The following is a 55,022-nucleotide window of genomic DNA, read 5'->3' as shown; positions in this document are numbered from 1 at the left end:
TCCTGGCTGGTGATGAACGGCAGGTTGCGGTCGAACTGGGCGCGGTCGAGGCCGTAGCCGTAGACGAAGGCGTCGGGGATGGTGAAGCCCAGGTACTCGACGGGGACCTCGACCTTGCGGCGGCTGGGCTTGCTCAGCAGGGCGGCGACCTTGAGGCTGGCGGGGCCGCGCCCCTGGAGGTAGTGCAGGAGGTAGTTCATCGTGATGCCGGTGTCCACGATGTCCTCGACGAGAAGGACGTGCCGGTTGCTGATCGGAAATTGCAGGTCCTTGACGAGCTTGACCTCGCCGCTCGTCTGCTTGGCGTCACCGTACGAACTGGCCTGGAGAAAGTCGATGGTGCAGGGAAGGCCGATGGCGCGCACGAGGTCGGCGTGGAAGAGGAAGGCGCCGTTGAGGACGCAGATCAGGTGGGGGTCCTTGCCCTGGTAGTCGGCGCGAATCTTCCGCCCGAGTTCCTGAATGCGGGCCTGAAGCTGCTCCTGCGTGATCTGCACGGGGCCATTGCCGGGGGCGAGGCTCATATCGCGCCCAGGCTAACACGCGCCCCCCGCTTCTTCCCTGCCCGCCCGTATACTCCGGCCCATGACGGGCGGGTTTGCGGTGAATGTCGAGCGGGTGCCGGGCGTCCTGGGCCGCATCGTGCGCGAGCGGGCGCGGGACTATAAGGGGGCAGACGGGACGCTGGGCCCTCCCCGTCCCCGCCAGCGGAGGTTCCACGCCGCCCTCTCGGGTCCGGACCTCGCCCTGATCGCCGAGGTCAAGCGGGCCAGCCCCTCGGAAGGCGCCATCGCCCCCCTCGACCCGGCGCAGGCCGCCCGCGCGTACCAGGCGGGGGGTGCCTCGGCCATCAGCGTCCTAACCGAGCCCCGCCACTTCGACGGCAACCCGGAGGCGCTGCACGCGGTCGTGGCGGGGGTGGACATTCCGGTCCTCCGCAAGGATTTCGTCGTCCACCCCGCCATGCTGCGCGAGGCCGCTGACTGGGGCGCGTCCGCCGCCCTGCTGATGGTCAGCGTGCTCGGCGAGGCGGTGGGCGAGTACCTGCGGACGGCCCACCACCTCGGCCTCGACGCGCTCGTGGAGGTCCACGACGAGGCCGAGCTGGAGGTGGCGCTCACGGCGGGGCCGGAGGTCATCGGGGTGAACAACCGCGACCTGACCACCTTGCACATCGACCTTGATGTGAGCCCGCGCCTGATTCGCCGTGCGCGGGAGGCGGGCTTCACGGGTGTCCTCGTCGCGGAGAGCGGTTACCGTACTCCGGAGGACCTAACTGGAGTGCGCGACCTCGCCGACGCCGTGCTCGTGGGGACCAGCCTCGCGGGCAGCGGCGATCTGGAGGGGGCGGCGCGGCGCCTGCTGGAGCGTTGAGTCCTTCGCTCCGCTTCCTGGGGACAGCGGACAGCAAGGGGGTGCCGCGCTTCTGGTGTGGCTGCCCCGTCTGTCAGGAGGCCCGGACGGGAGGCGTGAACCGCCGGACCCGCAGCGCCGCCCTCGTCCGGGGGGAGGGTCAAACGCTGCTCCTCGACTGCGGCCCAGACCTCCACGGGCAACTCGCCCGGCTGCCGGGGCCGCTCGTGCCGGACGCTGTGGTCGTCTCGCACGCGCACAACGACCATCTGCTGGGACTCGGTGACCTGCTCGACTATGCCGTCTACGCGGGGGGGGACCTGCCTATGAATGGCGCTCCGGCTGGGCAGACGGCGCTGGCTCCCCTCCCGATCTACGCGCCCGCCGAGGTCCTCCCGCAGATCGAGGACCGCTTCCGGTACGCCTTCCGCCGGGAGTTCCCGGTGCGAGTCCTGCCCGAAGACGGGCTGCGCGTTGCGGGAGTTCATGTCCGCGCCTTCCGCGTCCCCCACGGGGCGAACGGGCACAGCCATGCCTTCCGGCTGGACGGCTCCGGCTTCCGCGCCGCCTACGTGACCGACGCCATCGACATCCCGGAGGAGACGGTGCGGACGTGGCTTTCGGGCCTCGACCTCCTGATTCTCGGCACGTCCTTCGCGGACGAGTCCGCCGCCATCCACGCCACGCGCAGCGTGTACGACGTGCGCGAGGCAGCGGCGCTGCCGTGGGCGAGGGCCGCCCGCCGCGTCCTCCTGACCCACCTATCCCACGACGTGGACGTGCGCGCCGTGTCTCTCCCGGAGGGATGGGCCTTCGCGCGGGACGGGCTGGAGGTCGGGCTCTAGTCTCTGGCCTACACTGCCCTGATGCTCGCGTCCCTGTACCTGCTCCTCACGCTCACCTTCGCCGGGGTGCTGCTCGCGCTCCTCCTGCGGCCCGGCGTGGCGCGGGCAGGCGCGGTGTGGGGACTGGCGGCCCTCCTGCCCCTCCTCGTCGCCTGCGCGGGAGCCCTCGTGGGTCAGGCGCGCGCCGCCCGGGTCCTCGCCGGGTTCGATCCTCGGCCCGTGACAATCACGGTCACGAACGGCGACACCTCCCGTTCCCTCACCCTGAGCGCCGGGGAGGCCGCCTGCGTCGAGCGGGCCGTGCGGCTGCACACGCGCAGCGAACTCCTCACCCCCGGGGGTCCGGTGCCCCTCCTGCCGGACACGCGCGTAACGGGACCCCTCCCGCCCCAGGCCGTCGTGGAGGCGCTGGGCGTGCGTGGGGGGCTGAGCTGTCCGGGATTGCGTGCGTTGCCGGGGGAGACTGGTGGGTGAGGTTGGGCTGGGAGGGGGGTGACCGCAAGCGCCCCTCCCAGCCTCCCCCGCAAGGGCGAGAGGCAAAAAGACCTGTTGTTGGCTGGAAAGGGGTGGTAGCGCGGGTCACACGCCCCCTCACCCCGGCCCTCTCCCGCAAGGGGAGAGGGAGAAAAGAAGCTGAAGCTGTTGCTCTTTCAAACCGTCAATCTGGACGCCCTATGAGGGCTCATGACTCAACGCCCCTGGCCCACGGCCACGTCGGCTCGCGCAGCGAGACGGTGGGCGAGCCGATGGGACGCGACAAGATCAGACCTTCCGCTTGCAAGAACCCGTCCACCCACGCCGCCCGTTTACCCTTGCCCAGCGCAGCGCCGCTCCCCCTGCCCCCCCTGGGGGGAGGGGGCTGGGGGGTGGGGGTAAACGGAGCAAGTCGCCCTGCCCCCCTCACTCCCCCAGATACCGCCGCAACTCATCCAAACTGTGCCCCGTCCCGATCACCACCAGCTTGTCGTGCGGCCGAAGCGCATCCTCCGCCCGTGGCGTCACCTCCACCTTCCCCGCCCGGCTGATGGCAATGACCTGCACCCCAAACCGCCCCGTCAGGTTCAGATCCCGCAGCGACCCCCGCAGCCGCTCGTTCGCCTCGATCTCGACGATGGCGTAGTCCCCCCCCAGGTCGAGCGTGTCCACGATGTTCGGCGTGGCGATCTGCCGCGCGAGCCTCACCCCCATGTCGTGCTCGGGCCGGATCACGAGGTCGGCCCCGATCCGCTCCAGCACCCGCCGCGCCATCTCGTCCACGGCCTTGGTGACGACGTAGGGGGCGCCGAGGCTCTTGGCGTTCATGGTGGCGAGGATGTTCGCCTGCACGTCGGTGCCGATGGCGACGACCACCACGTCGAAGTCGGCGGCGCCGATTGAACGCAGCGCCCGCTCGTCGGTGGCGTCCACGATGGCGGCGTGGGTGACCCGGTTCATCACCCGCTCCACGTTGTCCTCGTTGTGGTCGATGGCGACGACCTCGTGGCCCATCTCGTAGAGGGTGGTGGCGACGGCAGAGCCGAAGCGGCCCAGGCCGATCACCAGGCATTGTTTGGTCTTCATTCGGGCGTCATCTCTCCGGGGACAGGCTAGCAGCCTTCAGCTCTCAGCGGTCAGCCGTCAGCTCCTTTTGCTGATTGCTGACCGCTGAAAGCTCCCCCCTCACCCCACCAGGATGTCCCGTTCCGGCGGGTACTGGACGCCCCGCCCCTGCCCGCCGCGCAGGCTGAAGGAGGTGGCGAAGGTGAGGGGGCCGATGCGCCCGAGGTACATCAGCACGCTGAGGATCACCAGGCCGGGGTCGTTGATGAGGTGGGTGGTGTTCATGGTCAGGCCGACGGTGGCCGCCGCACTCACCGTCTCGAACAGCAGGTGGGTGAAGCCGATCTGCGGGTTGGTGGCGAGCAGCGCAAAACAGGCCGTCGCCACCAGCAGGGTATAGAGGGTGGTGACGGTGCCCGCCCGCACGAGGTTTTCCGGCTCGACCCGCCGCCCGAAGACGATCAGGTCGCCGCGCCCGCGCACCATATTCCATGCGCTGCCGACGAGGATGGCGAGGGTGCTCGTCTTGATCCCGCCGCCCGTCGAGCCGCTGTTGGCGCCGACGAACATCAGGGCGATCAGGAGAAAGAGGCTCGCGCTCGTCATCGCCGCGATGTCCACCGTGGCAAAGCCCCCCGAGCGCGGCGTCACGCTCTGGAAGAAGGCGGCGAGGAGCTTGGTGGGCGCGTCCAGCGGCCCGAGGGTGCGCGTGTTCGCCCACTCCAGCACGAGCAGAAGGACCATCCCCACGAGGAGCAGCACCCCGGTCGTCAGCAGGGTGAGCTTGGAATACACCAGCAGCCGGTTGCGCCGGGGGTTCAGCAGGTGGGTCACGGCGTTGAGCTGCACCAGAAAGCCCAGCCCGCCCAGGATGATCAATCCGCTGATCGTCAGGCTGACGAGGGGGTCGCCCACGTACTGGCCCATCCCGCCCGGCACGACCACGAAGCCCGCGTTGTTGTAGGCACTCACCGCGTGGAAGACCGCCTGATACAGCCCCTCGCCCCACCCGAACTGCGGCACGAAGCGCAGGGCGAGGAGCACGGCGCCTGCCCCCTCCGCGACGAAGGTGTACAGGAAGATGATGCGGATGAGCTGCACCACACCGCCCACGTCGAGCGCGTTGATCTGCTGGACGAGGTGCTGGCGCTCGGTGAAGTTCACCCGCCGCCCGGTCAGGAAGGCGAACAGCGTCCCGAAGGTCAGGATGCCCAGCCCGCCGATCTGCGAGAGCACCAGGATGACGACCTGCCCCGCCCGCGTGAACGTCTCCCCGGTGTCCGCCACGACGAGCCCGGTGATGCAGATGGCGCTCGTGGCGGTAAAGAGGCGGTCGACGGTGTTCAGCGCCGCGCCGGGGGCGGTCACGCCGGGAAGGTGGAGCAGCGCCGTTCCCAGCGCGATGCCGATCAGGTACACCACGGCGATGAGCTGCGGCGGCGTGAAGCGCGACATCAGCGAGCGCCGGGGCGGGCCGGACGGGCGCGGGGCACGGGGCAGGGGGATCAGCATGGTTACCCGATCAGGATGTCCTTTTCCGCCGGGTAGCGCACGAGGTCGGCCGCCTCCCGGCTGTTGAAGGCCACCGCGAAGGTCAGCGGCCCGATGCGCCCGAGGTACATCAGCAGGATCAGAATGACCTCCTGCGCGGGGTTGAGGAGCGGCGTGGCGTTCATGCTCAGGCCCACGGTGGCGAAGGCGCTCACCGCCTCGAAGAAGAGCTGCACGAAGAGGATGTTCGGGTTGGTGTTGAACACCAGCAGCAGGATGAACATGGTGTTCACGAGCCCGATGCTCAGCAGCCCGACCGTCATCGCCCGGATCACCGTCTCGCGGTCGATGCGGCGGCCAAACAGCACGACCTCGCCCCGGCCCCGCACCATGCTCCAGGCCGAGGCCATCATCACGTAGAAGGTGCTCGTCTTGATGCCGCCGCCCGTCGAGCCGGGATTCGCCCCGATGAACATCAGGATGATGGAAATAAAGAGGGTGGCGAGCCCCATCGCCCCGTAGTCGAGCGTGTTGAACCCCGCCGTGCGGGTCACGACGCTCTGGAAAAAGGAGGCGAGCAGCTTGTCTCCCAGCCCCAGCGGCGCGAGGGTGCGCGGGTTGTTCCACTCCAGCCCCAGGTAGGTCAGCGTGCCGACGAGCAGCAGCACCCCCGTCATCGTCAGGGTGAGCTTGCTGTGGACGAGCAGGCGGTGGCGCCGGGGACTCAGCAGGTGCGCGACCACGTTGAGCTGCACCAGAAAGCCCAGCCCGCCCAGGATGATGAGGAAGGCGGTGACCAGACTCACCAGGGGGTCCCCCACGAAGCGCAGGTAGTTGTCGCTGTAGAGCGCGAAGCCCGCGTTGTTGAAGGCACTCACCGAGTGGAAGACCGCGTAGAACAGCCCCCGCCCCCAGCCCTCCAGCGGCACGAAGCGCAGGGCGAGGAGCAGGGCGCCGACCCCCTCGATCACGAAGGTGTAGAGGAAGATGTTGCGGATCAGCGGCACCACGTCGCCCGCGCTGAAGGCGCTGACCTGCTGGGCCAGCCGGATACGCTCGCTGTAGTTCACCCGCCGCCGGGTGAGGAGCGCGAAGACGGTCCCGAAGGTGATGATCCCCAGCCCGCCGACCTGAATCAGGATCAGGATGACCACCTGCCCGAGGCGGTTGAAGTCGCGCGCCGGGTCCACGACGTTCAGGCCCGTCACGCACAGGGCGCTCGTGGCGGTGAAGAGGGCTTGCAGGAAGGTCACGCCGCGGCCCGGCCCGTGCGTGAGCGGCAGGGTGAGCAGGGCCGCCCCCACCAGGATGCCCACCGCGAACGAGAGCGCGATCAGTTGCGGCGGACTGACCCGCGAGCCGATCCGCGAGAGGGGGCCTTTGCGGACGCGCGCCGCCGAGTCAACGGACGTTCGGGGGGGAGGGGGAAGTGACATAGGGAAACGGGCGATTCTATCACCGGCCCCCCGCCCTCTATACTGCCCTGCTATGCCGCGTCCCCCCCGCTCCGGAAGTTCCCGCCCCCACCGCCCGAGGCGCCCCCAGGGAGACCACCGCGCCCGCCAGCCCGCCCACGAGTACGTCACCGAGGCCCTGCCCGGCCTGGAGGAGGTCGCGGCGGCGGAACTGGCGGCCGTCCCCCTGGCGCGCGATATCCGCGGCCCGCGCTTCTGGTACCCCGGCGACCCCGAGCGACTGACCCGGCTGCGCGGCTCGGTCGCCGTCTCCCGGGTGCAGGCCTGGGACGTGCCCCGCCCGCGCGGCCTGCTGGGGCACCAGCAGTTTGGGGAGCTGACGGCCTACCTGGGCGAGGTGGTGCGCCTCGGCGGTCACCGCTCCTTCCGGCTGGCGGCGGCGGGGCGCGAGTCGAGCGTGATGGCGCGCATCGCGGACGAGTTGCAATCGGCCCTGGACCTCCCCTTCGACCCGGGGGAGGGCGAACTCCTGATCCGGCTGCGCCCGCAGGAGGACGGCCCCGGCTGGGAGGTTCTCGCGCGTATCACGCCCCGGCCCCTCTCCGCCCGCGCGTGGCGGGTGTGCAACCTGGGGGGCGGCCTGAACGCGACGGTCGCCTTCGCCCTCCACAAGCTCGCCGGGCAGCGCGAGGAGGACCGCATCTTCAACCCCATGAGCGGCAGCGGCACCCTCCTCGTCGAGCGGGCCCTGCTCGGCCCCTACACGTCGATGGTGGGGGTGGACACCGACCCCCGCGCCGTCGAGTGCGCCCGCGCCAACCTCCAGGCCGCCGGGCGCGAGGTCGAGGTCGCCCAGGTGGACGCCCTCCAGACTGGCCTCCCCGCGCGCTCCTTCGACCTGATCGTCTCCGACCTCCCCTGGGGAGACGCCATCGGCGACCACCGCGCCAACGCGGCCCTGTACCCCGCCTTCCTGACCGAGATGCACCGCCTGTGCAGCCGCCACGGGCGCCTGGTGGTCCTCACCCACGAGATCAGGCTGTTCGAGCGGCTGTTGCGTGAGCAGACGGGGTGGCACGCCCGCGAGCTCTTCCAGGTGTACAGCGGCGGGCATCACCCCAAGGCGTACCTGCTGGGGAAGACGTGAATCTTACCCGGAGTGCTCGGCCCTCCACGCTCGCCACAGCGACCAGAGAACAAGGCCATTGAATGCGCCGAGCACAAGCAGGAAGCTGATCCAGAACAGCCACCCGGGATAGGGCCTCTGCCTGGAAGCGTCGCGGCACCCTGCCTGCTGGGTGCAGCTCAGGGCCAGGGTCAGCCCCAATCGAGGCTCGTGACCGCTTGCGTACCTGTTCCCTAGCTGAACCATACGGTTGTCTTTAAGACGCACGCTCACCATGTAACTTGGGTGTCGTCGTCCGGGCTCCGGAAGGTCCACCGCCGTCACCGTTCCGGTGATGAAGACCTTAGGCGCCAGCGCGAATTGGGCCTCGTGGGCCATCTTGTACGACACCATAAACAGCAGGCCCAGAGTAAAGGGGGCGCAGGTCAGGTACGAGAAAGGAAGCCGCCCAAATGCACCACGCGGCGTCTTCGGCCCCTGCGAGGGTGGAGCCGTCCCCGGTTCCACCCCAACGGTGTGACGACTGGGTGGCCGAGGTGAGGAGGTCTGCACCCTTCCAGCCTACGAATAGGCCCCAAACACGATCATTTCAGTGGGAGGCGCCGGGCAGGCCCTCACCCATCAGCCCCGCGCTGAGGTCCATGCTCGGCACCCCGGGTGAGACCCAGGGATTGCCCCGGATCAGGAAGCGCCACGGCAGGTTCTTCCCCGCCAGGATGCCGACCCTGGCCGTGACCTCCACCCGTTCGTCGGGCAGGGGTTCGCCGGGGAGGAGGTGCAGGGTGGGGCCGTTCACGGGCAGGCCCGCCACCGCCGCCGGGTCGAGGCCGAGGGCGTAGACGAGCTTGGCGGGGCCGTTCGTCAGGTCGCGCTCGCGGGTCACGGGACGGTGGGTGAGCATGGTGCCCAGGCCCTCCACGGGTTCCAGGGCGCGGATCAGGACGCTTGCCGACACCCCTTCCTCGCGGCAGGCGACTTGCAGCAGGGGGTGGCCGTGCGCCGACCAGAAGAGCCAGTGACCGGGCGCAATCGCCATCGCCACGGTGCGGACGAGGTGGAAGCGTCCGGCGGCGCAGGCGGGATCGCGGGGGCAGTCGTACGCCTCGGCCTCCACCACCCGGCCCGCGAGCCGCTCGCCGCCGGGCAGGACGCGCACGAGGGTTGAACCGAGCAGTTCGCGGGCGACGCGCGTGGGGTCGCGGTCGAAGAAGGCGGGGGGGAGGGGGGAAGTCAAAGGCTCATTCCTCTCGGCGCGGCAGGCGGAGGTAGATCACGGCTCCCACGAAGAGGAGCAGGGTGAGAAGGATCATGCCCCATGCGAGCAGATCCTCGCGTGTCGCTGGCCGCGACGTGACCGGGGAAATGGCAGACCTCGGCCATCCCCAAGCGAGCGTCAGCGCCACCTGGGTTGTCAGCAGAACTTCCACCCAACCTGAGGCGCTCGTTCGGCTCGCCCCCCAGACCCGCCACCAGCCAGAGGCAAGGACGCCCAGGGCCAGCCCTCTGAGGCCAGTCGTGACATCGAGTGCGGGGTCTGACAGCAGCGCCAGCGTGCAAAACCACGTCGTCGTCCCCAGCCACAGGCTCGGCAGAACCCGGCGCCGGAGCCTCGCCCGTCGTGTGCGTTGTGCCTTCGAATCGAACCTCAGACCGACTTCCTCCGTACCAAGCTTCAGCTTACGGGCTCTGTTCCTGACAAACTCCCTCCATCAACGTGCCGCACCATCGCCTGACCCCACACGGCGGAGGTCAGGAAACCCTCAATCCTCCTCAGTCCCCCGGGCGAGAGGTGGAGGCTAGGCTATCTGACGGTTACCACGTCCTACACCCACCCTCAAGGAGGAACCCACCATGATGGACATTTTCAACATGCTCGGCGGCATGGGTCAGGCGCAGCAGACGGTCGGCAACCGCCTCGGCACCAGCCCCAACCAGACGCAGGCCGCCCTGGAGGCCGCCGTGCCCCTGCTCCTCGGCGCGATGACCCGCAACGCGCAGCAGCCGGGCGGGGCGCAGGCCCTGTCGGGGGCCCTCGACCAGCATGACGGCAGCGCCCTCGACCTGTTCGGCCAGGGACAGGCGCCCGATCCGTACCAGGGCCAGAACATCCTCGGGCACGTTTTCGGCAACCAGCAGCAGGCCGCCGCGAACGCCGTGAGCCGCCGCGCCGGAATTGACCCGCAACTCGCGATGCAGGTGCTGGCGATGGCCGCGCCCCTGGTGCTCGGTTACCTCAGCCGCCAGCGGCAGGGTCAGGGCGGCGGCTTCGGCCAGATGGGTGGCGGCCAGATGGGCGGCGCGGGCGGCTTCGACATCGGCAGCATCCTCGGCGGAATGCTGGGGGGCGGCATGGGCGGCGGCCTCGGGGGGATGCTCGGGGGTGGTCAGGGGCAGACGCCGACGCAGGGCGGCGTGCTGGGCGGTGGCTCCGTGATTCCCGGCTACTCCCAGGACCCGTACGGCCAGTCCGGATACGCTCAGGACCCGAGGCAGACTCAGGGCGAGGTGCTCGGTGGGCCCATGATCTCCGACTACACCCGGGATCCTTCGGGTCAGACCGGGTACGACCAGAATCCGCTGGGCCAGCCCGGCCACGTCGGCACCGGCCAGATGGGCGGCGGCGCGGGCAACATGGGCGGCATGATCGGCACCCTCAACAACGTCCTCGACCGCGACGGCGACGGAAACGCGCTCGACGACCTGATCGGGATGTTCGGGGGTGGGCGGCGGTAGGGGAGGAGCGGTCAGCTCTCAGCCGTCAGCCGAAAGAGAAGGAGAGGGCCGTCCAGATGTTCCGGGCGGCCTTCTTCGCTGGGTGACTCAAGCGGGCGTGTTGTTTTGACTCCTCCCCCTTGAGGGGGGAGGCCGGGAGGAGGTGAAATGAAACGCCCCACCAGCGCGGCGGGGGGAAGACTGTCTGGATATTCCCTCTGGCTCTGGGACGCCGCGCCCGCTCACCCCTTCCGCGAGCAGGTCTCTGAGTCGAGATCGAGTGACTTTCCCCACCCCCTCCGCCTCCCGCCTCAGCCCACGACCCTCTCCGCCTCCTCCACTCGCTCGCGGGAGTAGGGCTTGTAGCCCTTGGGGGTGCCGGGGCCGCCACTGAAGAGGCTGGTCGTCAGGTAACGCGCGCCCGTATCGCAGGCGATGGTGGCGACCCGCTTGCCCGGCCCCAGACGGCGGGCCACCTCCAGCGCGGCCCAGGCCATCGCGCCGCTGCTCATGCCCACGAAGACGCCTTCCTCGCGGGCGAGGCGCCGGGCCAGGGGGTAGGCGTCTTCCTCCCAGACCGGGATGATCTCGTCGATCACCGAGCGGTCGAGGTTCTCGGGGATGAAGCCGGGGCCCATGCCCTGAAAACCGTGCTCGCCGCGCTCGCCGCCGCTCAGGACGTTGGAGCGGGCGGGCTCGACGGCGACCACCCTCACCCCCGGGTCCTGCCGTTTGAGAAAGCGGCCCACCCCGCTGATCGTGCCGCCCGTGCCCGAGCCGAAGACGAAGGCGTCGACGCGGCCCTCCATCTGCGCCCACAGCTCGGGGCCGGTGGTGCGCTCGTGGGCGGCGGGGTTGGCGGGGTTGGTGAACTGGCCGACCATGACGGCGCCCGTCTCCTGCGAGATGCGCTCCGCCTCCTCGATGGCGGCGATCATGCGGCGCTCGGGGTCGGTGAGGACGAGTTCGGCCCCGTAGGCTTGCAGGGTCCGCTTGCGCTCCTCGCTCATCTGGGCGGGCATACAGAGGATGAGTTTGTACCCCCGCGCCGCCGCCACCTGCGCGAGCCCGATGCCCGTATTCCCGCTCGTCGGCTCGACGATGGTGCCGCCGGGCCCCAGGACCCCGCGCCGCTCGGCGTCCTCGATCAGGCCCAGCGCCGTGCGGTCCTTGATGCTGCCGCCCGGGTTCAGGCCTTCGAGCTTCACGAACACGTCGGCCATCCCCGGCTCGACCACCCGCCGGAGCTGCACCAGGGGCGTGTTTCCCACGAGGGCGTCAATCATGGGGGAAAGGATAGAGCCCTCAGCCCTCAGCTTTCAGCCGTCAGCTTACCCTCTGAGGCTTTTCTGGCTGAAAGCTGACCGCTCCCCTACAATGCCCCCCGTGCGCGTCGCCCTGATCGCCGACATCCACGGAAACGCGGACGCCCTGCGCGCCGTCCTGGCCGACATCGACCGTCAGGGGGTGGACCGCATCGTGGTCAACGGCGACGTGGTGAACCGGGGGCCGGACTCCGCCGAGGCGCTGGGGCTGTTGCTGGGCCGGGACGACGTGACCTTTACCCTGGGCAACCACGACGACCTATTGCGGCTGTGGCACACCCGCTCGGAGACGCTGCCGCCCGAGTGGTTTGCCGATCCCTTCTGGGGCGCGACCGAGTGGAGCGCCGGGCAACTCGACCGGGCGGGGCTGCTGGACGTGCCGGGGGAGTGGCCGCTGACCGTCACGCTGCGGGAATCCGGCCTCCCGGAGGTCCTTGTCGCCCACGGCACGCCCGCCCACTACCGCGAGAGCCTGAGCGAGCGGACCGGCGCGGAGCGGGTGCGGGAGCTGGCGGGCGGGGCGGGCGTCCTCGTCGGCTCGCACATCCACAGGCCCGCGCAGGCCGAGCGGGGGGGCGTGCTGGTGCTGAATACCGGCGCGGTGGGAGCCCCGGCCAACGGGGACCGCCGCGCCCAGTATCTCCTGCTGACGGCCACGCCGCGGGGCTGGCAGCCCGAATTCCGCGCCGTCCCCTACGACGTGGAGCCGGTGCTGCGCCGCTTTGAGACGAGCGGGCTGCACGCGGCGGGGGGCCTGAGCGCCGAGATCTTCCGGGACGAGCTGCGCACCGCCCGCAGCCTCTACACCCCCTACTGGATGTGGACGGAGGCGCACGAGTACCCCCGCGACGAGCGCACCTGGGCAGCCTTCCTGCGGCAGCATCCCCTGCACTGACCCCCGGCTCAACAAAAACCGCCCGCGCGGGGCGGACGGCTTTCGCAAGGAGCGGGAAGGCTCAGCGGGTGGGGGGCAGCAGCACGGTGTCGATCACGTACAAGACGCCGTTGCCGGTGTCGATGGAGGCGCCGGGCTCGATGATCGCCGAGGTCGCCGTGTTGCCGATGGTCGTCCGCGTCGCCGAGCGGGTAACCTCCAGCAGGCCCGACTGGGCGCTCGCGATCCGGGAGATGCTGGCGAGCGCTGTGCCCGTCACCCGGCTCGGGGTCACGTGGTAGAGCAGGACCTGCCGCAACCGGACCGGATCGGAGGTGATCGCGCTCAGGTCGCTGGGGGCGAGCTTGAGGAAAGCGTCGTTGGTGGGGGCGAACACGGTGTACTGGCCGCCCGCCAGGGTCTCCGCCAGACCAGCCTGCTGGATCAGCCGGTTGAGGGTCGTGAAGCGGTCGTCACTGCCGATCAGGGTGGCGAGGGTGGCGTCGTTGCGAGCACTCGTCGCCACACTGGAGTTCGGGCCCGTGCCGGGAGAGCTGGAGGGGGTCGCCGCCGGGGGCGGAGTCGTGGCGGTCGCCGTGGTGCCCGTTGCGGTGGTACCGGTCGCCGCCCCTGTCGTTCCGGTGGTGGCGGTGCCGGTCGTCCCCGTGGCCGCGGTGCCGGTCGTCGTACCCGTCGTCGCCGTGGTGGCGGTTTCCGTCGTCGTGGTCCCGCTGGCCGTTCCCGTCGCCGCCGTGGTGCTTGTGCCGGTCCCCATCATGCCGGTCGAGGCCGCCGGGGCACAGGCCATGAGGCCGAGGGCCGTCAACAGCCCCGCCGTCAGGAGGAGAATGGGCCGCTGTCCGCTGTCTTTCCGGGTCACTCCGTCGTGTGCCTGCATGTGCTTCCTCCGGGGGTTCCCCCTCTCGGGGGCGAGCGTGCTCATCGGGATCGCTGGGTCAGGGGCTCGCCCATCGTCAGCGAAGGTCCGCGTTCTGGAGGGGACGATCAGGGGGCGGGCGGGAGGAGCACGGTGTCGATCACGTAGAGGACACCGTTGCCGGTGGTGAGAACGTCACCGGGCTGGACCAGCCCCGTGGTGGTCGCGTTGCCGACCCGGGTGCGCAGCTCCCCGCCGGTGCCCTCGCGCGAGACCGTCAGCACGCCCGACTGGGCGCTCGTAAGCTGCGTGGCGCTCGCCAGCGCGGTGCCGGTCACGCGGGTGGGCACCACGTGGTACAGCAGCACCTGACGCAGCCGGGCAGGGTCGGCGGCCAGGGCGTTCAGGTCACTCGGCGCCAGCTTGAGGAAGGCGTCGTTGGTCGGCGCGAAGATGGTGAAGTCCCCGCCGGAAAGCGTTTCGGTCAGTCCCGCCGCCTGTACCAGCCGCGCGAGCGTCGAGAAGCGGTCGTCGCTGGCGATCAGGGTGGCGAGAGAGGTGGTGTTGCGCGAGGAGGTCGCCACGCTGGAGTTCGGCCCGGTGCCGGGAGCGCTCGAAGGCGTCGCCACCGGAGGCGTGGTCGTGCCCGTGGCCGCGGTGCCGGTCGCCGTGCCCGTCGTCGTGGCGCCGGTGGTCGTGCTGGTGCCCGTGGTCGTCCCGGTGGCGACGGTGCCCGTCGTTCCGGTCGCCGTGGTCCCCGTGGTCGCGGTTCCGGTGGTCCCGGTCGTGGTTGTGCCTGCCGTACCCGTCGTCCCGGTCGTGCCCGTCGTGGCCGTGCCCGCTGCCGCGTCGGTGGTGGTCGTGGCGGCGGTGTCGGTGGCGGCCGGGAGCGTGAAGTTAGGCGGCAACAGCACCTGATTGATCACAAAGATCGTGCCGTTGCTGGCGGTGGTGATCGTCTCGCTGACGGTGGCGGTACCCACCTGCTGGGTGGTGCCGTTCAGGCTCAGGGGCAGGGCGCTGCCCTCGGCGGACGTGAGTTGGGTTGCGCCCGCGAGCTGCTGGGCGGTCTGGCGCCCCGCGACGACGTGGTAGGACAGCACCTGACGCAGCGCCTCAGGGTTGCTGGCGAGTGCGGCCAGCGTGTCGGCGGGCACGGCGGCGAAGGCCTCGTTCGTCGGGGCGAACACGGTGTACTCGCCCGTCGTGAGGGTTTCGGTCAGCCCCGCGTCGCTCAGCAGGTCGCGCAGCGTGCTGAAGCGGTCGTCGGCCACGATCACGTCGTAAAGCGTGTTCGCCTGGGCCGCCTGCGAGGTGTCGGCGCTCGCGGTCGTGTCCGTGGTCGCGGTGCCGGTCGTGGTCGCCGCCGCGTCGGTGGTCGTGGCGTCCGTCGTGGTCGTGGCGGTGCCCGTCGCCGTGGTCCCGCTCGCCGCCGTATCGGTCGTCGTCGTGGTCTCGGTCGCCGTGGTGGTCGTGGTCGCCGCCGCATCGGTGGTCGTCGTGGCCGCGCCGGTCGTGCTCGCGGTCGCGCCACCCAGGGGCCGCGAGGGAATGCTCCTCACGTCGAACCCGGTCACGGCGGCGGGGGCCGTCGCGGCCGGAGTCGTGGTCTCGGTCGCCGTGGCGGCGGGAGCCGACTCGGCTGGGGCCGGGGTGGTCGCGGCCGGGGTGGCAGCGGGCTCCGGGGCCGGAGTCGTGGCCGCAGGCGCGGCGGCGGCCGGGGGCACGAGCACCGCGTCGATCACGTGAACGACGCCGTTGCAGGCATTGATGTCCGCGCGGGTCACGTTCGCGTTGTTGATCCGCACCGTATTGCCCGACACGCTGACCGTCAGGGTGCCGCCCTGCGCGGTGCGGACGCTGCGCACACTCCGGACCTGCTGGGCGGTGACCTTGCCGGGCACCACGTGGTAGAGCAGCACGGCGCGGAGCTGCTCGGGGTCGTTGAGCACCGCCGCGAGCGTGTCGCTGGGCAGCTTGGCGAAGGCCGCGTTCGTCGGCGCGAAGACCGTGTACTGCCCGCTGGAGAGCGTCTCGGCGAGGCCCGCCGCCTGCACCGCCGTCAGCAGCGTGCTGAACTGGGGGTCGTTCGTGATGAGCTGCGCGATGGGCTGGCACGCCGCGCCCGTCGCGGGCCGCGCGGCAGGGGCGCCGCCGCCCCCCGCCAGGGCAGGCGTGGCGAGCAGCAGGCTGAGCGTGATCAGGCTGGTTTGCTTCTTCATGAACTCACCTCTGGATTGAAATGTCCGCTTCCCAATGTTCACCACACTCCCGTGAAAAGCAACTTCGGTAGCGGTTCAGACAGAACACCTAAACGAACTTCCCGCACCGTTTTGCCGAGTCCTCACGCGAGGTTCATGCGCGCCGCTGGCCTCCGGCACCGCCGGGGAAGGGCACAGGAGGAGGGCGGGGAAGCCCGTTCCCTCCCCGCCCTCCCGGCACCCGTCGCCCTACCGACCGAAATACTCGGGCAAGTCGGCCTCGGTGATCAGCACCTCGCGCGGCTTGCTGCCCTGGTGCTTGGAGACGATGCCCATCGCCTCCAGCATGTCCATCAGCTTGCCCGCCCGGGCGTGGCCCACCGAAAGGCGGCGTTGTAGGCGCGAGACGCTGCCCTGCCCCTCCTCAATGCAGATCAACGCGGCCTGGCGCAGGTGGGGGTCGGAAAAGTCCATGTTCGCCTTGTCGGTCGTGGGGCCGCTCGCCGAGACGGTGCCGTCGAAGTCCGCCCCGTACTCCTCCACGAACACGTCGTCGAAGACCTGGCGCCGCAATTCGTCGGTGACGCGTGCCGATTCCACCTCGGAGATGTAGGGGCCCTGGAGACGCAGGGGCTTGATCAATCCGGGCTGGTAGAACAGCATGTCGCCCATGCCGGTCAGCCGCTCGGCGCCCACCGCGTCGAGGATCGTGCGCGAGTCGTGGCTGGAACTCACCGCGAAGGCGACGCGCGCGGGCACGTTCACCTTGATCAGGGAAGTCAGGATGTCCACGCTGGGGCGCTGGGTCGCCAGGACGAGGTGCATCCCCGTCGCGCGCGCCATCTGCGCCAGGCGCATGATCGCCGACTCGACCTCCTTGGGCGAGGTGATCATCAGGTCGGCCAGCTCGTCGATGATGATCACGAGCTGGGGAAGTTCCGGGTCGCCGACCTGGCGCATCTTCGCGTTGTACTGCTCCAAGTTCTTCGCGCCGACCTGACTCATCATCTTGTAGCGCCGCTCCATGTGCGCCACGGCGCCGAGCAGCACGCCCGCCGCGTCCATCGGGTTCGTCACCACGGGCCGCACGAGGTGGGGGATGCCGTCGTAGGGGGTCAGCTCGACCATCTTGGGGTCCACCATCAGGAAGCGCAGCTCGGTCGGCAGGTAGCGGTACAGCAGCGAGGTGATCAACGTGTTCACGCACACCGACTTGCCCGAGCCCGTCGAGCCCGCGATCAATAGGTGCGGCATCTTGGCGAGGTCGCCGACCATCAGCTCGCCGTCGATGCTCTTGCCCAGGATGATCGGGAGCTTGGCGCGCGTGCCCCGGAAGGTGGAGGAAGCTGCCGCCTGGTGGAAGGTCACGGGCTCACGCTCGGTGTTGGGGACCTCCAAGCCGATCACGCTCTTGCCGGGGACCGGGGCCTCGACGCGCACCCCGCCGACCGCCAGCGCCCGGGCGAGGTCGTTCGACAGCGAGGCGATGCGGCTGATCTTCTCGCCGGGGGCGGGCTCGATCTCGTAGCGGGTGACCGTCGGACCCCGCGCGAAGTCCACCACCCTCGCCTGGAGGCCGAAGTGCCGCAGCGTCTGGTCGATCACCGCCGCCCGCTGCCGCGCCGCCACATCGAGCTGCGCCGGGTTCACCGTGCCCACGGGCAGGGGGTCGAGCAGCTCGTGGCCGGGGAGGGCGAGGTCCACCGCCCCCTGCGAGGGGCGGCGGCGTTCGGGCTTGGCGCTCTCCCAGGGGGCGTCGCTCTCCTCCTCCGGCTCCTCCAGCGTGGCCTGGGCGGCGCGGCGGGGGGGGGCGCTCGCCTGCACGCCCGCCCCGCCCAGCAGCGGCTCGGAGGGGCGGGGGGGCATGGCGCCGATGACGGTGGTGGACGGGGGAGGGGAGAGGGGGGCCCGCTGCTTTTCCTCGCTGAGGTTCACCGTGCCCCCCCGCACGGGGGTCTCCCCCGTGAAGTCGAAGTCGAGGGCCGGGGTCTCGGCGGAGCCCACCGCCATCAACTGCACCCGCTCCAGCGCCTCCTCCTGGGCGCGGGCGAGGCGGCCCCGCCACTCCTCCTGGGCCCTCAGGGTGCCGTCGGGGTCCCCGGCCAGCGCCTCGGCGAGGGTGGCGGCGATCTCCGTCGGGGCGCGGTCGAAGGCCGCCGCGAGGTCGGGCCAGCCGGGGTAGTGCCGCTCGCGCTCCCGCCACGCGGTGAAGTCCTCGGCGAGGTCGCGCCACGCCCGCTCGCGCTCGCGGTGCGCGGGAAGTTCACGGGTCAGGGTGGCCGCGTCCGCCTTGGCGAGGGTCTTGAGGGCCGCCTGACGCTCGCGCTCCAGCTTTCCGGCCCGTCCCGCCAGCCGGTGCAGGTCGGCGACCATGTTGCGGCGCAGGCGTTCCAGGGCGCCGCTCGCCAGGGTGCTGGGGAGTTCGATGCTCAGCTCGTGCCTGCCCCCCCGGACCTCGTTCGCCACGGCCTCGGCCTGGGCGCCCGCGTCGGGGGCCTCGCGGGAGACGGCCTCGCGCAGGTCGCGGGCGGCGCCCCGGGCGAAGGTGCCCAGGCTCTCGCGCCACCTTCCCAGCTCGCCCTCCATGCCCTTCAGGCCGGACTCGTCGAGCCCGCGCACCTCGCGGCGGGCCGAGCGGACCTCCTCGTCGAGCGTGCCGAGCTCGCGGGCCTCGGGGTAGAGGCGGCGCAGGGCCTCCACGTCGCGGGCCTGGGCCGCCAGCCCCTGCCGCACGCCCGCCCGCGCCCGCGCCGCCTCGCGCCCCTCCTGCCGGGTCTCGATAACCCCCTGCACCCGGGTGGTCGCGCCGCCCAGCAGCACGCTCAGGCGCCGGAACAGGGCCTTGAGCAGCGTGAGGGGCCGCAGCCGCAGCATGACCTCCAAACCCAGGGTCAGCGTCACGAGCGGGAAGAGGGCCGCCGCGTAGCCCAGGGCGCTGACCAGCGGACCCATCAGCCATGCCGCCCCCTCGCCCGCCGCGCCGGGGGAGAAGACCTCGTGCAGCGCGAGGAGGGAGGCCACCACGACCACCCCGCCGAGCACCCGGCGGGTGAGCCCCTTCAGGTCCCGTCCCAGGAACACCAGCACCCCGTACGCGATGGGCACCACGGGCAGGAGGTAGGCCCCCCACCCCAGCCACCCGGTGAGCGCCGCGTGCGCCTGTGTCATGAACCCGCCCTCCGCGATCTGGGGCAGGGTCAGCGTGACCGCCAGGAAGATTCCCAGCGCGAACAGCACCAGCCCCAGCGCCTCTCCGTCAAAGCGGTTCGCGGGAGGAGCGCTTTTTGCACGAGCCTTCGCCATGGACAGAATTGTAACCCACCGGAGACTTCCCGCCGCCGCGCCCAGCGGGCGTTTTTGGGATCGGAAGCTCTGTGGACCAGGGCACCATCGCCGCGCCCCCGCCCCGGCCCGATAATGCCCGGGTGGCCCTGATCCTCCCCCCGCCGCTCGCGCACGCCCTGTGGGAGCACGCCGGGCGCGAGGCCCCCCGCGAGTGCGTCGGGGCGCTCGGCGGCCACGCCCGAGACGGGGAGGCGGAGGCGGTCGCCCTCTACCCCCTGCCCAACATCGCCGCCGAGCCGGAGCGCAACTACCTCGCCGACCCCGGCCACCTCTTGCGGGCGCTGCGGGCCATGCACGCGGGCGGCCTGACGCTGGTCGCGCTGTACCACAGCCACCCGCGCGGCCCGGCCTCGCCCAGCCCCACCGACCTCCGGCTCGCCGCGTACCCGGTGCCGTACGTCATCGCCGACCTGACGACCCGCACCCTGGCCGCGTACCGGCTGCCGGGGGGGGAGGGGGTGCCGATCCGTGCCGGGCTCTGACCGCGCCGCTCCAGGTATCCACGCCCTGCATGGCTTTATCGGGAGCGGCAAGACCACCTTTGCCCGGCGGCTGGAGCGCACCCTCCCGGGGCTGCGCTTCTCGCCCGACGAGTGGCTGGTCGCCCTGTACGGCCCCGACCTGAACGCCGAGGAGTTCCCGCCCGCTTTCGCCCGGGTGATGGCTGTGATTGAAGCCCAGTGGACGCGCGCCCTCGACCTCGGCGTGCCCGTCATCCTCGACCACGGCTTTTGGGGGCGAGCCGACCGGGACGCCCTGCGCGCGAAGGCCGCCGCGCTCGGGGTGCCCCTCACCCTGTACGCCCTGACCTTGCCTGGCGGGGAGGCTTTGAGGCGGGTGCGGGTGCGGAACGCTCAGCCCGGCGCCCTGCCGATCAGCGACGAGACTTTCCGGACGTTTCGTGCCCGCTTCGAGCCTCTCGACCCGGACGAGGAAGCCGTCTACGTCTCGGATTAGGGCAGCCTGCCCAACCGCTCCAGCAGCAGGCCGAACACCCCCTCGTCATCCACCCCCACGGCGACCTCGGCGTTCACGGGCTGCCGGGTCACCCCGTACAGGTCGCACACCGTCCGCCCGAAGTTCAGGCCCTCCTGAAGCTCGACCCCCACGGACATGGGCTTCATCTCGAACAGCTCCGGGCGCAGCACGGCGGCCACCGCCACGGGGTCGTGGAGGGCGCCGCCGCTCAGGCCGTAGCGCTCGCGGTACACCCCGGCGTAGAAGGTGAGGAGTTCGGCGCTCACAGCCCCCGCCCGGTTGCCCAGCGCGCGCAGGGCGTCCAGGCGATCCGGGGTGGCAATGACCTGCATGGTGACGTTCAGGCCGAACATCCGCAGTGGCACGCCAGAGCCGAGCACGATGTGGACGGCGTGCGGGTCGGCGAGGGCATTGAATTCGGCGGACGGGGTGCGGTTGCCTCCGGCGGTGCTTCCACCCATCCACACGACCTCGCGCAGCAGGCCGGGCAGCTCGGGAGCCAGCCGGAAGGCGAGCGCCACGTTCGTCAGCGGCCCGGTGGCGACGAGCGTGACCTCGCTGGGCCGTTCGCGCGCCGTGCGGACGATGAAGTCCACCGCGTGTTCGGCCTCGGGCGCCCGGAGCGGTTCCGGGAGGTCGGCGGCGGGGAGACCGCTGTCCCCGTGGACCGCCGCCGCCGTCAGGGGGGAACGGACGAGCGGGCGGTCCGCCCCGGCGTACACGGGCACGTCTGCCCCCGCCAGCGCCAGCGTCACCCCGGCGTTGCGGGTGGTGAGGGGCAGGCCGACGTTGCCGTGGACGGTCGTGACGCCCAGGACCCGCACCTCCTCCGGGCTCGCCAGCGCGAGCAGCCAGGCGATGGCGTCGTCGAGGCCGGGGTCGCCGTCGAGGATGACGGGGCAGGGCAGGGCAGGGGCAGAGGTCACCCGCGCATTGTAAGAAGTGAGGCCGCCCGCGCCGCAACACGGACGACCTCCCGGCAGGTTCTTCCCGGCTAAACCGTCAGGTTTCGCAACTCTGCCGCCGCCGCCTCCGGCAGCTTGTCGTTGGCGAACTCGCCCGCCCCCTGCTCGGTCCCGGCGAGGTACTTCATCCGGCCCGGGGCGCGCAGGTAGGGGTAAATCTCGATGTGGAGGGGGAACTCGGGGTGAGGCTCACCTCCCACCGGGCCCTGGTGGACGGTCAGCAGGTACGGCATCCGCACCCCGAAGAGGGCGTCGAGCCGCAGCAGGGCGTCTTTGAGCGTCCGGGCGAAGGCGGCCTTCTCCTCCGCGCTCAGCTCGCTCAGCAGGGCGACGGGGCGGGTGGGCAGCACCCACGTCTCGTAGGTGTAGCGGGCGAAGGGCGGCACGACGCTCAGGGCCGCGCCCTCGTCGTGGAGGACCCGCAGCCCGGCCTCCCGCTCCCCGGCTACGAAGTCGGCGAGCCAGGGGCGCCCGTTCTTCCCCATGTAGCCCTGGGCCGAGTCGAGCAGCCGCGCCTGCACGGGCGGGATGTGGTCGTAGGCGTAAATCTGCCCGTGCGGGTGGTGCAGGGTCACCCCGACCTCGACCCCCCGGTTCTCGAAGGCGAGAACGCTCCTGATCTTGCCCGTCGCCGCGAGGCGGGTGGTGCGGTCGGCCCAGACCTCGATCAGCAGGGTCATCTGCTCGGGCGTCAGGTCGGCGAGGCGGCCTTCCGGGCTCTGGCTGAAAACGACGACCTCGCAGCGGCCCACGCCCGCCCGCACCACCACGTCGGGGACGGGTTCAGGCTCGGGCGCGTCGAGGGTCAGGCTGGGGAAGCGGTTCTCGAAGACGGCGAGGTCGTACACGCCGCGCGGCAGCTCGGTGGGGTGGCCTCCCTCCCGGATCGGGGCGAGCGGGTTGTAGTCGGGCGGGGGCAGGAAGGTGCGGTTGAGGCGGTGGGCGGCGTACATCACCCACTCGGAGCGCAGGGGGTGCCAGCGCATCACCGGGCGGGCCTGCACCGGGTCGCCGGGGGTGGGAATCTCGGACTCGACCCGCACGGGTTCCAGGCCGTAGAGGGTCAGCTCGCGCCCGTCGGGCTTCTCGAAGGCCTCGGCGTGGAAGGTGGGGGAGGGCTGGGTCATGGTCGCTCCGCGTTCATGGGCCTACCCTACCTGCGCCGGGCGGGAATCGTCACTCGGCGGGGTCGGCGTCTCCACGACCTCGAAGCTCACGGGCGCGAGCGTCCGGCCCTCCCACTCCACCGCCTCCGGGTTCCAGTTCTGCACGAGCGTCACGCCCGCCCGGCGGCTGAGGCGCACCCCGTCTGGGAGGTCCACCATCTCGACCCCCGCCTCGGCCAGCACGCCCCGCAGCACGGCGCGGATCAGGGCCTCGGAGTGGGCGCCGATGACGGTCGCGCGGCCCTGCCGGGTGACGGCGGGCAGGCCGTCCTGCGGGCCGCCGACGTAGGTGAACATGGCCTCTGCCCCCGTCAGCCGGTAGCTCTCCGCCCAGGCGTGGGCCTCGAACTCTCCGTCCGGCCCCGCCATTCTCTGCGTCAGGCCGGGCCGCAGCGAGTCGAATTGCAGGAGCCTCACGCCGAGCAGCTCCGTGAGCGGTCCCGGTTGCCCCTGCGCCCACGTCTGCCCGCTCACCGTGCGGAAGCCCGTGCGGGGTCCGCAGACCAGCCGGGCGCCGCCCTCCGTCGCCGTCCACCAGCGGGCCGCCCGTTCCTCGGTCGCCAGCGTGATCGCCGGGGCCACGACGACCGCGTACCCGCTCAGATCCGCGTCCGGGTGCAGGATGTCCACGTCCACCCCGAGGGAACGCAGCGCCCGGTAATACGTCACCGTCTGCGCCCAGTAGCTCAGGCTGGCGCTGTGGGGTTGCACGTCATACAGCCACAGGCTCTCGTAGTCGTGGAGGAGAGCGACCCGGGCAGGCACCTCGCCGACGGGGAAGAGGTTTTGATCGAGCGCCCTCACTTCCTCGTAGCCCCGGTCCGGCGTCTCGTCGTGCCGGAGGAGGCCCGAGTGCAGGACTTCCTGGGCCATCGGGGCAGCCCGCCAGCGGAAGTAGCTCACCACGTCGGCCCCGTGCGCCCACGCCTGGGCCGTCCAAAGGGCAACGGCCCCGTCGGCGGGGAGGGGGTTGAAAGGGGCCCAGTTCACCTGCCCGCACTGCTGCTCCATCACCCAGAAGCCGCTCGGGGTGCCCTCGCCCTCGCGGCCCAGCCTTCCCGCTCCCCTCAGCAGCCCCCGGTAGACGTCGTGGTTCCACCCCACCAGATCGGGGTGCCCGGTGCGGGCGAAGCGGAGTTTGGCGTCCTCGCCCACCATGCGCCCCGCGAAGAATTCCAGCATCCCGGTCGGGTAGTTGTCCCAGGTGGCGAAGTCGAGCCCCCGCGCCACGTCATAGTGGTCGAAGCCGCTCTCGAAGATCATGAAGTTGTGGGTGACGAAGCGCCCCGGCGAGCGTTCGCGCAAAATCTCGACCTGCTCTCGCTGGAAGCTGGCGATCTGGTCGGAGGCGAAGCGGAAGAAATCGAGGATGTGGGCGGGGTTCGCCTCCGTCACGGTCAGGATGGGTGGCTTCATCTGCGCCCAGTCGTCGTACTCCATGCTCCAGAAGACGTTGCCCCACGCCTCGTTCAGCGCCTCCAGCGTGCCGTACCTCTCCCGCAGCCAGCCGGGAAAGGCCGCCGCGCTCGCCCCGCCGTAGCTCCTCCCGGTGTTGTGGCAGGCGAACTCGTTGTCGGTCTGCCAGCCGACGACCGCCGGGTGGTTGCCGTACCGCTCCGCGATGGCCCGGGTGATGCGCCGCGAGTGTTCCCGGTACACGGGCGAGGCGAAGTCGTAGTGCCGCCGTGAGCCGAACTCCCGGACCCGGCCCTCCTCGTCGTACGGCAGGATTTCGGGGTGCGACCGGATCAGCCACGCGGGCGGGGTCGCGGTCGGGGTACACAGCACCACCCGCAGTCCGGCGGCGTGGTACGCCTCCACCGCCTCGTCCAGCCACGCCCAGTCGAACTCGCCGGGGCGGGGCTCGATGCGGCTCCAGGCGAACTCGGCGAGGCGCACGAAGGTCAGGCCGAGGTCGCGCTGCTGCCGGGCGTACGTCTCCCAGCGGTCACGCGGCACATGCTCGGGGTAGTCGCACGAGCCCAGCAGGAGGTGAGGGGGGGTGGAGGCGACGGGTGGGGTCATGGTGGGGTCCTGTCGGGAGAGGGGCGGGAGAACGAAGGAAGACCCGTGACGGCAACCATCGTGAGGGACCTCACCATCTTCCTTCTTTGCGGGGAGCTTAGGGGGATAGGCGGCGGAGCGTCAATTGGGCGCCGTGAACCCCGCTTCACGCCCGGCACACGCGGCCCCCCTCGGGCACGCCTACGCTTCCCCCCATGACCGGACGCAGCGACGACGAGCAGATGGGCGCGGGCGCCCCCCAGGCCCAGCGCAGCACCGATTCCGAGAGCGCCACGAAGTCCCCCACCCCCCAGTCCGGCGTCGTGCAGGACAGCCCCGGCACGACGGAGCTGAGCATGGAGGAGGCGGGCCTCATCGACGGGCAGGGCAACAACGTCGGCGACGACGACGTGGGCACGGGCGGCGGCTGAACGGCGAGCAGAAACAAGAACGCCCCACCCCATTGCCGGGGTGGGGCGTTCTTATCGCCCTGGGGCGGGGCTCACAAGACCCGTCACCCTGAGCGGAGGGTCCCCCAGTTCGGGGATGCTCCGCTCGCGCTCTGCTGCGCAGCCCTGCAAGTCGGCAGGACGACATTTTTGCGCTTTGCCCTAAAAGCTGGCGTCTGGAAGCTGGCCGCTGGCAGCCCCCGCCTCAGCGCACGTCCACGAGTTCCACGTCGAAGATCAGGGTGGAGTTCGGCGGGATCACGCCTGGAACGCCCGCCGCCCCGTACCCGAGGTGCGGGGGAATAGTCAGCCGCGCCTTGTCCCCCACCCGGAGCTGCGCGATGCCCTGATCCCAGCCGGGGATGACGTAGCCGACGCCGAGCGGGAACTCGATGGGCTCACCCCGGTCGCGGCTGGAGTCGAACTTGCGCCCGTCGGGCAGCGTGCCCGTGTAGTGGACGCGGACGGTCTTGCCCGGTGAGGCGGGCGTGCCGTTGCCCTCCTGGTACTTCTCGACGATCAGTTCCTGCTGGGTCATGCCGACCAGCGTAAGCCCCCACCCTCCCCCCGTCCCGGACTCTGAAGCGGGCGTGAAGGAGGGTGACTGCCGCCCCGTCCCCCTGTCGGCCCCGCTGCTAGGATGCCCCGCGTGACGCCCGTTCCCTCCCGCCGGTCCCCGGGCGGCGATCTGCTCGGTGAGTTGCGGGCCTTCTGGCGGGTCTGGGTGCTCGGAGCGCTGCTGCCGGTGTGGGTCTTCACGACCTTCGTGGCGACCTTTGCCCGGGTGGACGGCGACAGCATGAACCCGACCCTGCGCGACGGCGACCTGCTCCTGCTCCTCAAGTACCCGCGCTGGCTGGAGGCCTGGGGCCTGCCCACGTCTTACCCACAGCGCGGCGACCTCCTCATCTTCAAGGCTCCGGCGGACAGCCCCTACAGCTACGAAACGGTGTGGGGCATCCGGCACCGCCCCTACAACATCAAGCGCGTGCTGGGCCTGCCCGGCGATAGGGTCGCCATCACGGACGGGCAGGTGGTCGTGAACGGGCAAGCAGTAGCCGAGAGTTACGTCAACGACGGCGTGCTCTCCGATCAGCCCGCCCTGCGCGTGCCGCCCGGCAGGGTGTGGGTGCTGGGCGACAACCGCCTCATCGGCGAGAGTCTGGATTCCCGCGCCTACGGCCCCGTCTCGCTCACCGACGCCGCCGGACCCGTCAACCTGCGGCTGTGGCCGAATCCCGGGCTGGTGCACCGCTGAGGCCTGAGAGCGTCCCACACAAGAACGCTGTCACCAACATGCCGGACGAGACCCTTCACGGCCTTCAGGGTGACACTTCTTCCGCAACCGCTTCAGGCCTCCACGCCCGGCAGCCGCTCCCCGGCGGGCACGGGCTGGTCCACCCAGTTCTCGCGCGGGGGCAGCGGACAGGTCCAGCCCTCCCCGTAGGCGCAGTACGGGTGATAGGCGAGGTTGAAGTCGAGATGGACGAGCATTCCCTCACCCTCCGGCGCCCGGACGAGCGGCGCGTCGAGGTAGCGCCCGGCCCCGTACGTCTCCGGCCCGCTCGTCGCGTCGCGGAAGGGGACGAAGACCCGCTCCGGGAAGTTCTCGCCGGGAGGGGCGTAGAGGGTGAAGGTGTGCGGCCCGCCGGGCAGGTCCGCCGTCGCCGTGCCGAAGCGGGCCATGACGCGCGTCTCGCCCGTGTTCGTGCCGAGGGTGACCTCGGCGCCGTCGGCCCGCAGGGCCGGAGCGGTGAGGGCCCAGGCCGGGTCGGGCGGATAGTAGCTCAGGCCCCGGAAGCCCGCCAGCTCCGCCCCCGTGATCGGCCCACGCCCCGAGGCGAAGTGCTCGTCCTTGCGGCGGCGGAAGTCGGCCAGCGCCCGCGCGTGCGCCTCCCCCGCCGTCACCAGTCCACCCGCACGCGCTCACCCGCGTACTCCACGATGTCCCCGCGCCGCAGCTTCTTGCGCCGCCGCGTCTCGATGGCGCCGTTGAGCCGCACCTCGCCGCCCTGCACCCGGAACTTCGCCTCGCCGCCCGTCTCGACCATGCCGCGCAGCTTGAGGAAGTCCTGGAGATCGATGGTGTCGCGCTCCTCGGGGGCGGGCCGTGCGTCGTCGTTCATGGGGAAAGGGTAGCAGGGGGTGGGTCAGGGCGTGGGCTCCGGCGCGAGGGAGACGGTCGCGCCGACCCACTCTTGAGGAGAAGTGTCGGGGGTCCAATCACGAATGAGAAAGGCCAGGGATGGTTCCGGTTCCGGAGGAAATCTTCGTGGGTACTGGGGATAGCCAGCGATGTGGCAAGCCTCCGGTGAAGTGCCCGGTCTCATGATGCTCAAGCCGTCACCCACACGAAGCTCCCCCGACCATTGCCTGACCTTGACGGCCAGCACCCAACCCCGCCCCGTGATGAGAAAGGCGGCTTCCAGCACCCCTTCGAACCTTCGCTCCTCCGTCAGGGCTTGTACTGCGACGCGAACAGCCGCACGTCCGCGTCGTCCACCCGGCGGTCCTGGTTGAGGTCGCCCACCGTCGCGCCCGTCTTGCCGTAGTTGTTCATCAACAGGGCGAGGTCGGTGAGGTCGATCTTTCCGTCGCCGTTGAGGTCGGCGCCGCTCAGGCGGGTGCGGGCGGCGTCGGGCGTCCACGCACTCAGCCCGAATTCGTCGGTGAGGGCCGAGCGGATCGCCTGCGCCAGCGGCAGCGGCCCCTGCGGGTTGAGTTCGATGCGGCGCACGCCCCCCACGCTGACGGTGCGGGCCACCACGTCCGGGTTGAAGGCCACCCCGGCGGTCGGGCCGCTGCCCCCCACGGTGATGAGGGGACCGCCGCTGGTGTCGAGCGTGACGGGGCTCTCCCGGGTGCTCAGCGCCGCGAGCGCGTCCTGCACGGCCTTGGTGAGTTCGGCGCCCTGGGGCCGCAGCTTGACGGAGGCGGCCTGCACCCCCCCGGCGGCGAGGGCGAGGGCCAGCAGCAGCGCGTGTCTCATCTCCCCTCCCGGGCGGCACGCAGGGCGTCACGGAAACGGGCCGGGTCGCTGGGAATGGCGTTCGGGTCGTTCACGGGGGGAGTGGTGGCCGCGGGCGAGGTGGCGCCGGAAGCCGGGGTGGTCGTCGTCGGCGTGCTGCCAGCGGTGGAGTTGGGGGTAGTCGCGCCCGGAGCGGAGACAGTCGCGGAAGGGGTGGTGCCCGTCGCCGTGCTGGAAGTTGTCGCGCCGCCCGCCGTGGGACTGGCTGCGCCAGGGGTGGTCGTCGAGGATGTAGTACCGGGTGTCGTGGCCGTCGCGGTGCCGGAGGTGGACGTGCCGGGCGCTGTGGTCGCCGTGCCGGAAGCAGCAGGCGTCGTGCTGGAGGCGGTGGTTGGGGTGCCGCCCGTCGTGGAGGTCACGGAGCCGGGTGCCGTGGGTGAGGTCGCCGTACCCGTGCTGGAGGTCGGGGTGCCGCCCACCGTGGAAGGCGTCGTCCCTGCACCGGATGTGGTCGTCGCAGAGCCGGATGGCGTGGTGCTAGAGGCCGTCGAAGCCCCGGTGCCCGTGCCCTCTGCCTCGCCGGACCGCGTGACCCTGCCGTTCACAATTGGGTAGACGCCCTGCGCGAAGCCCACGATGGGATTGTCCATCCACCTGCTGTAGAGGAGCAGGAAGGCCTCCTGCCCGGCGCGCAACTCGGGCACATCCTCCAACCCCGAGAGCACGTACAGCACGGGCCGGCCCTCCCGCTGCGGCAGGGTGGCGGGGTCCCCGGCGACGGTCTCGGTCACCGTCAGGGGGTAGGTGACCCAGGTCGCCTCGCCTTCGGTCACGTTGGTGGGCGTACCGAGGGTGGCGCGCACGATCACGTCTGCCTTCCGCGCCTGCTGGGTCAGGGTCAGGGTGGGGGCGGTCGTCGCGTGGGCGGTGAGCGGTGCGGCCCCCAGCGCGAGGGCGGCGAGCAGGGTCAGGGCACGCCTCACGGCTGGCCCCCGCTCTGGGACGTGCCGGGGCTCGTCGTGGTCGAGGTGCCCGGCGTGGTCTGGGTCCCGGTCGAGGTGGACGTGGAGGTCCCGCTGGTGCCGGGCGTGGTCGTCGTGCCCGTGGAGGGGGCGGCGCCCGGAGCCGGAGCCGTCCCGCCCGAGGTGGCGAGCACCTTGCCCGTGCCGTCACGTGCCTCGAAGGCGAAGCGGCCCGCGTCGAGGGTCACGGCCCTGGGCGGCTTCACGCTCACCAAGGCCACCCGCGCTCCGCTCCGCGGCACGTTCTTGAACCCCACGTCCACGGTCAGGGTACGGCCCGACTGCTTCCAGAACAGGACGCCGCCGCCCTCGGCGGGTTGCACGCGGGTGACGGCCACGCCCTCGGGCAGGTCCCACGTCATCCGCGCGGCCCGCACCGTGCGCGGCGCCGTGATGTTGAGCGGGATGCGCGTCTCGCCGCGAATCTCCCCGCCCGGAAGCTGGGGTTTCAGGGCCAGCGGGGGCAGCTCGCCGATGTTCAGGGTGTACGTCTGGACCTTGGTGCTGAGGTTGGCGTCCGCCGCCTCCACCGCGAAGGTGTACGTCCCCGCCTTCGTCGGCGTGCCGCCCAGGCGCCCGCCGCGCAGGGTGAGACCGGGGGGCAGTGTCCCCGAGCCCACCCGCAGCGAGTACGGCCCCGCCCCGCCCGCCACGCCCACCGGGGCGTCGTAGGTCTCGGCGAGGTACGCGACGGGCAGGCTGGTCGTCGTGAAGTAGAGGGGATCACTCGTACTCGACGTGCCGGTGGTCGTCGAGGTGGAGGTCGTGCTGCCGCAGGCGACGAGCAGCATCCCACTCGTCAGCAGCGCGCACGCGGGCAGGGCCCGGCGGAGGGCGAGCTGTCTCATGGCGGGTAGTGTAGCGGCCTTTCATGAGCCTCCCGGCGCGGCGATGGGTGGGGGGGTGGGGACCCCCGCTCCTTCGTGCCGTCCGCGCTGTCTGTGGGATGGACGGGCGGTAAACTTCCCCGCATGACAACCGGAACCTTGCCCGCCCTCCCCACTCCCGGCGAGCGGCTGGGGCGCTTCGTGGTGGAACGGGTGGAAAATCTACCCGAGATGCAGGGCACCCTCGTGCTGCTGCGGCATGAGTTGGGCGCCCGCCACGCCCACGTGGCCCGCGACGACGACAACCTCGCCTTCGGGGTGACCTTTCCCACCGTGCCGAAAGACTCGACCGGCGTGGCGCACATCCTCGAACACGTCGTGCTGATGGGGTCTCAGCGCTACCCGGTGCCCGACCCCTTCTTCGCCATGATCCCGCGCTCGCTGAACACCTTCATGAACGCGATGACGGCGAGCGACTGGACGACCTACCCCTTCTCCACCCGCAACGAGCAGGACTTCTACAACCTCCTCTCCGTCTACCTCGACGCCACCTTCTTCCCCCTGCTGCGGTACGAGAGCTTCCGTCAGGACGGCCACCGCTTCGAGTTCGACACGCCCGACGACCCGAGTACGCCGCTGCGGCTCCAGGGCGTCGTCTACAACGAGATGAAGGGGGCGATGGCGGCCCCCGGCTCGGTGATGTACCGCGCATTCGGCAAGGCGCTCTACCCCGACCTCACCTACGCGAACAACTCCGGCGGCTCGCCCGAGGACATCCCGGACCTCACCTACGAGGGCCTGCGGAATTTCCACGCGGCGCACTACCACCCCAGCAACGCCTTTTTCTACACGTATGGGCGGGTGGACCTCCGCCGGGTGCTGGACGAGATCGAGACGCACGTCCTGTCGCGCTTCTCGCCGCAGACCCTCGACGTGAGCATCCCCGACCAGCCCGCCTTCGAGGGGCCGCGCCGGGTGGACGTAACCTACCCCGGCACCGACGTGGAGCGCGGCGGTCAGGTCAGCGTGGCCTGGAAGCTCGGCCACTCGACCGACCCCGACCTCAACCTGCGCTGGAGCGTTCTTTCGGACGTGTTGCTCGGCAACCCCGCCGCTCCCCTCACCCGCCCGCTGATCGAGTCGGGGCTGGGAAGCGCCCTGGCCGACCTCTCCGGTTACCGCGACAACTTCCGGGAGGGGGCCTTCGCGGTCGGTCTCAAGGGGGTGGGCGCCGGGAAGGCGGGCGAGGTGCAGTCGCTCGTGCTCGACACGCTGACGGGCATCGTGCGGGACGGCATCGACCCCGCGCTGATCGAGAGCAGCCTCCACCAGTTCGAGATCGGGCAGCGGGAGGTGTCGAACGCCGGGACCCCCTACGGCCTGCAAGTCATGTTCCGCCTTCTGGGGCCTTGGCTCTACGGCGGCGACCCGGTGACCGGACTGCGGCTGGACGCCGAGCTGGAGAGCCTGCGGACGGACCTCGCCCAGGGGCGCGTGTTCGAGACGATGATCCAGCAGGGGCTCCTCGACAACCCCCACCGCGTGACCCTCGTCCTCGCGCCCGACCCCGACCTCGCCGCGCGCACCGAGCAGGCCGAGCGCGAACTCGTGGGGCGGCTGAGCGCGGGCTTCACCGAGGAGGACCGCGCCCGCATCGTCCGCGAGAGTCTGCAACTCCAGTCCCTCCAGGCGCAGGAGAGCGACCCGAACGTGCTTCCCACCCTGGGCCTGTCCGACGTGCCGCCCACCGTCGCCCGCCCGCCGTACACGACCGAGGAGCAGGGTCGAGCCTTGGTCGGTCGTGTGCCGCAGCCCACCGGGGGCCTGACCTACCTCGACGTGCAGGTGCGCTTGCCCGACCTTCCCGACGATCTGCTGGACACCCTGCCCCTGTACGCCTTCGCGGTCACCCGCAGCGGGGCCGCGGGCCAGGACTACGTGACCCTCGCGCGGCGCATCGAGGCCGTCACGGGCGGGATCAGCGCGAGTGTCGGCGTGGGCGGCAAGCCGGACAGCCTCGACGACCTGCGCCTCTCGCTGACCTTCAGCGGCAAGGCTCTGGCCCGCAACGGGGACGCGCTCGCCCTCGTCCTCCGCGACGTGATCGCCGCCCCCGAGTTCGACCGCGAGCGGCTGACGCAACTCCTCAAGCAGCGCCTCGCCGGGCTCAAGGCCAGCGTGGTCAACGCGGGCAGCGCCTACGCCGAACGCCTGGCGAGCGCGCAGGTCAGCCCCGCCGGGAGCATCGAGGAGCGTCTGAGCGGCCTGACCGCCCTCGTCACCCTGAAGCAGATCGTCGAGGGGGACGAGGTAGACGCGCTGCTCGAACGCTTCGCCCGCCTCCGCGAGCTGATCCTGGCCGGGAAGCCGTTGCTCTGCCTCACCGCGACAGAGACGGACCTCGGGCTCGACCTGACGGCGGTGACGGGCGAGTTCGGGGGAGACGCCCCGGTCGGCCACCCCGCGCCCAGCCTCCTCTCTGGCGGTCCCCAGGCGCGCACGGCGGACTCCCCGGTCGCCTTCAACGCGGTCGCCTTCCGGACGGTGCCGTACACGCACCCGGACAGCCCGGCGCTGCTCGTCCTCTCCCGGCTGCTGCGGAGCGAGTATCTGCTCAAGGAAATCCGCGAGAAGGGCGGCGCGTACGGCGGCGGGGCGGGCTTCGACGCGCGGGGCGGCGTGTTCACCATGTCGAGCTACCGCGACCCCCACATCACCCGCACGTACGAGGTCTTCCGGGACGCCCGGCCGTTCCTCGACACGGAACTCGGCGAGCGCGAGGTCACGGAGGCGATCCTGGGGGCCAGCAAGACCCTCGACCCCCTGACGAGCCCGGACACCGTGGGCCGCCTGCGCTTCTACGGCGACCAGGCCGGGTACACCCCCGAGGTGCAGGAGGCGTACAAGACTCGGCTGCTGCGGGTGACCCTGGACGACCTGAAGCGCGCGATGGACGCGCATCTCACGCCTGAGAACGCCGGGTACGCCCTCGTCGCGGGTCACGACCCGAACCCCGAGACGGAGGCGCTGGGGCTGCACTTCGAGGTGCGGGGCGTGTAGCTCGTGGCCTGTCGCTTGTAGAAAGAGAAGGGTGAGAGCTGCCGCCGTGCCTCCCACCCTTCTGCTTTTCCCCACAGGCGGCGAGCCACACGCCTCCTCACATTTCCCTCACATGACGCGTGCGGACACTGGGCCCATGCGACGACGGAGAACAGTGGTGGCGCTGACGGCCCTCTCGGCGGGGGTGGCGGGGGCGGAATCGTTCGGGGTGCAGGCCGGGTTGGCCGGGGGAGGCGGCTTCGGGCTGCATCTCGGGGCCTACGCCCGGGTGGCGGGCTTCGGCCCGGTCCAGGCGGAACTGCGCGGCACCTTCGACCGCTCGTTCACGGGGGGGGGCGAGACCCGGGTGGGCGCGGACGCGCTCGTCAGCGCGAACCTGCTCCTGCTGCGCCCCTACGCCGGGGTGGGGCTGGCCCTGCCATTGAACGGGGGCGGCGCGGGCTTTCAGACCACCCTTGGCGCCCGCTTCGGCCTGCCCGGCCCCTTCTCGGGCTTCGCGGAGGGGAGCTTCGGGGGACGGAACGTGTACCGGGCGGGGTTGCTGCTGCGGTTCTGAAGGAGGGTGAGTGGGTGATGGTCTCGATCTTTTCCCACGGACCGTTTCCCACTCACCCCCCCCGGTGGTACGGCTCCCCCGCGCTGATCGTCGCCGCCCGGTAGAGGGCCTCCACCATCACCACCATTGCCAGGTCGTGCGGCAGGGTCAGTTGGGAGAGGCTCCAGAGGGCGTGGGCCGAGGCCCGCAGGCTCTCCGTGTGCCCCTCCGGGCCGCCGATGGCGAAGGCGAGTTCGCCGACCCCGCCGAGGGCCTGGGCGTCGAGGTAGGCGCTCAGGCCCTCGCTGGTGTACTGGCGCCCGCGCGGGTCGAGGAGGACCAGGGGAGCGCGCCCCGCCGCCCGCAGGGTGGCCTCGGACTCCTGGGCCTGGGTCTTGCCCGTCACGCGGGTGAGCGTCACCTTGTGATACCGCCGCAGCCGCCGCTCGTACTCGTCCCACCCGGCGCGGGCGTAGGCGAGGCGGGGCTCTCCCACCGTGATGAGGTGCAGGCGCATGGGGGGCAGGATAGGGGAGGGCCACGGAAAATGAGAGATCAAGGCCGCCTGGTCCCCCTGCCCGCTACACTGGCGCTATGGGCTTCCGGTCGCGTTGCCCCCTCCTGGGGGAGGAACCTTGAACTACGCGGCGACCCTCGCCGTGCTCGTCGTGCTGGCGTTCTGCTTTCCGCTCACCGTGCGGCTGGGCGCCCAGCTCGGCGTGCCGGAGGTCGTGAGCACGTCGGCGCTGGGGGCGATCCTGACCTTCGCACTCGCGGCGTACCTCGTGCGCTGGCAGGTGGGGCGCCACGCGGTCACGCTGGAGCGGCTGGCGCGGGCGCGGGCGCAGGTGGCCGCCGAGCCGGACAATCCCCGGGCGTATTTTGTGCAGGGAGAACACCTCGGCATGGTCCTGTTGCGCCTCGACCGGCGGCGGGAGGCGGCGGAGGTCATCGACCGGTACGCGCGGCTCGGGGGTGCAAGGGAGGGGGAGATCGTGGCGCTCAGAGAAGCCTTGTCGAACGCGGAGCGGCGTCAGCGTCGGGCGCAGGGGAGAGAAGCATGAGGGCGTACAAGGGCATCGTGGAGGACGGCGTGGTCGTCCTCATCGGAACCAGGCTGCCGGAGGGCACGGTCGTCACCGTCACCGTCGGCGAGGCGGAACTCCTCAGGGCGCGCATCACCAGCGCCCTCAAGGGCCCCCGCAAGGTGCGCGTGCGCCTCAAGCCCACCCCCGGCCTGGTGGCCGAGTCGGCCCTGGTGGGCGGGGTGAATGATACGGGGAATGACTAGGAGCGGTCAGCCGTCAGCCGTCAGCCGTCAGCCTGAGAGGCTGGGAGCTGGTGGCTGGCGGCTGGCCGCTTCCGGTGGCCCCCCGTGACCGCCGAGTCCCCCTCCTCCCGCGTCTGGCTGGTGCCGACCCCGGTGGGCAACCTCGGGGACATCACCTTGCGGGCGGTGGAGGTGCTGCGTGGGGCGGACGCGGTGGCGTGCGAGGACACCCGGCGCACGGGCGCGCTGCTCACCCACCTGGGCATCCGCCGTCCCCTCGTGCGGCTCGACGCCCACACCATGCACCGCGCTCCGGCCGTGCTGGAGGAACACCCCCGCCTCGCCTACGTGACCGACGCGGGCACACCGGGGATCAGCGATCCGGGCGCCGAACTCGTGCGGGCGGCGGTCGCGGCGGGCGTCCCGGTCGAGGTGCTGCCCGGCCCCACCGCCTTCGTGCCCGCGCTGGTGCTGTCGGGGCTGCCGGGCGCCCGCTTCACCTTCGAGGGCTTCTTGCCCCGCTCCGGGCGGGAGCGCCGTGAACGCCTCGCCGCCGTCGCCGCCCGGGCCGAGACGACCGTGCTCTACGAGAGCCCGCACCGCCTCGCCGACACGCTGGGGGACCTCGCGGGCGCGTGCGGCCCCGAGCGGCAGGCCAGCGTGACCCGCGAACTCTCCAAGCGCTTCGAGGAGACGGCGCGCGGGACCCTGGCGGACCTCGCCGCCCACTTCTCGGGAGAGGTGCGCGGCGAGATCGTGGTCGTGGTGGCTGGGCGCCCGGCGGGGGAGGCCGCCCCCGGCGAGGAAGTGCCCGACCCCACGGCCCTCGCGCGGGGGTGGGCCGACGAGGGGAGAAGCGCCCGAGATATACGGGAATTGCTCATCGCCCGGGGTTTGCGTAAGAATGACGCTTACGCCCTGGCCCTGCGGGTCACGTCCTCCTCGTGACCGCGCCGCCGCAGGGGCCCACCCCAAGGAGCCTTCCCGTGACCGAACTGCATGAACTCCCGACCGAGCACCCCAACCCCGCCGGTATCCGCCGCCTCGCCGTCCTGACGAGCGGGGGAGACGCCCCCGGCATGAACGCGGCGATCCGCGCGGTCGTGCGCACCGCCACCCACCACGGCATCGAGGTCGTGGGGGTGCGGCGGGGCTTTTCCGGCCTGCACCAGGGGGACCTCAGCGTGATCGGCCCGCGGGACGTGGCGAACACCATCCAGCGCGGCGGCACCATCCTCCTGACCGCCCGCTCGCGCACCTGGCGCAGCCCCGAGGGCCGGGCGAAGGGGGCGCAGAACCTGCGCGACTGGGGAGTGGATGGCCTCGTCGTGATCGGCGGCGACGGCTCCTTCCACGGCGGGCACTTCCTTCAGGAGGAGCACGGCATTCCGGTGATCGGGATTCCGGGCACCATCGACAACGACCTGTACGGCACCGACCACACCATCGGGTACTTCACGGCGGTCGAGACGGCCCTCGACGCGGTGGACAAGCTGCGCGACACGGGCGCCTCGCACGAGCGTATCTTCGTGATCGAGGTGATGGGTCGCCACGCCGGGCACATCGCCCTGGAGGTCGCCGTCGCCGGGGGCGCCGAGGAGGTCTTCATCCCCGAGGACGAGAAGCCCGTGGACGGTGTGGTCGAGATCGTGAAGGCCAGCGTCGCCAAGGGCAAGGCGAGTTCGATCATCATCGTCGCCGAGGGGTACCCGGGCGGCGCGCAGGGGGTGGCCGACGCCATCCAGGCCGGGACGGGGCTGGAGACCCGCGTCAGCATCCTGGGCCACATCCAGCGCGGCGGCACGCCCGTCAGCAGCGACCGGGTGCTCGCCAGCCGCCTCGGCGAGGCCGCCGTCCACGCCCTGATGGACGGCAAAAAAGGCGTCATGGTGGGCCGTCAGGGCGGCGCGATCACCCACACGCCCCTTCACGAGACCTGGGAGAAGCGCAAGGACGTGAGCCGCGACCTCTACCGCTGCGCGAAGACGCTGAGCATCTGAACTCTGCTGAACGTTTCAACTCCCCGTCAGCCCCCGGTTCTAGATTTGGTCCATGCGATGGATGCTGGCACTGGGGACGCTGCTGATGGGACACGCCTTTGCCATGGAGAGCCTGAGGCCGGGCGACCACGTGCTCTTGTCTCACTGGGCTCCTTCGAAGGACCGCTCGCTGGTGGTGGCTTTTCTGACCGATGCGGAGGGAAGGCCTGTCCCCCGCGCGCCCTGGCTGGGCCGCCCGCTGACCGTCACGGCACGGACTGCCTCCGCCTACCAGCTCTCGGGTGACTCCGGGCAGGTGTGGCTGCCGCGCCGCAACCTGGCGTCCAAGGCCGTCTTCCCCCTCACCCGAGACGCGGAGACAAAGGCCCTGGCCGCCCGCCTGAACGGGAAGGACGTCTGGCCCTTCGGCATGTGGCGGGTGCCCTGCGAGGTCGTGGACGGCTTTCTCGCAGACCTGACCCTAAAGGGCGCGCGGGTGGAGGACGTGTGGCGGGTGCGGGGCCAGGACCAGACCGTCCTGGTCGTCCTGGGCAGGCCTCAGGGAATGGAAGTCTTGTCGCTCGCCTACGGCGGTGCAAACCAGGGCCGCGAGGGTCAGGCCCGGGCGCAGATTCCGGCCCGCTGCACTACCTTTCCCGCCCTGTACGTGAATGCCGCCGACGTGGACCGTCACCTGTCGCTGTCCCGCCCCGCCCGCCCTCCAACCCTGCCTGGCGGCCCGGACGCGCGGGAGCGGGTGCTGGTCGGCTGGACGCGAGAGCAGGTGTACGTCCAGTACGGCAGCCCCAACGAGCCCGGCACCCGCGCGGACTTGGACCGCCTGCCCACCTGGACCTACGGGGCAGGCGGGTACGACTTCATCCGGGTGGACTTCGGACCGTCGGGGCGGGTCATTCGTGCAGCCATCGCGCGCAGCCCGTGACGTTCCTCTTGCCTGGCTGCGCGAGGACGCCGAGTACCTAAGACCGGGTATCTCACGATGGGTCAAACACGTCATGTCCTGACGCCAACAGCGCCTACGCTCGGAGGGGGAGGGGAGGGCCATGAACCTCGAATTCAGCGGCGAACTCTGGCACTGGGCGGGACCTGCTCCCTGGTACTTCGTCGCCGTCCCGGTGCGGGAGTGCAGAGTCTTGCAGACCGCCTCGAAGTTCGTGACCTACGGCTGGGGCATGATTCCCGCCCAGGTCCGCATCGGCGAAACCGAGTACAGGACCTCCCTGTTTCCCAAGGAGGGCCGCTACCTCGTACCCGTCAAGGCGAGTGTTCGCCGGGCCGAACGTCTGGAGGAGGGCGCCGAGGTGCGGGTGTGCCTGCGGGTCGGGGTCTGACCTCCCCAAAAGAAGAGAAGGGGCCGCAGGCATCCCGGCCCCGGCCCCCTTCTCCCTTCCCCCTCGCTCAGTCCCGCCCGACGTTCCGCAGGAAGGCGGGGATGTCGTAGTCCTTGGGGTCGTAGCTGCTCGCCGCCTGGCCGCGCACGGGCCGCACGATGGTGTCGATGCTCGTGCCGCGCCCGGCACCGGCCCCCGTGCCCAGGCCCAGGCCCGCCGGGAAGGGCGCCTCGTTGAAGCCGGTGGCGATGACCGTGACCCGCACCTCGTCCCCCGCCGCCTCGTCGGGCGTGATGCCGAAGAGGATGTCGGGGTCCTCGAAGCCGGTGGCCTGCCGGATCTTCTCGACGATCTCGTTGGCGTCGGTCATGCTCAGGTCGTAGCCGCCCGTGACGTTCACCAGGATGCGGCGGGCGCCCTCGATGCCGCGCTCCAGCAGCGGCGAGTGGATCGCGCTCATCGCGGCCTCCTCCGAGACCTTCTCCCCGCGCCCGGCCCCGATGCCCATCAGCACCGTGCCCGAGTTGGCGAGGAGGTTGCGCACGTCGGCGAAGTCGAGGTTGATCATCCCCTCGACGTTGATCACGTCGCTGATGCCCTTGACGCCGTAGTACAGCACCCGGTCGGCGATCAGGAAGGCCTCGCGGAAGGACACCTTCTTGTCCACGGCGGTGAGCAATTTTTCGTTGTTCACCACGATCATGCCGTCGACCCGCTCCGAGAGCTTGCCGATGCCGTCCTCCGCCACCCGCAGCCGCTTGGGTCCCTCGAACTTGAAGGGGCGCGTCACGATGGCGACCGTGAGGATGCCCATCTCGCGGGCGATCTCGGCGACGACGGGGGCGCTGCCGGTGCCGGTGCCGCCGCCCATCCCCGCCGTGATGAAGAGCATGTCGGTGCCGTCGAGGTACTCCTTGATCCGCTCGCGGTCCTCGATGGCCGCCTTCTCGCCCACGTCGGGGTCGGCCCCGGCGCCCAGGCCCCGCGTCAGGCGGTCGCCGAGCTGGATGCGGACCTCCGCGTGGCTCTTGGCGAGCACCTGCGCGTCGGTATTGCCCGCGATGAACTCGACACCCTCGAGTCCCGATTCGATCATGCGGTTCACGGCGTTGTTGCCCGCCCCGCCCAAGCCAATCACCCGAATTCTGGCCGCTTGCATCATGTCTCCTTAGCTGCGGCCCTCCCCTCCCGGGTGCCGCTTTCACGCGCCGTAGTGTAACGCAGCCCCGCCCGGCCTGCCCGCCGCCGAGCTTGGGCGGGGAAGGCGGAACCGGGCCGGGACCCCGAGAGGGGCGTCACATCCAGTCTTTGAAGACGTTGCGCAGCCGGTCCATCAGGCTCGCGCCCTCCTTGGGCTTGGCTTTCTCCGCTTTCTCCTTCTTGGGCGGGGCCGGGGTGACGACCGTGGTGGAGACCACCTCGTCCCCGGCCTTGGGGCCTTTATTCGGTGCGGGAGGCGTGGGCGCCGCCGGCTTGGGCTCCTCCTGAAAGACGGAGGTCGGCACCTTGCCGTCCTGCCCGATCCCGTACAGCACCAGCCCCACCCCCGCCGAGTGCGCCGGGCCGCTCACGATGTCGGTGAGCCCGCCGATGCCGCGCGGGCGCCCCTGCCGCACCGGCAGCCGGAAGCGGTCGCGGGCGAGTTCGGTCGTGCCCCGCAGCAACGAGGCGCCGCCCGTGAGCACCACCCCCTGCGCCACGAGTTCCACCGGCCCGAGCGCCTGGTCGATCTCGTCGCGGACCATGCCGAAGATCTCGGCGAGGCGCGGCTTGATGATCCTCGACAGCTCGAAGGCGCTGATCGCGTGCGTCCCCCCCGTGGAGGTGGTGATCTCCAGCGTCAGGTCGGGGTCGGCGAGTTCGGGGATAGCGGCCCCGTACTTGCGCTTGACGTTCTCGGCCTCCTCGGTGGGCAGCTTGAGAATCTGTGCGAGGTCGGCGGTCACGTGCTCGCCCCCGATGGGGATGCACGACGAGTGGGCGAGGTTGCCGCGCTTGAAGACGCTCACGTCCGTCGTGCCGCCGCCCAGGTCGATCACGATGACCGTGTTCGCCTGCTCGGCGGCCTCCAGCGTGGCGAGGCCCGAGGCGAGCGCCTGAAGGACGAAGCCCTCGACCCGGACCCCCGCCTCCTGCACGCAGCGCCGCAGGTTCAGCAGCGGCCCGGCAGTCCCGGCGACGATGTGCACGTCCACCTCCAGCCGCACCCCGTGCATCCCGACCGGGCTCTTGATGCCCTCCTGGCCGTCCACGACGTACTCCTGCGGCAGGGTATGCAGGATCTCGAGGTTGGGGTCGAGGGGCACCGCGCGAGCGTTCTCGATGGCGCGGTCCACGTCGGCCTGGGTGATCTCCTGATTGCGGCGGATGGCGGCGAGGCCGTGGCTGGTGATCGCCTTGGCGTGGTTCCCGGCGACGGACACGAAGACGCTGCCCACCCGCACGCCGCTGACCCGCTCGGCGATCTGCACCGACTGGCGGATCGCGTGGGTGGCCCGCTCGAGGTTGACGACCGCGCCGCGCTTCATGCCCTCGCTGGCGACGCTGCCCTCGCCGATGATGTCCACGGTGCCGTTCGGGGCGACCTCGCCGATGACGGTGGTGATTTTGGTGGTGCCGATGTCCAGCCCCACGATAATCGGGTTGTCCTTCATTTCTGGACGCTCACCCCCCAGGGATAGATGTGGATTTGCTTGCCGGGAAACTGTGTCAGGGCCCCGGCGTAGTTCAGCAGAGTCTTGAGGTCGCCGCTCCACACCGTTCCGCGTGCGGTTTTGGCCGTGACGCCGGAGGGCGTGTAGGCAACCGACTGAACATTGTAACGCCCCAGCGACCGGGCGACGAACAGGGCGTCCCCCAGCCGGTCGGGTCCCCACCCTCCCAGCAGAGGAAGCCGCGAGACGTCTCCGGCCCCGGGCAGCACCGTCCCGTCCTCGGCCACGGCCACCACCTCCCCGTCCGGCCTGCGCCAGCGGGCGAAGGGGACACGCTCCGTGACGGAGATCGCCACCGTGTCCGGGAAGCGGCGGGTGACCTGCGCCGACTGCACCCAGGGATTCTCTCCCAGGGCCCGCGCCCGCCACGCCCCGTAGTACGCCCAGGAGAAACCGGGGGTCAAGCCCGCGAGGTCCCGCACCCGCGCCTCGCTGAGCCGGGCGTTGCCGCCGACGGTCACCGTGCGAATGGGCAGGGCGAACCATAAGCCGACCAGGGCGCCCACCACCAGCACGAGGGCGAGGCTGACCCACAGCAGTCGTTGGCGGCGGGCCCGCTCCCGCGCCCCGAAGGCGGAGACAGGGGCAACCTCCCCGGCGGGAGGTGGGGAGGCGGGTTCCGGCGGGGGGTCCTGGGGTACCCGGCGGTTGAGGAGGCGGGGTTCGGAGTCGATCACGGCCCTATCCTGCCACCGCCGCGCGCCCGCCGTCTCCGGGACTCCGGATTCACCCCCGCTCCGGCCACAGTTCGTACTCCAGCTCCAGCGGAAGGCCGACCCGCTCGCGGATCAGGTGCAGCAGCGCGTGAACGTCGGCGCAGCTCGCCCCCCCCAGGTTCACGATGAAGTTGGCGTGCTCGGGCGCGATCATCGCGTTGCCGATCCGCTCTCCCTTGAGCCCCGCCTCGTCGATCAGCCTGCCCGCCGAGACGCCGCCCGGGTTCTTGAAGGCGCAGCCCGGCGTCTTCATCTTGGGCTGGCCCTTGCGCGCCTGGTCGGCGAACTCCATCCGCGCGAGCACCTCTTCCGGCGTGCTGCGGCGCAACCCCAGCCTCACCCGCGTCACGATGTGGTTCCTCGGGATGCCGCTCGTGCGGTAGCCCCAGGTGAGGTCGTCCGGCGTGACCTGCCGCGTGCCCCCCGGCGTCACGATCTCCAGGGTGTGCAGCCCGTCGAAGGTCTCGCCGTAGCGGGTGCCCGCGTTCATCCACACGGCGCCGCCGACCTGGGCGGGGATGCCGACGGTGCCCTCCAGGTTGGAGAGGCCGAGCTTTTGCAGCTTGCGGATCAGGCCGGGGAGGGGCACGCCGCCGCCGACCCAGCCCGTGACGACGGTTTCGCCCTGGCTCAACTCGGGGTCGGGCGTCAAGTCCGCCTCGGCGAAGGGACCCGTCAGGCGGATGACCCGCTCGGGTACGCCCTCGTCCGCGACCACGAGGTTGCTGCCGCCGCCCAGGATGCGGTAAGGGGCCTCCATCGCTTCGGCGAGCTGGTCGTGGTCCGAGACGAACCACACCTCGGCCTCGCCGCCCACCCCCAGGGTCGTGAAGCGGGCGAGGGGCAACCTCTCGACGCGGGCGCCCGTGCGGCTGGGCCGGGTGAGCGTCACGCCCCCACCCCGGCCAGCTCGCGCGAGAGTTTCCACACGTCCCCCGCGCCCATCGTCACGATGACGTCCCCGCCCGAGGCCGTCTCCCGCAGGTAGCGCACGACCTCGGCGCGGTCGGGGAGGTAGCGCACGCCGCCGTGCCCGCCCCGCGCCATCCGCTCGCTGACGAGGGTGGCGTGGATGCCGGGGATGGGGGGCTCGGACGCCGCCGCGATGTCGAGGATCAGCACCTCGTCGGCGTCCATCAGCGCGTCGGCGAGGCGGGGCCAGGACTGCTGGGTGCGGAGGTACCGGTGGGGCTGGAAGATCACCCGCACCCGCCGCCCGGTCTGCCTCGCGGCCTGCACCGCCGCCGCGACCTTGGTGGCGTTGTGCGCGTAGTCGTCGATGACCAGCGCTCCGTTGAGCTGCCCGATCCGCTGCCAGCGCCGCCCCGGTCCCCGGAAGGCCGCCAGAGCCTCCGCCGCCTTCTTGAAATCGCCGCCGTACAGGTGGGTCACGGCGAGTGCGGCGAGGGCGTTGAGGACGTTGTGGGTGCCGGGCAGCGACACCCGCGCCTCGCCCAGCACCTCGCCCTGGTACTCCACGGTGAAGGTCGTTCCCTCCGCATCCGGTCGGAGTCCTACGGCGCGGTAATCGGCGCCCTCCGCCTGCCCGTAGCTCAGCCGCTCATCCGCCCCGGCACACAGCCCCTCCAGCCCCGGCCAGTCGGCGCAGTACAGCACCCGCCTGGCATGGCTCACAAATCGCGCGAAGGCCGCGTGCTGCTCCTCGACTGTCTCCCAGTAGGTCGCCTGGTTGCCGCCCACATGGTCGTCCTCGGCGTTGGTGAACACGACGGTCTCGCAGACGAGTTCACCGAAAGAGCGGTCGGATTCGTCCACCTCGGCGACGAAGGGCCCCGTACCCACCCGCGCGTTGCTGCCGAACTCGGGCACGATGCCGCCCACGAAGGCCGCCGGGTCGAGCCCCGCCCCCTGCATGGCGACGGCGATCATCGAGGTCGTGGTCGTCTTGCCGTGGGTGCCCACCACGCCGACCGAGGGCCCCGCCCGCAGCAGTTCGTCCAGCAGGCTCATGCGGGGCCGCACCTCCACCCGCGCCGCCCGCGCCGCCGCGAGTTCGGGGTGGTCCTTGGGCACCGCCTCCGACGCGATCAGCACGTCCACCCCCCTCACGTGGGACGGGTCGTGCCCGACCGCGACCGGGATGCCCTCCCGTTCCAGTTGCTCGGTGAGGTCGGAGGAGGCCACGTCGCACCCGCTGACCCGCACGCCGCGGGCCGAGAGGAGCCGCGCGAAGGCGCTCACGCCGATGCCGCCGATCCCCATCAGGTGATAGTGGGGTGGAGAGGAGGACTGTGGGGCGGACGCGGGGGAGGGGAAGGGAGGGAGGTCAGTCATGGTGAGGGTCCGGAAGGGGCATCACAACGTTAGAAAACCAGAGCACTCGGTTTCAATGCAAAAACCGCTCCACGAGGTCGGCGAAGCGTCCCGCCGCGCCCGCCGGGGAGCGCGCGAGGGCCGCGTCCCGCATCGTGGCGCGCTTGCCTGGCGAGGCACACTCTAGCACCGCCCCGCCCAGCGCCTCCTCCACCCTCGGCTGTTCGACCACCCGCCCCGCCCCCGCCTCCTGCACGCTGAGCGCGTTGTGAAGCTGGTGATTCTCCGCCGACTCGGGCAGCGGCACCATCACGAGCGGCACCCCGTGGAAGGCCGCCTCCGCCAGCGTCCCCGTTCCCGCCCGCGTGATCGCCAGGTCCGCCGCCGACCACGCCGCCACCGCGTCCACGAAGCCCACCGGCTGATACCACGGCAGGTCGCGCACGCGCGGCACCACGTCCGAGAGCCAGCGCGGCCCGGTGGAGTGGATCACCTGCACGGCGGCTCCCTCCGGCAGCAGCCCCTCCATCCCCAGGACGTGCCGCAGCGTGTCGGGCACCGCGCCGTTCAGGGCCAGCGACCCCTGCGAACCGCCCATCACCAGGATCGTCAGCGGACCGTCTTGCAATCCCAATCGCGCCAGCGCCTCCGAGCGGGGCAGCCGTTCCTCCCGCACGGGCATTCCGACGAGGGTGGCCTTGTGCCCGGAAAGGCCGATCACGCGCGGGTAAGCGGTGCCCACCGCCCGCGCCCGCCCCGCCGCGAGCCGCTGGGTCAGGCCCAGCCGGGCGTTCTGCTCGTGGAGGACAGTCGGCAGGCCCAGGCTCTGCGCCCCCAGCACGCCGGGCAGGCTGGCGAAGCCGCCGAAGCCCACGACGGCGCCGGGCCGCTGCTCCCGCAGGAAGGAGCGCGCCTCTCCCAGCCCCCGCGCGGCCCGCAGGAGTTCGCGCGGATCGGGGCGACCCTGCCCGCTGCGGGCGAGCTTCCCGGCCTCTACCCCCTGAAAGGCGAGGCCCTGCTCGCGCGCCACCCGTTCCTCCATCCCGCCCCGCTGCCCGAGGATCAGCGCCTCGTGCCCGCGCCCCATCAGCTCGCGCGCGGTGGCGACCGCCGGGTAGATGTGGCCCCCCGTGCCTCCCGTTGCCATGACGACCAGACTCATCCGGGGGAGTGTAGAGCCTGCAAGGGGGTCGGGCGCTGGATGCCTGACCCGCCACCCTCCCCCTCGGTTGGCTGACCTGGGTTTAGAGGAGCGACAGGATGGGCGAGACCTTTTCGGGGAAGTCGTCGCCGTCAACTTTCACCCGGTCGAGCCAGAGGTCTTCCCCGCTTTCCACGGAGGGGGCATGGCGTTCGGCTCCCTGCAAAGAAGACCAGAGGCTGATGGTCGCTGTCACGGCTCCTGATTCCAGGGTCAACACCACAGCCGGGTCCATGCTCGCTGTGTCTCTTTGAACGAACTCAACCTGGGTGCCGTGTTCTCGCAGGCGACGCCCGGTGTCGGCCAGCCACCGCTCAACTTCCTCAGCCCTCATCTGGAGGTCGGCCCATCCCGGCCGCTCCCGGCGTGCACGAGAGGAGGGCAAGAAAAAGCCGCCAGCACCCGGCTGACGGCTCACCACTCAGGGCTGACAGCTTCAGTCGAACAGGTCGCCCAGGCTGCGGGACCCGCCCCCGCTCTCGCCGCCGCCCAGGCCCTGCTCGAACTCCTCGTAGGGCTGCACGACCACGAAGCCGTCCCCCTGGAAGACCATCTGGTACGTCTCGCCGCCGCCGCGCCCGAACATGGAGCGCAAGGAGGCGTCCATCCGCAACTGGGGCTGGAGGTTGCCGCTCCAGGCGACCGTGGCGTTGGGGTCGGTGAAGATCGGCTCGCTCTGCGTCACCCGCAGGGTCAGCGGCTTGCCGTGGCTGAGGATGGCGACGAGGCCGCTGCCCTGGAGCCGCACGCTGAATAGCCCGCCCGCCGCCATGCCCGCCGCCCGGCGCTGCATGGTGATGTCATAGTTCACGGAGTCCTCGAAGGCGAGGAGGTCGTTGCCGTTCACGTTCAGGCTGTCACCGGAGAGCCGCAGGATCGTGATCTCCTTGCCCTGGTCGGCGAGGTAGGCGACGCCCCGGCCCTCGATCTTGGCGAGGGGACTCATCTCCTGGCTCACCGCGCGCTTGAGGGCCTTCATCAACCCGCCCTCCAGGCTGCCCTCGCGCTTGAAGTTGAGGTTGCCCTTGTAGGCCACCATCGCGCCGAGTTTGCTCCAGATGCGCCCATTGACCTTGACTTCGAGCATCTTGCTCGACTCCAGCTCGAAGACGTCGCCGGGGTTGTCGCGCTCGGCGGTCTGGGCGAGGAAGTCGCGGAGGCTGTAGCTGCCTTCAGGATTGGTCATGCCCCAGGGTACGGGGCACCGGGGGGGTTGGTTCCCGTGTGCCTCAGCCCACCACCCCGCCGATCCGGCGCAGCACCTCCTCGATCTGCTCCAGGCCCGTCGCGTAGCTCAGCCGCACCTGCCCCGGCGCGGCGAAGTCGGTCCCCGGCACCACCGCCACCCGCGCGTCGTCGAGCAGGATGCGGGCGGCCTCCAACTCGTCGGGGTGGATGCGGGTCGTGTCCGCCATCACGTAGAAGGCGCCCTGCGGGGTGGGGGTCGGCAGGCCCAGTTCGTTCAGCCCGGCGACGATCCGGTCCCGCCGTTCCCGGTAGGCGTTGCGGGCCATCTCGATGAAGCGCGCCGTCTCCTCGTATTCAGTCAGCGCGGCGAGGGCGGCGTACTGCGAGACGCTGCTCGCGTTGCTCGTGCTCTGCGACTGGAAGGCGTTCATCGCCGTGATGACGCCCTCCGGCCCGCCCGCGTACCCGATGCGCCAGCCCGTCATCGCGTACGCCTTGCTCGCCCCGTTCACCGTCAGGGTGTGCTCCGGCGCGTACCGCCCGATGCTGACCTGTTCGGCGTCGTAGACGAGGTGCTCGTACATCTCGTCCGTCACGATCACGAGGTCGTGTTTCTGAGCGATGCGGGCGACCGCCTCCAGCACGTCCGGCGGGAAGACCGCGCCCGTCGGGTTGCCGGGGCTGTTCAGGACGATCATGCGGGTGCGGGGCGTCACGCGCGCCTCCACCTCCCCCGGGTCGAGCACGAAGCCGGACTCCGGCGTGGTGGGCACGGCCACGGGCACGGCGCCGGTGAGCGCGACCATCTCCGGATAGCTCACCCAGTAGGGGGCGGGGATCAGCACCTCGTCCCCGGGGTTCAGCAGCGCGAAAAAGGCGTTGAAGAGGGCCTGCTTGCCCCCGCTCGTGACGGTCACGGCGCCCGGCGCGTGGGTCAGGCCGTTCTCGCGGGCGAACTTGGCGCTGATCGCCTCGCGCAGTTCGGCCACCCCGTTCACGGCGGTGTACTTCGTCTTCCCCTCCCCGATGGCGCGCACGGCGGCGGCCTTGACGTGCGGCGGCGTGTCGAAGTCGGGCTCGCCCACGCTCATGGAGATCACGTCCACGCCCGAGCGGCGCAGCTCCAGCGCCCGGGACGAGACCGCCACCGTGGAGGAGGGCTTGAGGCTCAGGGCCCGCTGGGAGAGCCGGAAGGGGGAGGTGGGCATGAGCAGAGGGTACAGGGGTCCCCCGGGGAGGCGGGAAGCGCGGGCTAGCCGGAGCGGTCGCGGCCCGGAGTCCCCCCCGAAAGATCGGGGGCGGCACCCGAACGGAGGCCGGAGAGTGCGACGCCTCCTGCGAGGGGGGTGACGTGAAAAACTCTACTTTGAGGACATGATCTATCTGCTGACGACCTCCGAGCACCTGTGCCTGGAAGACTTCCTGTCCGGACGCGGCGCCGCCCTCGCGCCCGAGCTGGTGCCGGTCCCCTACTCCACGCTGTTCGGCGCCCGCAGGCTGCCGCAGGGCACGTACATCTTCGCGGACCTGGAGCGGCTCTCCGGCGAGGACCTGGACCGGGCGGCGCGGCTGTGGCGTCAGCTCGCGTCCTGGGGGCCGGGCGTGCGGCTGCTCAACGATCCCTCCCGGGTCAAACAGCGCTTCGAGTTGCTGCGCGCCCTGCACGAGCACGGCCTCAACGAGTTCGACGTCTACCGTCTGGACGAGGGGCGGCTCCCGCGCCGCTTCCCGGTGTTCGTGCGCGGCGAGCGCGGTCACAACGCCACGGCCTCTGACCTGCTGCCCGACGAGGGGGCGCTGAGGCAGTTCCTGTGCGCCTGGCGGGCCCGGGGCCAGGGCCTGGGGGATACGGTGGTGACCGAGTTCTGCGGCGAGCGCGACGAGCGCGGCCTGTATCGCAGGTACGCCGCCTTCCGGGTGGGCGAGCGCATCGTCCCGACGGATATCTTTTTCGGCCGACACTGGGAGGTGCGCGGCATCGGCGGTGGTCTGGTGGTGGACGGGCAGACGGTGGCCGAGGAGACGCGCTTCTTGCGCGACAACCCCTACGAGGCGCAGCTCCGCGAGGTGTTCGACCTGGCCTGCATCGACTACGGGCGCGTCGATTACGGCGTGGTGGGGGGGCGCGTGCAGGTGTACGAGATCAACACCAACCCCTACGTCGCCGCGGGCCCGCTCGGCGGCCAGGACCGCGCGGCGCTGTACGAGCACTTCGCGCGCGATTTCCTGGCGGCCCTGCACATCCTGGGGGGGCCGGAGGGCGCATCGCCCCGCGCCGTCCGGCCCAGCTCCGGAAGCCTGGAGCGCGGGAGGCTGCGGCGCTGGGTCAGGCGGGCGCTGTACGCGGCGCTGTGGCGCAGCGGCCCGGCGCAGGCCTACGCGCGGCGCCTGCGCCTGACCCGGCGGCTCGTCCGGCACGGCAAACGGCTGCTGGGCCAGCATTGAGGGCGGGCGGGGCCACGGGGCCGCGCCCGCTCACCCCCCGTGAGGACCCGCCTGCGCCGACGCCCTCCCACAGCGAAGGGGGCGGCCCCCCTCGCCACCCCCGTCCGCTGACCTTCCCGTCCCCTCAATGCAGCAGCCCGATGCTGCGCGCCCGGCTCACCGCCTCGGTGCGGTCGCGGGCTTCGAGCTTGGCGTACAGGCGGGCGAGGTGGTCTTTGATGGTATCGGGGCTCACCCGCAGGTTCTTGGCGATCTCCTTGTTGCTGTAGCCCTGGGCGAGCAGCGGCAGCACGTCCGACTCGCGGGGGGTCAGGCGCGGCACGTCCACATGGGGGAGGCGGTCCACCTCGGGGTGGGCCACGATGTCGCGCAGTTGCCGGGCGAGGCTCTCGGGGTCGGATTCCTTGCTGACGTAGCCGCGGGCCCCGGCGGCGCGGGCGGCCTGCACGATGGCGGGCTCGGCGAAGGTGGTGATCAGGACGCTGACGACACCCGGGTTGGTCTGGCGCAACCGGTCGCAGACCTCGATGCCGGTCATGCCGGGCATCTTCACGTCGAGCAGGGCCGCGTCAGGCTGCCACGTGCGGCAGGCCTCCAGCGCGCGCAGGCCGTCGGCGGCTTCCGCCACCACGTCGAAGCCCTGGTGCAGCAGCGCGTACTTCAGGCCCATGCGGAAGAGAGGGTGGTCATCGGCAATCACGAGTCTCATGGCGTTACCTCCGGCAGGTGCAGGGTGAAGGTCGTGTGGACGGCGGCGGGTGCGTCGTGACCGGAGGGGTCACGCTCGGGAGGGTCGGTGGGGGAGAGGGGGGCGCGGTCGTAGGTGAGGGAGCCGCCGTGCGCCTCCGCCACCCGGCGGGCGATGAACAGGCCCAGCCCGGCGGTCCCGGCGGTGTACTGCTGCCCGGCGATGGTGACGGGCTGCGCGTTAAAGGGCTGGGCGAGTTCGGTGAGCGGTGCGCCCAGGCCGGGGCCGTCGTCGCGGACCTCGACTCCGGCGGGCGTGACGGCGAGTGCCACCCGGGAGCGGGCGTAGCGCAGGGCGTTGTCGGCGAGGTTGGTGACGGCGCGTTCCAGGGCCGCCGGGTCGGCGTGGGCCGTGCCCGTCCCGCTGACGGTGAGGCACAGGCCGCGCGACCGTGCCCGCTCCTCCAGGCGGCGGGCCACCCCGTCGAGCACCGGGCGCAACTCGGTGGGCCGGGTCTGCACCCGCACGTCCTCGCGCTCGAAGCGGTGGGCGTCCGCCATCTGCCCGACGAGGGCGAGCAGGCGCGCGTTCTCGGCGAGGAGGAGATCGCCCACCTCGCGCCGCTCGGCGTCGGGGAGGGGGTGCTCGGTGAGGGTGCGGGTGAGGTGCCCGGTGGCGATCAGGGGTGTCTTGAGGTCGTGGACGAGAGTCGCCATGAAGGCGTTCCGGCGGTCGCGCTCGGTGCCCAGCCGCTCCAGCAACTCGGCAAAGGCGTCCCGGAGCGCGCGAATCTCGGCGGGGTCGTCGCGGTGGGGCTGGGCGAAGTCGCCGCGCTGCACCTCCGCCTCCAGGCGGCTCAGCGGGCGCAGCAGGGCGCCGCTCAGCAGGTAGCCCACCAGCCCGCACGGGGCGGCGACGAGCCCCATCCAGGCGAGGAGCGTGGCAGAGGGCAGGTCGGGCCGCGCGCCCAGGGTGAGCACCAGATTCGGCAGGAACGCCAGCAGGAAGATCACCAGCGTGAACTGGGCGCGCAGGGTGCCCTGGGACCGCGCGGGGGCGGTCAGGGGCAGTCCGGCGGAAAGCTCACCTGGGCTCACGTCCCGGAGTGTAGGGAGTGAACTCTGACAGAACCCTCACGGACCGGGTGGTCAGGTGCCCGCCTGTCAACCCCCTCCACCCTCTGCCCCTGACGGGGGGAGGGGGCCCGGGGAAGGACGTGGCGCCAGGTGGGCCGCGTCCTTCCCCGGGCCCCGTCTCAGCGACCCAGACGCCGCAGCACCAGCACCAGCCCCACCCCCGCCAGCGCGTACGTCAGCAGCCTTCCGCGCGAGTCTGGGGCCGAAGCCGCGCCCCCCGGCTGGGCGATGGGCACCGGGTGGTCGAGGTACCAGCCGCGCACCGGCCGCACCGCCTCGTCGAAGTTGCGGGCGAGGCGGTGGAGCTCGGTCGCCATCTCCGGCCCGAACATCGGGTGCCCGTGCCCGGTCGCGGCGAGGTCGGGGTCGAGGTTGGCGAGCGTCCGCACCGAGTCGCGCGCCGCGTCCCAGTTCGGCGTGTAGTACGCGGGCGGGCCGTGGACGAGGGTGGGCCGCGAGGCCAGCGCCCCCGTCACCGTCTCCTGCTTGGTCGTCACGAAGGCGTCGCCCACGATCAGCGAGCGGTCGTTCTCCCGCCACAGCGACACGTGCCCGGTCGTATGCCCCGGCGTGTGCAGCCAACGCCAGCCGGGGAGGCCCGGCACCGAGCCGTCCCCCGGAAGAGGGTGCACGCGGGGCCGGAAGTCGAAGGGGCCAGGCACGAAGGCCGGGGAGAGCGCACTCATCACGCCGCCGACCGTGGGGTCGGGGAAGGGGTAGGGGTGCTCGCCCGTGACGTGGGGCAGCTCCAGCGGGTGCGCGTAAACGGGGACCTGCCACTCGCGCAGCAGCTCGTGCAGCGCCCCGATGTGGTCGAGGTGGCCGTGGGTCAGGAGGATCGCCCCCGGCGCCCGCCCCCCGTGGTGCCGCTGGGCCGCCGCGCGGATCATCCCGGCGGTGCCCACCATTCCGGCGTCCACGAGCACCCACGGCTCCCCGGGCTGGCCCAGCAGGTAGACGTTGACCATCGGCAGCCGCACGCGCACCACGTCCGGGCGCAGGACCTGGGTGCCGCCGAAGGTCGAGACGGGGGGAGCGGGGGGGCGGATGGCGTCGAGGGCAGGGGTGTGCGTCATGGGGGCGTCCTTTCGGCGGGGAGGTTCGGGAAGGTTCACGCCTACGGTATGGACTCGGGAGCGGCGGTGGGCGGCAGGCGGACTCATGGAGACTTAACGCCCGCCCCGCTCCCGTCCGCCCTAAGCTGGTCGGGTGAGAATCGCGGTTCTGGCGGACATCCACGGCAACCTGCGGGCGCTCGACGCCGTTCTGGCGGACGTCGCCGGGCAGCACGTCGACCTCACGGTGAATCTGGGCGACGTCGTTTCGGGGGCCCTGCAACCGCGCGGGACGGCCGAACGCCTGGGGCCGCTGGGCTTTCCCACCGTGCGGGGCAACCACGAGCGCCAGCTCCTCACCACGCCCCCGGAGCGGATGGGTCCCTCCGACCGGCACGCCCACGAGACGATCACCGCCGGGGCCCGCGCCTGGCTCGCCTCCCTGCCCGGGACCCTGGGCCTGCCGGGGGGCGTGCTGCTCGTCCACGACACCCCCCACAGCGACCTCGCCTCCCTGTTGGACACCGTGGAGAAAACAGGCGCCCGGGCCGCCACGGTCGGCGAGGTCGAGGCCCGCCTGGGTCTGACCCCGGCCACGCTCGTCCTGTGCGGCCACACCCACCTGCCCCGGAGCGCCGCCCTCCCCGGGGGCAGGCTGGTCGTGAATCCCGGAAGCGTCGGGCTCCCCGCCTACGCCGACGACGTTCCCTTTGCCCACCGCATGGAGGCGGGCACGCCGCACGCCCGCTACGCCGTCGTGGACGATGCCAGCGGCTCCTGGCACGTCGAGCACCGGCGGGTCGTGTACGACTGGGACGCCGCCGCGCGGGAGGGGCAGGCGAACGGGCGGCCCGACGTGGCGTACGCGCTCTGCACCGGCCGGGCCGGGCTGGGGGAACCCTGACCGTCCCGGTCGCCGCGCGAGGGGTTCCGGCCCAACGAAAAAGCCCCAGCTCTCGCCGGGGCTCCAGGCCTTCTCCTCCTCACTCCTCCGTGCTCAGCACCGCCAGGAAGGCCTCCTGCGGCACCTCCACCGTGCCGATCTGCTTCATGCGGGCGCGGCCCTTCTTCTGCTTTTCGAGCAGCTTCTTCTTGCGGGTGATGTCGCCGCCGTAGCACTTGGCGAGCACGTCCTTGCGGTACGCCTTCACCGTCGCCCGGGCGATGATCTTGCCGCCGATGGTCGCCTGCACGGGCACCGGGAACATCTGCCGGGGGATCACCTCCGCCATCTTGTCCACGATCTTGCGCCCCAGCGAGTACGCCTTGTCCTCGTGGACGATGACGGCCAGCGCATCCACCACCTCGTTGTTCACGAGGATGTCCACCTTGCGCAGCTCGCCCTCGCGGTAGCCGATCTGCTCGTAGTCCATGGAGGCGTAGCCGCGCGAGATGGACTTGAGGCGGTCGTGGAAGTCGTAGAGGATTTCGGCGAAAGGAACCTCGTAGATCAGCTCCACCCGCTTGCCGACGTAGTTCATGGTGACCATCGAACCCCGGCGCTCTTGCAGGAGCTGCATCACCGGGCCGACGTACTCCTCGGGGAGCATCACCGAGAGCTTGATGTAGGGCTCCTCGACGGTCGTGATGCGGTCGCGGGTGGGGAACTCGGCGGGGTTCTGCGTCTCGAAGACGGTGCCGTTCGTCAGCGTCACCCGGTACACCACGGCGGGCGCGGTGGCGATCAGGTCGAGGTCGTACTCGCGCTCCAGCCGCTCCTGGATGATCTCGGCGTGGAGGAGGCCCAGGAAGCCGCAGCGGAAGCCGAAGCCCAGCGCCTCCGAGGTCTCGGGCTCGAAGGAGAAGGCCGCGTCGTTGAGCTTGAGCTTGTCCAGCGCGTCCCGCAGGCGGCGGTAGTCCTCGGTGTCGGTGGGGTAGAGGCCCGAGAACACCACCGGCTGCGCGGGCTTGAAGCCGGGGAAGGGCTCGCGGGTGGGGCGGTCCTTCTGGGTGATCGTGTCGCCCACCTGCGCGTCGTGGATGTCCTTGATGCCCGCCGCGACCCAGCCCACCGCGCCCGCCGGGAGCGACTCGCCGACCACCAGCCCCGGCGTGAAGGTGCCCACCTTGTCCACGTCGAAGGTCTTGCCCGAGTTGAAGAGCATGATGGGCTGTTTCGGGGCAAGGGTCCCCTCCAGCACCCGCACGAACAGGATCACGCCCTGGTAGGCGTCGTAGAAGGAGTCGAAGATCAGGGCCTTGAGGGGGGCCTGCGGGTCACCGGGAGGGGCCGGGATGCGCTCGACAATCGCCTCCAGAATCTCGTCCACCCCCTGCCCGGTCTTGCCGGAGGCGAACACCGCGTCCTCAGCGGGAATGCCGATCACGTCCTCCAGTTCCTGCGCGGCGCCCTGGGGGTCGGCGGCGGGGAGGTCGATCTTGTTGACGACCGGGACGATCTCCAGGTTGTTGTCAATCGCCAGGTAAGCGTTGACGATGGTCTGCGCCTCCACCCCCTGCGAGGCGTCCACGAGCAGGAGCACGCCCTCGCACGCGGCGAGCGAGCGGGAGACCTCGTAGTTGAAGTCCACGTGACCCGGCGTGTCGATCAGGTTGAAAGTGTAGTCCTCGCCGTTCTCTCGCTTGTAGGTCAGGCGCACGGGCGTCGATTTGATGGTGATGCCGCGCTCGCGCTCCAGTTCGAGCGTGTCGAGCGTCTGGTCGCGCTTGTCGCGCTCGCCCATCGCGCCCAGCCGCTCCAGGATGCGGTCGGCGAGCGTGGACTTGCCGTGGTCCACGTGGGCGATGATGGAGAAGTTCCGAACGTTCACGCCAAGCAGTGTAGCGGGGGGTGGAAGGGGGAAATAGGACGGGGCGCGGGAGGGGAATTTTGGAAATCATGCGGGAGCCCGTTCGCGTCCTGTTTCACCTGAACGGGTACACGAAGCTGGTCTACGAGCGCTACGGGCGGGACGCTGGATAACACCTTGCTCGAGCTTCCCACGCGCCTGATTCCGTGGAACTATCGGGCGATAGGGTCACGCTTTCTCTTGGAAAGGCCGCTCATCCCTCGTGGTTTGAAGCTGAGCGCCGACGAAGTGAGCGAGGGTGAGGCTCGCCATCCGCGGTTTCTCGAACTCGACATCTCGGAATCTGGGCTGGAGTCGTGAACAGGCCGGGTGACGGCTACAGTTCGCCCATGACCCGACCTCTCCGCTCGCTCGGTTACCACACCGACCTCGCCCTCCTGCGGCTGGAGGGGTCGCAGCTCGAGGAGGCGGACGGCTACACCATCGTCCGCACGCCCGGCAACCCGACCTTCTGGTGGGGGAACTTCCTGCTTCTCGATGCGCCGCCCCAGCCCGGCAGCCTGGACACGTGGCTCGCCCGCTTCAAGGAGGCGCACCCGCACGCCCGGCACGTGACCTTCGGCGTGGACACGACCGACGGAACTCTGGATGACCGCGCCGCCTCCGAGTTCGTGGCGGCGGGCTTCACCCTTGGGAAAAACACCGTCCTGACCGCCTCGGAGACCACCCCACACCGCCCACTCCCGCCCGGCGTCACCCTCTGCCCCCTCACCTCGGATGCCGACTGGGAAGCCGCGCTCGACCTGCGCCTCGCCGTCAACGCCGCCGACGCTCAACCGCACGAGGGGGCGAGTTACCGGGTCTTTGCCGGACGCAAGCTCGCCGCCCTGCGCGCTGCCGGGGAGGCCGGACACGGCGCGTATTTCGGCGCCTTCGAGGACGGACGGCTGCTCGCGGGCCTCGGCGTGTATGACGCGGGGGAGGGAGTCGCCCGTTACCAGAACGTCGAGACGCACCCGGGGGCGCGGAGCCGGGGGCTGGCCGGGAACCTCGTCCATTTCGCGGGGGAGTGGGCGCGGGAATCCCTTGCCGCCCGGACCCTCGTGATCGTCGCCGACCCCGAGTCCCACGCGCAGCGGCTCTACGAGCGGGTGGGGTTTCGCCGGGCTCATGTGCA

The 55,022-nt window shown here is 71.2% G+C and carries 53 protein-coding genes (2 of these 53 cut by a window edge); 21 read left to right on the top strand and 32 right to left on the bottom strand.

The features are described 5' to 3' along the window. Positions 1 to 524, bottom strand: partial view of a hypoxanthine phosphoribosyltransferase gene (hpt, locus tag IC605_RS05585; RefSeq protein WP_216320090.1) — the 5' portion only. 4 nt of this gene lie to the left of the window's left edge; 524 of the gene's 528 nt are visible here — the first part of the coding sequence; the start codon lies at positions 522 to 524; its stop codon lies beyond the left edge, outside the window. A gap of 61 nt (positions 525 to 585) precedes the next feature. On the opposite strand from hpt, the gene trpC reads away from it, so the two are divergent. From trpC to IC605_RS05570, 3 genes are all read left to right on the top strand, one after another. Then, on the top strand, positions 586 to 1,374 hold the full coding sequence (trpC, locus tag IC605_RS05580) for an indole-3-glycerol phosphate synthase TrpC (RefSeq protein WP_216320088.1): 789 nt from the start codon (positions 586 to 588) through the stop codon (positions 1,372 to 1,374). A gap of 95 nt (positions 1,375 to 1,469) precedes the next feature. Further along, a complete protein-coding gene (locus IC605_RS05575) occupies positions 1,470 to 2,198 on the top strand; it encodes an MBL fold metallo-hydrolase (protein WP_343216514.1) in 729 nt (242 codons plus the stop codon). Between the two features lie 21 nt (positions 2,199 to 2,219). Then, complete coding sequence (locus tag IC605_RS05570) at positions 2,220 to 2,672, top strand: hypothetical protein (RefSeq protein ID WP_216320083.1); 453 nt, start codon at positions 2,220 to 2,222, stop codon at positions 2,670 to 2,672. Positions 2,673 to 3,098: 426 nt separating this feature from the next. On the opposite strand, the gene IC605_RS05565 is transcribed toward IC605_RS05570, so the two are convergent. From IC605_RS05565 to IC605_RS05555, 3 genes are all read right to left on the bottom strand, one after another. Next, on the bottom strand, positions 3,099 to 3,758 hold the full coding sequence (locus IC605_RS05565) for a potassium channel family protein (protein WP_216320080.1): 660 nt from the start codon (positions 3,756 to 3,758) through the stop codon (positions 3,099 to 3,101). 99 nt (positions 3,759 to 3,857) lie between these two features. Further along, the gene (locus IC605_RS05560; protein WP_216320077.1) at positions 3,858 to 5,249 is read right to left on the bottom strand and encodes a TrkH family potassium uptake protein; all 1,392 of its coding nucleotides are present in this window, start codon (positions 5,247 to 5,249) and stop codon (positions 3,858 to 3,860) included. Between the two features lie 2 nt (positions 5,250 to 5,251). Continuing rightward, positions 5,252 to 6,664 carry a TrkH family potassium uptake protein gene (locus tag IC605_RS05555; protein ID WP_216320074.1) on the bottom strand — a complete coding sequence of 471 codons (1,413 nt, stop codon included), beginning with the start codon at positions 6,662 to 6,664 and terminating at the stop codon, positions 5,252 to 5,254. 52 nt (positions 6,665 to 6,716) lie between these two features. Here IC605_RS05555 and IC605_RS05550 point away from each other — a divergent pair, with 52 nt between their 5' ends. Beyond that, complete coding sequence (locus tag IC605_RS05550) at positions 6,717 to 7,790, top strand: methyltransferase domain-containing protein (protein ID WP_216320071.1); 1,074 nt, start codon at positions 6,717 to 6,719, stop codon at positions 7,788 to 7,790. 568 nt (positions 7,791 to 8,358) lie between these two features. Here the strand turns inward: IC605_RS05550 and IC605_RS05545 are convergent. Then, on the bottom strand, positions 8,359 to 9,003 hold the full coding sequence (locus tag IC605_RS05545; protein ID WP_216320068.1) for a DNA-3-methyladenine glycosylase: 645 nt from the start codon (positions 9,001 to 9,003) through the stop codon (positions 8,359 to 8,361). A gap of 617 nt (positions 9,004 to 9,620) precedes the next feature. On the opposite strand from IC605_RS05545, the gene IC605_RS05540 reads away from it, so the two are divergent. Beyond that, on the top strand, positions 9,621 to 10,502 hold the full coding sequence (locus IC605_RS05540; RefSeq protein ID WP_216320065.1) for a DUF937 domain-containing protein: 882 nt from the start codon (positions 9,621 to 9,623) through the stop codon (positions 10,500 to 10,502). Positions 10,503 to 10,792: 290 nt separating this feature from the next. Here the strand turns inward: IC605_RS05540 and cysK are convergent, their stop codons facing one another. Continuing rightward, the gene (gene cysK, locus IC605_RS05535; RefSeq protein WP_216320062.1) at positions 10,793 to 11,767 is read right to left on the bottom strand and encodes a cysteine synthase A; all 975 of its coding nucleotides are present in this window, start codon (positions 11,765 to 11,767) and stop codon (positions 10,793 to 10,795) included. A 91-nt stretch (positions 11,768 to 11,858) separates the two neighbouring features. On the opposite strand from cysK, the gene IC605_RS05530 reads away from it, so the two are divergent. Further along, positions 11,859 to 12,701, top strand: a complete 843-nt coding sequence (locus IC605_RS05530; RefSeq protein WP_216320059.1) for a metallophosphoesterase family protein — start codon at positions 11,859 to 11,861, stop codon at positions 12,699 to 12,701. Positions 12,702 to 12,762: 61 nt separating this feature from the next. On the opposite strand, the gene IC605_RS05525 is transcribed toward IC605_RS05530, so the two are convergent. The 3 genes from IC605_RS05525 to IC605_RS05515 all read right to left on the bottom strand — a co-directional run bounded on the left by IC605_RS05525 (position 12,763) and on the right by IC605_RS05515 (position 19,061). Next, positions 12,763 to 13,578 carry a fasciclin domain-containing protein gene (locus IC605_RS05525; RefSeq protein ID WP_216320056.1) on the bottom strand — a complete coding sequence of 272 codons (816 nt, stop codon included), beginning with the start codon at positions 13,576 to 13,578 and terminating at the stop codon, positions 12,763 to 12,765. Between the two features lie 107 nt (positions 13,579 to 13,685). Then, a complete protein-coding gene (locus IC605_RS05520) occupies positions 13,686 to 15,779 on the bottom strand; it encodes a fasciclin domain-containing protein (protein ID WP_216320053.1) in 2,094 nt (697 codons plus the stop codon). Between the two features lie 228 nt (positions 15,780 to 16,007). Next, entirely contained in the window at positions 16,008 to 19,061 is a 3,054-nt protein-coding gene (locus IC605_RS05515; RefSeq protein WP_216320051.1) for a DNA translocase FtsK, read from the bottom strand. Positions 19,062 to 19,132: 71 nt separating this feature from the next. On the opposite strand from IC605_RS05515, the gene IC605_RS05510 reads away from it, so the two are divergent. Together IC605_RS05510 and IC605_RS05505 are read left to right on the top strand one after the other, a co-directional pair. Continuing rightward, positions 19,133 to 19,585 carry a M67 family metallopeptidase gene (locus tag IC605_RS05510; RefSeq protein WP_425514219.1) on the top strand — a complete coding sequence of 151 codons (453 nt, stop codon included), beginning with the start codon at positions 19,133 to 19,135 and terminating at the stop codon, positions 19,583 to 19,585. After that, positions 19,572 to 20,060, top strand: coding sequence for a P-loop nucleotide/nucleoside kinase family protein (locus IC605_RS05505; protein WP_216320048.1), 489 nt, complete (start codon positions 19,572 to 19,574; stop codon positions 20,058 to 20,060). Before IC605_RS05510 ends, IC605_RS05505 begins: the two co-directional genes overlap by 14 nt. On the opposite strand, the gene IC605_RS05500 is transcribed toward IC605_RS05505, so the two are convergent. From IC605_RS05500 to IC605_RS05490, 3 genes are all read right to left on the bottom strand, one after another. Beyond that, positions 20,057 to 21,007, bottom strand: a complete 951-nt coding sequence (locus tag IC605_RS05500) for a nucleoside hydrolase (protein ID WP_343216513.1) — start codon at positions 21,005 to 21,007, stop codon at positions 20,057 to 20,059. The two genes, IC605_RS05505 and IC605_RS05500, sit on opposite strands and share 4 nt — an antisense overlap. 68 nt (positions 21,008 to 21,075) lie before the next feature. Beyond that, positions 21,076 to 22,173, bottom strand: a complete 1,098-nt coding sequence (gene galT, locus IC605_RS05495) for a galactose-1-phosphate uridylyltransferase (RefSeq protein ID WP_216320045.1) — start codon at positions 22,171 to 22,173, stop codon at positions 21,076 to 21,078. Between the two features lie 21 nt (positions 22,174 to 22,194). Next, positions 22,195 to 24,237 (bottom strand): beta-galactosidase, encoded by a 2,043-nt coding sequence (locus IC605_RS05490; protein WP_216320042.1) that lies wholly within the window; start codon positions 24,235 to 24,237, stop codon positions 22,195 to 22,197. Positions 24,238 to 24,431: 194 nt separating this feature from the next. On the opposite strand from IC605_RS05490, the gene IC605_RS05485 reads away from it, so the two are divergent. Beyond that, on the top strand, positions 24,432 to 24,647 hold the full coding sequence (locus tag IC605_RS05485; RefSeq protein WP_102127698.1) for a hypothetical protein: 216 nt from the start codon (positions 24,432 to 24,434) through the stop codon (positions 24,645 to 24,647). A gap of 223 nt (positions 24,648 to 24,870) precedes the next feature. On the opposite strand, the gene IC605_RS05480 is transcribed toward IC605_RS05485, so the two are convergent. Beyond that, entirely contained in the window at positions 24,871 to 25,203 is a 333-nt protein-coding gene (locus tag IC605_RS05480; RefSeq protein WP_216320039.1) for an FKBP-type peptidyl-prolyl cis-trans isomerase, read from the bottom strand. Between the two features lie 102 nt (positions 25,204 to 25,305). On the opposite strand from IC605_RS05480, the gene lepB reads away from it, so the two are divergent. Further along, positions 25,306 to 25,923, top strand: a complete 618-nt coding sequence (gene lepB, locus IC605_RS05475) for a signal peptidase I (RefSeq protein WP_216320035.1) — start codon at positions 25,306 to 25,308, stop codon at positions 25,921 to 25,923. Positions 25,924 to 26,015: 92 nt separating this feature from the next. Here the strand turns inward: lepB and IC605_RS05470 are convergent, their stop codons facing one another. The 5 genes from IC605_RS05470 to IC605_RS05450 form a co-directional block, all read right to left on the bottom strand. After that, positions 26,016 to 26,576, bottom strand: coding sequence for a DUF1684 domain-containing protein (locus IC605_RS05470; protein ID WP_216320337.1), 561 nt, complete (start codon positions 26,574 to 26,576; stop codon positions 26,016 to 26,018). Beyond that, a complete protein-coding gene (locus IC605_RS05465) occupies positions 26,570 to 26,791 on the bottom strand; it encodes an RNA-binding S4 domain-containing protein (RefSeq protein ID WP_216320032.1) in 222 nt (73 codons plus the stop codon). Before IC605_RS05465 ends, IC605_RS05470 begins: the two co-directional genes overlap by 7 nt. Before the next feature lie 329 nt (positions 26,792 to 27,120). Further along, a complete protein-coding gene (locus IC605_RS05460; RefSeq protein WP_216320029.1) occupies positions 27,121 to 27,654 on the bottom strand; it encodes a hypothetical protein in 534 nt (177 codons plus the stop codon). Beyond that, the gene (locus IC605_RS05455) at positions 27,651 to 28,616 is read right to left on the bottom strand and encodes a hypothetical protein (RefSeq protein WP_216320026.1); all 966 of its coding nucleotides are present in this window, start codon (positions 28,614 to 28,616) and stop codon (positions 27,651 to 27,653) included. The genes IC605_RS05460 and IC605_RS05455 overlap by 4 nt, the downstream gene beginning before the upstream one ends. Continuing rightward, on the bottom strand, positions 28,613 to 29,503 hold the full coding sequence (locus IC605_RS05450) for an Ig domain-containing protein (RefSeq protein WP_246580385.1): 891 nt from the start codon (positions 29,501 to 29,503) through the stop codon (positions 28,613 to 28,615). The genes IC605_RS05455 and IC605_RS05450 overlap by 4 nt, the downstream gene beginning before the upstream one ends. 123 nt (positions 29,504 to 29,626) lie before the next feature. Between IC605_RS05450 and IC605_RS05445 the strand changes: the two genes are divergently transcribed. Next, entirely contained in the window at positions 29,627 to 32,542 is a 2,916-nt protein-coding gene (locus IC605_RS05445; RefSeq protein WP_216320023.1) for an insulinase family protein, read from the top strand. Between the two features lie 136 nt (positions 32,543 to 32,678). Further along, positions 32,679 to 33,098: a hypothetical protein gene (locus IC605_RS05440; RefSeq protein ID WP_246580384.1), complete on the top strand. Its 420-nt coding sequence runs from the start codon at positions 32,679 to 32,681 to the stop codon at positions 33,096 to 33,098. Between the two features lie 52 nt (positions 33,099 to 33,150). Here the strand turns inward: IC605_RS05440 and IC605_RS05435 are convergent, their stop codons facing one another. Continuing rightward, on the bottom strand, positions 33,151 to 33,594 hold the full coding sequence (locus IC605_RS05435) for a 23S rRNA (pseudouridine(1915)-N(3))-methyltransferase RlmH (protein ID WP_216320018.1): 444 nt from the start codon (positions 33,592 to 33,594) through the stop codon (positions 33,151 to 33,153). 118 nt (positions 33,595 to 33,712) lie between these two features. On the opposite strand from IC605_RS05435, the gene IC605_RS05430 reads away from it, so the two are divergent. The 6 genes from IC605_RS05430 to IC605_RS05405 all read left to right on the top strand — a co-directional run bounded on the left by IC605_RS05430 (position 33,713) and on the right by IC605_RS05405 (position 37,678). Then, the gene (locus tag IC605_RS05430) at positions 33,713 to 34,141 is read left to right on the top strand and encodes a hypothetical protein (protein ID WP_216320016.1); all 429 of its coding nucleotides are present in this window, start codon (positions 33,713 to 33,715) and stop codon (positions 34,139 to 34,141) included. Then, complete coding sequence (locus IC605_RS05425; RefSeq protein WP_216320014.1) at positions 34,138 to 34,368, top strand: hypothetical protein; 231 nt, start codon at positions 34,138 to 34,140, stop codon at positions 34,366 to 34,368. Before IC605_RS05430 ends, IC605_RS05425 begins: the two co-directional genes overlap by 4 nt. A gap of 84 nt (positions 34,369 to 34,452) precedes the next feature. Then, entirely contained in the window at positions 34,453 to 35,295 is an 843-nt protein-coding gene (rsmI, locus tag IC605_RS05420) for a 16S rRNA (cytidine(1402)-2'-O)-methyltransferase (protein WP_216320012.1), read from the top strand. A gap of 38 nt (positions 35,296 to 35,333) precedes the next feature. Continuing rightward, complete coding sequence (pfkA, locus tag IC605_RS05415) at positions 35,334 to 36,347, top strand: 6-phosphofructokinase (RefSeq protein ID WP_216320011.1); 1,014 nt, start codon at positions 35,334 to 35,336, stop codon at positions 36,345 to 36,347. 52 nt (positions 36,348 to 36,399) lie between these two features. Continuing rightward, positions 36,400 to 37,269, top strand: coding sequence for a hypothetical protein (locus IC605_RS05410; RefSeq protein WP_216320009.1), 870 nt, complete (start codon positions 36,400 to 36,402; stop codon positions 37,267 to 37,269). A gap of 121 nt (positions 37,270 to 37,390) precedes the next feature. Continuing rightward, positions 37,391 to 37,678 (top strand): DUF1905 domain-containing protein, encoded by a 288-nt coding sequence (locus IC605_RS05405; RefSeq protein ID WP_216320007.1) that lies wholly within the window; start codon positions 37,391 to 37,393, stop codon positions 37,676 to 37,678. A gap of 67 nt (positions 37,679 to 37,745) precedes the next feature. Here the strand turns inward: IC605_RS05405 and ftsZ are convergent, their stop codons facing one another. From ftsZ to IC605_RS05360, 9 genes are all read right to left on the bottom strand, one after another. Next, positions 37,746 to 38,837, bottom strand: coding sequence for a cell division protein FtsZ (gene ftsZ / locus IC605_RS05400; RefSeq protein ID WP_216320330.1), 1,092 nt, complete (start codon positions 38,835 to 38,837; stop codon positions 37,746 to 37,748). Between the two features lie 136 nt (positions 38,838 to 38,973). Continuing rightward, a complete protein-coding gene (gene ftsA / locus IC605_RS05395) occupies positions 38,974 to 40,332 on the bottom strand; it encodes a cell division protein FtsA (RefSeq protein WP_216320004.1) in 1,359 nt (452 codons plus the stop codon). Then, positions 40,329 to 41,069 carry a cell division protein FtsQ/DivIB gene (locus IC605_RS05390; protein ID WP_343216512.1) on the bottom strand — a complete coding sequence of 247 codons (741 nt, stop codon included), beginning with the start codon at positions 41,067 to 41,069 and terminating at the stop codon, positions 40,329 to 40,331. The genes ftsA and IC605_RS05390 overlap by 4 nt, the downstream gene beginning before the upstream one ends. 49 nt (positions 41,070 to 41,118) lie before the next feature. Continuing rightward, complete coding sequence (locus tag IC605_RS05385; RefSeq protein ID WP_216320001.1) at positions 41,119 to 42,000, bottom strand: UDP-N-acetylmuramate dehydrogenase; 882 nt, start codon at positions 41,998 to 42,000, stop codon at positions 41,119 to 41,121. Continuing rightward, positions 41,997 to 43,403 carry a UDP-N-acetylmuramate--L-alanine ligase gene (murC, locus tag IC605_RS05380; protein ID WP_216319998.1) on the bottom strand — a complete coding sequence of 469 codons (1,407 nt, stop codon included), beginning with the start codon at positions 43,401 to 43,403 and terminating at the stop codon, positions 41,997 to 41,999. The genes IC605_RS05385 and murC overlap by 4 nt, the downstream gene beginning before the upstream one ends. Before the next feature lie 52 nt (positions 43,404 to 43,455). Then, positions 43,456 to 44,544: an undecaprenyldiphospho-muramoylpentapeptide beta-N-acetylglucosaminyltransferase gene (gene murG / locus IC605_RS05375; protein ID WP_216319995.1), complete on the bottom strand. Its 1,089-nt coding sequence runs from the start codon at positions 44,542 to 44,544 to the stop codon at positions 43,456 to 43,458. 82 nt (positions 44,545 to 44,626) lie between these two features. Next, positions 44,627 to 44,779 (bottom strand): hypothetical protein, encoded by a 153-nt coding sequence (locus IC605_RS05370; RefSeq protein WP_216319994.1) that lies wholly within the window; start codon positions 44,777 to 44,779, stop codon positions 44,627 to 44,629. Positions 44,780 to 45,019: 240 nt separating this feature from the next. Further along, on the bottom strand, positions 45,020 to 45,769 hold the full coding sequence (locus IC605_RS05365; protein WP_216319991.1) for an AIM24 family protein: 750 nt from the start codon (positions 45,767 to 45,769) through the stop codon (positions 45,020 to 45,022). Positions 45,770 to 45,812: 43 nt separating this feature from the next. Then, positions 45,813 to 46,979 carry a pyridoxal phosphate-dependent aminotransferase gene (locus IC605_RS05360; RefSeq protein ID WP_216319989.1) on the bottom strand — a complete coding sequence of 389 codons (1,167 nt, stop codon included), beginning with the start codon at positions 46,977 to 46,979 and terminating at the stop codon, positions 45,813 to 45,815. A gap of 166 nt (positions 46,980 to 47,145) precedes the next feature. Here IC605_RS05360 and IC605_RS05355 point away from each other — a divergent pair, with 166 nt between their 5' ends. Next, positions 47,146 to 48,216, top strand: a complete 1,071-nt coding sequence (locus tag IC605_RS05355; RefSeq protein WP_216319987.1) for a hypothetical protein — start codon at positions 47,146 to 47,148, stop codon at positions 48,214 to 48,216. A gap of 124 nt (positions 48,217 to 48,340) precedes the next feature. Here the strand turns inward: IC605_RS05355 and IC605_RS05350 are convergent, their stop codons facing one another. The 3 genes from IC605_RS05350 to IC605_RS05340 all read right to left on the bottom strand — a co-directional run bounded on the left by IC605_RS05350 (position 48,341) and on the right by IC605_RS05340 (position 51,116). Continuing rightward, the gene (locus tag IC605_RS05350; protein ID WP_102127721.1) at positions 48,341 to 48,925 is read right to left on the bottom strand and encodes a response regulator transcription factor; all 585 of its coding nucleotides are present in this window, start codon (positions 48,923 to 48,925) and stop codon (positions 48,341 to 48,343) included. Then, complete coding sequence (locus tag IC605_RS05345) at positions 48,922 to 50,001, bottom strand: sensor histidine kinase (RefSeq protein ID WP_343216511.1); 1,080 nt, start codon at positions 49,999 to 50,001, stop codon at positions 48,922 to 48,924. The genes IC605_RS05350 and IC605_RS05345 overlap by 4 nt, the downstream gene beginning before the upstream one ends. A 158-nt stretch (positions 50,002 to 50,159) precedes the next feature. Beyond that, positions 50,160 to 51,116: an MBL fold metallo-hydrolase gene (locus IC605_RS05340; RefSeq protein WP_216319986.1), complete on the bottom strand. Its 957-nt coding sequence runs from the start codon at positions 51,114 to 51,116 to the stop codon at positions 50,160 to 50,162. 133 nt (positions 51,117 to 51,249) lie between these two features. On the opposite strand from IC605_RS05340, the gene IC605_RS05335 reads away from it, so the two are divergent. Then, positions 51,250 to 51,999, top strand: a complete 750-nt coding sequence (locus IC605_RS05335; RefSeq protein WP_216319984.1) for a metallophosphoesterase family protein — start codon at positions 51,250 to 51,252, stop codon at positions 51,997 to 51,999. A gap of 79 nt (positions 52,000 to 52,078) precedes the next feature. On the opposite strand, the gene lepA is transcribed toward IC605_RS05335, so the two are convergent. Next, positions 52,079 to 53,866 (bottom strand): translation elongation factor 4, encoded by a 1,788-nt coding sequence (gene lepA, locus IC605_RS05330; protein ID WP_216319980.1) that lies wholly within the window; start codon positions 53,864 to 53,866, stop codon positions 52,079 to 52,081. Between the two features lie 368 nt (positions 53,867 to 54,234). Between lepA and IC605_RS05325 the strand changes: the two genes are divergently transcribed. Next, a protein-coding gene (locus IC605_RS05325; protein WP_216319976.1) for a GNAT family N-acetyltransferase crosses the window boundary here: on the top strand, positions 54,235 to 55,022 show its 5' portion. It continues 34 nt past the right edge of the window; the window shows 788 of its 822 coding nt (coding positions 1-788); its start codon is at positions 54,235 to 54,237; the stop codon falls past the right edge of the window.

The organism is Deinococcus aestuarii (genome assembly GCF_018863415.1).
GTDB lineage: Bacteria > Deinococcota > Deinococci > Deinococcales > Deinococcaceae > Deinococcus > Deinococcus aestuarii.
The sequence above is the reverse complement of the archived record's forward strand: the minus strand, read 5'-3'. Positions and strand labels throughout refer to the sequence as shown.

Bases quoted from the DNA above. Each gene is read 5' to 3' on its own strand.
- trpC (WP_216320088.1), top strand. From the start codon at position 586: ATGACGGGCGGGTTTGCGGTGAATGTCGAGCGGGTGCCGGGCGTCCTG.
- IC605_RS05570 (WP_216320083.1), top strand. From the start codon at position 2,220: ATGCTCGCGTCCCTGTACCTGCTCCTCACGCTCACCTTCGCCGGGGTG.
- IC605_RS05565 (WP_216320080.1), bottom strand. From the start codon at position 3,758: ATGAAGACCAAACAATGCCTGGTGATCGGCCTGGGCCGCTTCGGCTCT.
- IC605_RS05560 (WP_216320077.1), bottom strand. From the start codon at position 5,249: ATGCTGATCCCCCTGCCCCGTGCCCCGCGCCCGTCCGGCCCGCCCCGG.
- IC605_RS05555 (WP_216320074.1), bottom strand. From the start codon at position 6,664: ATGTCACTTCCCCCTCCCCCCCGAACGTCCGTTGACTCGGCGGCGCGC.
- IC605_RS05550 (WP_216320071.1), top strand. From the start codon at position 6,717: ATGCCGCGTCCCCCCCGCTCCGGAAGTTCCCGCCCCCACCGCCCGAGG.
- IC605_RS05540 (WP_216320065.1), top strand. From the start codon at position 9,621: ATGATGGACATTTTCAACATGCTCGGCGGCATGGGTCAGGCGCAGCAG.
- cysK (WP_216320062.1), bottom strand. From the start codon at position 11,767: ATGATTGACGCCCTCGTGGGAAACACGCCCCTGGTGCAGCTCCGGCGG.
- IC605_RS05530 (WP_216320059.1), top strand. From the start codon at position 11,859: ATGCCCCCCGTGCGCGTCGCCCTGATCGCCGACATCCACGGAAACGCG.
- IC605_RS05525 (WP_216320056.1), bottom strand. From the start codon at position 13,578: ATGCAGGCACACGACGGAGTGACCCGGAAAGACAGCGGACAGCGGCCC.
- IC605_RS05520 (WP_216320053.1), bottom strand. From the start codon at position 15,779: ATGAAGAAGCAAACCAGCCTGATCACGCTCAGCCTGCTGCTCGCCACG.
- IC605_RS05515 (WP_216320051.1), bottom strand. From the start codon at position 19,061: ATGGCGAAGGCTCGTGCAAAAAGCGCTCCTCCCGCGAACCGCTTTGAC.
- galT (WP_216320045.1), bottom strand. From the start codon at position 22,173: ATGACCCAGCCCTCCCCCACCTTCCACGCCGAGGCCTTCGAGAAGCCC.
- IC605_RS05490 (WP_216320042.1), bottom strand. From the start codon at position 24,237: ATGACCCCACCCGTCGCCTCCACCCCCCCTCACCTCCTGCTGGGCTCG.
- IC605_RS05485 (WP_102127698.1), top strand. From the start codon at position 24,432: ATGACCGGACGCAGCGACGACGAGCAGATGGGCGCGGGCGCCCCCCAG.
- IC605_RS05480 (WP_216320039.1), bottom strand. From the start codon at position 25,203: ATGACCCAGCAGGAACTGATCGTCGAGAAGTACCAGGAGGGCAACGGC.
- lepB (WP_216320035.1), top strand. From the start codon at position 25,306: ATGCCCCGCGTGACGCCCGTTCCCTCCCGCCGGTCCCCGGGCGGCGAT.
- IC605_RS05465 (WP_216320032.1), bottom strand. From the start codon at position 26,791: ATGAACGACGACGCACGGCCCGCCCCCGAGGAGCGCGACACCATCGAT.
- IC605_RS05460 (WP_216320029.1), bottom strand. From the start codon at position 27,654: ATGAGACACGCGCTGCTGCTGGCCCTCGCCCTCGCCGCCGGGGGGGTG.
- IC605_RS05450 (WP_246580385.1), bottom strand. From the start codon at position 29,503: ATGAGACAGCTCGCCCTCCGCCGGGCCCTGCCCGCGTGCGCGCTGCTG.
- IC605_RS05445 (WP_216320023.1), top strand. From the start codon at position 29,627: ATGACAACCGGAACCTTGCCCGCCCTCCCCACTCCCGGCGAGCGGCTG.
- IC605_RS05440 (WP_246580384.1), top strand. From the start codon at position 32,679: ATGCGACGACGGAGAACAGTGGTGGCGCTGACGGCCCTCTCGGCGGGG.
- IC605_RS05435 (WP_216320018.1), bottom strand. From the start codon at position 33,594: ATGCGCCTGCACCTCATCACGGTGGGAGAGCCCCGCCTCGCCTACGCC.
- IC605_RS05425 (WP_216320014.1), top strand. From the start codon at position 34,138: ATGAGGGCGTACAAGGGCATCGTGGAGGACGGCGTGGTCGTCCTCATC.
- IC605_RS05410 (WP_216320009.1), top strand. From the start codon at position 36,400: ATGCGATGGATGCTGGCACTGGGGACGCTGCTGATGGGACACGCCTTT.
- IC605_RS05405 (WP_216320007.1), top strand. From the start codon at position 37,391: ATGAACCTCGAATTCAGCGGCGAACTCTGGCACTGGGCGGGACCTGCT.
- ftsZ (WP_216320330.1), bottom strand. From the start codon at position 38,837: ATGCAAGCGGCCAGAATTCGGGTGATTGGCTTGGGCGGGGCGGGCAAC.
- ftsA (WP_216320004.1), bottom strand. From the start codon at position 40,332: ATGAAGGACAACCCGATTATCGTGGGGCTGGACATCGGCACCACCAAA.
- murC (WP_216319998.1), bottom strand. From the start codon at position 43,403: ATGACTGACCTCCCTCCCTTCCCCTCCCCCGCGTCCGCCCCACAGTCC.
- murG (WP_216319995.1), bottom strand. From the start codon at position 44,544: ATGAGTCTGGTCGTCATGGCAACGGGAGGCACGGGGGGCCACATCTAC.
- IC605_RS05365 (WP_216319991.1), bottom strand. From the start codon at position 45,769: ATGACCAATCCTGAAGGCAGCTACAGCCTCCGCGACTTCCTCGCCCAG.
- IC605_RS05360 (WP_216319989.1), bottom strand. From the start codon at position 46,979: ATGCCCACCTCCCCCTTCCGGCTCTCCCAGCGGGCCCTGAGCCTCAAG.
- IC605_RS05355 (WP_216319987.1), top strand. From the start codon at position 47,146: ATGATCTATCTGCTGACGACCTCCGAGCACCTGTGCCTGGAAGACTTC.
- IC605_RS05350 (WP_102127721.1), bottom strand. From the start codon at position 48,925: ATGAGACTCGTGATTGCCGATGACCACCCTCTCTTCCGCATGGGCCTG.
- IC605_RS05340 (WP_216319986.1), bottom strand. From the start codon at position 51,116: ATGACGCACACCCCTGCCCTCGACGCCATCCGCCCCCCCGCTCCCCCC.